At 50.8% G+C, this 57671-nt stretch carries 52 protein-coding genes, 1 tRNA gene and 1 pseudogene (1 of these 54 running past the window's edge); 33 read left to right on the top strand and 21 right to left on the bottom strand.

What is annotated here, in order from left to right:
• A protein-coding gene (locus H6F76_RS07795; protein WP_190446982.1) for a hypothetical protein crosses the window boundary here: on the top strand, positions 1-552 show its 3' portion. The gene continues 51 nt to the left of window position 1, outside the view; 552 of the gene's 603 nt are visible here — the last part of the coding sequence; its start codon lies beyond the left edge, outside the window; its stop codon occupies positions 550-552.
• 525 nt (positions 553-1077) lie between these two features.
• Here the strand turns inward: H6F76_RS07795 and H6F76_RS07790 are convergent.
• Positions 1078-2169: a glycosyltransferase family 4 protein gene (locus H6F76_RS07790; protein ID WP_190507242.1), complete on the bottom strand. Its 1092-nt coding sequence runs from the start codon at positions 2167-2169 to the stop codon at positions 1078-1080.
• On the bottom strand, positions 2166-3281 hold the full coding sequence (locus tag H6F76_RS07785) for a DMT family transporter (protein WP_190507241.1): 1116 nt from the start codon (positions 3279-3281) through the stop codon (positions 2166-2168). Before H6F76_RS07785 ends, H6F76_RS07790 begins: the two co-directional genes overlap by 4 nt.
• Before the next feature lie 520 nt (positions 3282-3801).
• Here H6F76_RS07785 and sppA point away from each other — a divergent pair.
• Both sppA and aroH read left to right on the top strand, forming a co-directional pair.
• Positions 3802-4641 (top strand): signal peptide peptidase SppA, encoded by an 840-nt coding sequence (gene sppA, locus H6F76_RS07780; RefSeq protein WP_190507240.1) that lies wholly within the window; start codon positions 3802-3804, stop codon positions 4639-4641.
• 203 nt (positions 4642-4844) lie between these two features.
• Entirely contained in the window at positions 4845-5249 is a 405-nt protein-coding gene (gene aroH, locus H6F76_RS07775) for a chorismate mutase (RefSeq protein WP_190447065.1), read from the top strand.
• A 159-nt stretch (positions 5250-5408) separates the two neighbouring features.
• Here aroH and H6F76_RS07770 read toward each other — a convergent pair whose 3' ends face one another.
• Together H6F76_RS07770 and crtR are read right to left on the bottom strand one after the other, a co-directional pair.
• Positions 5409-5789 (bottom strand): phage holin family protein, encoded by a 381-nt coding sequence (locus tag H6F76_RS07770; protein WP_190507239.1) that lies wholly within the window; start codon positions 5787-5789, stop codon positions 5409-5411.
• A 179-nt stretch (positions 5790-5968) separates the two neighbouring features.
• The gene (gene crtR, locus H6F76_RS07765; RefSeq protein WP_190446987.1) at positions 5969-6931 is read right to left on the bottom strand and encodes a beta-carotene hydroxylase; all 963 of its coding nucleotides are present in this window, start codon (positions 6929-6931) and stop codon (positions 5969-5971) included.
• 555 nt (positions 6932-7486) lie between these two features.
• On the opposite strand from crtR, the gene H6F76_RS07760 reads away from it, so the two are divergent.
• The 3 genes from H6F76_RS07760 to H6F76_RS07750 all read left to right on the top strand — a co-directional run bounded on the left by H6F76_RS07760 (position 7487) and on the right by H6F76_RS07750 (position 10697).
• Complete coding sequence (locus tag H6F76_RS07760; protein ID WP_190507238.1) at positions 7487-8320, top strand: COP23 domain-containing protein; 834 nt, start codon at positions 7487-7489, stop codon at positions 8318-8320.
• Positions 8321-8532: 212 nt separating this feature from the next.
• Entirely contained in the window at positions 8533-9504 is a 972-nt protein-coding gene (locus H6F76_RS07755) for a LysR family transcriptional regulator (protein ID WP_190507237.1), read from the top strand.
• Positions 9505-9638: 134 nt separating this feature from the next.
• The gene (locus tag H6F76_RS07750) at positions 9639-10697 is read left to right on the top strand and encodes an anthranilate phosphoribosyltransferase family protein (RefSeq protein ID WP_190507236.1); all 1059 of its coding nucleotides are present in this window, start codon (positions 9639-9641) and stop codon (positions 10695-10697) included.
• 148 nt (positions 10698-10845) lie between these two features.
• Here H6F76_RS07750 and H6F76_RS07745 read toward each other — a convergent pair whose 3' ends face one another.
• Together H6F76_RS07745 and H6F76_RS07740 are read right to left on the bottom strand one after the other, a co-directional pair.
• Positions 10846-11121, bottom strand: a complete 276-nt coding sequence (locus tag H6F76_RS07745; protein WP_190507234.1) for an acylphosphatase — start codon at positions 11119-11121, stop codon at positions 10846-10848.
• A 57-nt stretch (positions 11122-11178) separates the two neighbouring features.
• Positions 11179-11895 carry a ComF family protein gene (locus H6F76_RS07740; protein WP_190507232.1) on the bottom strand — a complete coding sequence of 239 codons (717 nt, stop codon included), beginning with the start codon at positions 11893-11895 and terminating at the stop codon, positions 11179-11181.
• 307 nt (positions 11896-12202) lie between these two features.
• On the opposite strand from H6F76_RS07740, the gene H6F76_RS07735 reads away from it, so the two are divergent.
• The 5 genes from H6F76_RS07735 to H6F76_RS07715 all read left to right on the top strand — a co-directional run bounded on the left by H6F76_RS07735 (position 12203) and on the right by H6F76_RS07715 (position 21535).
• On the top strand, positions 12203-15082 hold the full coding sequence (locus H6F76_RS07735; protein WP_190507229.1) for a PAS domain S-box protein: 2880 nt from the start codon (positions 12203-12205) through the stop codon (positions 15080-15082).
• A 394-nt stretch (positions 15083-15476) separates the two neighbouring features.
• Positions 15477-17957 (top strand): putative PEP-binding protein, encoded by a 2481-nt coding sequence (locus H6F76_RS07730; RefSeq protein ID WP_199321984.1) that lies wholly within the window; start codon positions 15477-15479, stop codon positions 17955-17957.
• Positions 17958-18048: 91 nt separating this feature from the next.
• Positions 18049-19242, top strand: a complete 1194-nt coding sequence (locus H6F76_RS07725) for a M20 family metallopeptidase (RefSeq protein ID WP_190507227.1) — start codon at positions 18049-18051, stop codon at positions 19240-19242.
• 71 nt (positions 19243-19313) lie between these two features.
• Positions 19314-19571 carry a hypothetical protein gene (locus H6F76_RS07720; protein ID WP_190446996.1) on the top strand — a complete coding sequence of 86 codons (258 nt, stop codon included), beginning with the start codon at positions 19314-19316 and terminating at the stop codon, positions 19569-19571.
• 134 nt (positions 19572-19705) lie between these two features.
• Complete coding sequence (locus H6F76_RS07715) at positions 19706-21535, top strand: glycosyltransferase family 2 protein (protein ID WP_190507225.1); 1830 nt, start codon at positions 19706-19708, stop codon at positions 21533-21535.
• A 25-nt stretch (positions 21536-21560) separates the two neighbouring features.
• Here H6F76_RS07715 and H6F76_RS07710 read toward each other — a convergent pair whose 3' ends face one another.
• A complete protein-coding gene (locus tag H6F76_RS07710; RefSeq protein WP_190507223.1) occupies positions 21561-22193 on the bottom strand; it encodes a class I SAM-dependent methyltransferase in 633 nt (210 codons plus the stop codon).
• 72 nt (positions 22194-22265) lie between these two features.
• Here H6F76_RS07710 and H6F76_RS07705 point away from each other — a divergent pair, with 72 nt between their 5' ends.
• Positions 22266-22892, top strand: a complete 627-nt coding sequence (locus H6F76_RS07705; RefSeq protein WP_190507221.1) for a TIGR04282 family arsenosugar biosynthesis glycosyltransferase — start codon at positions 22266-22268, stop codon at positions 22890-22892.
• Here the strand turns inward: H6F76_RS07705 and H6F76_RS07700 are convergent.
• Complete coding sequence (locus H6F76_RS07700; protein ID WP_190507219.1) at positions 22882-23328, bottom strand: hypothetical protein; 447 nt, start codon at positions 23326-23328, stop codon at positions 22882-22884. The genes H6F76_RS07705 and H6F76_RS07700 overlap by 11 nt on opposite strands.
• Positions 23329-23429: 101 nt before the next feature.
• Between H6F76_RS07700 and arsS the strand changes: the two genes are divergently transcribed.
• Together arsS and H6F76_RS07690 are read left to right on the top strand one after the other, a co-directional pair.
• Positions 23430-24569, top strand: coding sequence for an arsenosugar biosynthesis radical SAM (seleno)protein ArsS (gene arsS / locus H6F76_RS07695; RefSeq protein WP_190507217.1), 1140 nt, complete (start codon positions 23430-23432; stop codon positions 24567-24569).
• 126 nt (positions 24570-24695) lie between these two features.
• Positions 24696-25430 carry a TIGR04283 family arsenosugar biosynthesis glycosyltransferase gene (locus H6F76_RS07690; RefSeq protein WP_190447002.1) on the top strand — a complete coding sequence of 245 codons (735 nt, stop codon included), beginning with the start codon at positions 24696-24698 and terminating at the stop codon, positions 25428-25430.
• 104 nt (positions 25431-25534) lie between these two features.
• Here the strand turns inward: H6F76_RS07690 and H6F76_RS07685 are convergent.
• From H6F76_RS07685 to H6F76_RS07675, 3 genes are all read right to left on the bottom strand, one after another.
• Positions 25535-25611 (bottom strand) — tRNA-Met (locus tag H6F76_RS07685).
• Between the two features lie 165 nt (positions 25612-25776).
• Entirely contained in the window at positions 25777-27654 is a 1878-nt protein-coding gene (locus tag H6F76_RS07680; protein ID WP_190507215.1) for a hypothetical protein, read from the bottom strand.
• Positions 27655-28052: 398 nt separating this feature from the next.
• Positions 28053-28799 carry a creatininase family protein gene (locus tag H6F76_RS07675; RefSeq protein WP_190507213.1) on the bottom strand — a complete coding sequence of 249 codons (747 nt, stop codon included), beginning with the start codon at positions 28797-28799 and terminating at the stop codon, positions 28053-28055.
• Positions 28800-29483: 684 nt separating this feature from the next.
• Here H6F76_RS07675 and H6F76_RS07670 point away from each other — a divergent pair.
• Positions 29484-29798, top strand: a complete 315-nt coding sequence (locus H6F76_RS07670) for a DUF6679 family protein (RefSeq protein ID WP_190447006.1) — start codon at positions 29484-29486, stop codon at positions 29796-29798.
• On the opposite strand, the gene H6F76_RS07665 is transcribed toward H6F76_RS07670, so the two are convergent.
• A complete protein-coding gene (locus tag H6F76_RS07665; protein WP_190507196.1) occupies positions 29795-30166 on the bottom strand; it encodes a cupin domain-containing protein in 372 nt (123 codons plus the stop codon). The genes H6F76_RS07670 and H6F76_RS07665 overlap by 4 nt on opposite strands.
• Positions 30167-30373: 207 nt before the next feature.
• Entirely contained in the window at positions 30374-30688 is a 315-nt protein-coding gene (locus tag H6F76_RS07660) for a hypothetical protein (protein WP_190507194.1), read from the bottom strand.
• A 211-nt stretch (positions 30689-30899) separates the two neighbouring features.
• Between H6F76_RS07660 and H6F76_RS07655 the strand changes: the two genes are divergently transcribed.
• Positions 30900-32270, top strand: coding sequence for an HlyD family type I secretion periplasmic adaptor subunit (locus H6F76_RS07655; RefSeq protein ID WP_190447009.1), 1371 nt, complete (start codon positions 30900-30902; stop codon positions 32268-32270).
• Positions 32271-32582: 312 nt separating this feature from the next.
• A complete protein-coding gene (locus H6F76_RS07650) occupies positions 32583-33323 on the top strand; it encodes a type 1 glutamine amidotransferase (RefSeq protein ID WP_190507192.1) in 741 nt (246 codons plus the stop codon).
• 42 nt (positions 33324-33365) lie between these two features.
• Here H6F76_RS07650 and H6F76_RS07645 read toward each other — a convergent pair whose 3' ends face one another.
• Complete coding sequence (locus tag H6F76_RS07645; RefSeq protein WP_190507190.1) at positions 33366-34163, bottom strand: ABC transporter permease; 798 nt, start codon at positions 34161-34163, stop codon at positions 33366-33368.
• A 216-nt stretch (positions 34164-34379) separates the two neighbouring features.
• Here H6F76_RS07645 and H6F76_RS07640 point away from each other — a divergent pair, with 216 nt between their 5' ends.
• Entirely contained in the window at positions 34380-35240 is an 861-nt protein-coding gene (locus tag H6F76_RS07640; RefSeq protein WP_190507188.1) for an ABC transporter ATP-binding protein, read from the top strand.
• Between the two features lie 76 nt (positions 35241-35316).
• On the opposite strand, the gene H6F76_RS07635 is transcribed toward H6F76_RS07640, so the two are convergent.
• The 4 genes from H6F76_RS07635 to H6F76_RS07620 all read right to left on the bottom strand — a co-directional run bounded on the left by H6F76_RS07635 (position 35317) and on the right by H6F76_RS07620 (position 40082).
• Entirely contained in the window at positions 35317-36822 is a 1506-nt protein-coding gene (locus H6F76_RS07635) for a UDP-N-acetylmuramoyl-L-alanyl-D-glutamate--2,6-diaminopimelate ligase (RefSeq protein WP_190507186.1), read from the bottom strand.
• Positions 36823-37075: 253 nt separating this feature from the next.
• Positions 37076-38479, bottom strand: a complete 1404-nt coding sequence (locus H6F76_RS07630) for an NAD(P)(+) transhydrogenase (Re/Si-specific) subunit beta (protein WP_190507185.1) — start codon at positions 38477-38479, stop codon at positions 37076-37078.
• Entirely contained in the window at positions 38476-38769 is a 294-nt protein-coding gene (locus H6F76_RS07625) for an NAD(P) transhydrogenase subunit alpha (RefSeq protein ID WP_190447015.1), read from the bottom strand. Before H6F76_RS07625 ends, H6F76_RS07630 begins: the two co-directional genes overlap by 4 nt.
• A 152-nt stretch (positions 38770-38921) precedes the next feature.
• Positions 38922-40082 carry a Re/Si-specific NAD(P)(+) transhydrogenase subunit alpha gene (locus H6F76_RS07620; protein ID WP_190507184.1) on the bottom strand — a complete coding sequence of 387 codons (1161 nt, stop codon included), beginning with the start codon at positions 40080-40082 and terminating at the stop codon, positions 38922-38924.
• Positions 40083-40128: 46 nt separating this feature from the next.
• Here H6F76_RS07620 and H6F76_RS07615 point away from each other — a divergent pair, with 46 nt between their 5' ends.
• The 12 genes and pseudogenes from H6F76_RS07615 to H6F76_RS07560 all read left to right on the top strand — a co-directional run bounded on the left by H6F76_RS07615 (position 40129) and on the right by H6F76_RS07560 (position 49087).
• Entirely contained in the window at positions 40129-40317 is a 189-nt protein-coding gene (locus H6F76_RS07615; RefSeq protein ID WP_190447017.1) for a hypothetical protein, read from the top strand.
• 534 nt (positions 40318-40851) lie between these two features.
• Positions 40852-41388 carry a DUF2808 domain-containing protein gene (locus H6F76_RS07610; RefSeq protein WP_190507183.1) on the top strand — a complete coding sequence of 179 codons (537 nt, stop codon included), beginning with the start codon at positions 40852-40854 and terminating at the stop codon, positions 41386-41388.
• Between the two features lie 156 nt (positions 41389-41544).
• Positions 41545-41685, top strand: coding sequence for a 50S ribosomal protein L34 (rpmH, locus tag H6F76_RS07605; RefSeq protein WP_190447019.1), 141 nt, complete (start codon positions 41545-41547; stop codon positions 41683-41685).
• A gap of 24 nt (positions 41686-41709) precedes the next feature.
• On the top strand, positions 41710-42120 hold the full coding sequence (gene rnpA, locus H6F76_RS07600) for a ribonuclease P protein component (protein WP_190507182.1): 411 nt from the start codon (positions 41710-41712) through the stop codon (positions 42118-42120).
• Positions 42110-42508, top strand: coding sequence for a PH domain-containing protein (locus H6F76_RS07595; protein ID WP_190447021.1), 399 nt, complete (start codon positions 42110-42112; stop codon positions 42506-42508). The genes rnpA and H6F76_RS07595 overlap by 11 nt, the downstream gene beginning before the upstream one ends.
• A 138-nt stretch (positions 42509-42646) precedes the next feature.
• Positions 42647-43777, top strand: a pseudogene (yidC, locus tag H6F76_RS07590) (membrane protein insertase YidC); the annotation flags it as partial.
• A 292-nt stretch (positions 43778-44069) separates the two neighbouring features.
• Positions 44070-44546: a R3H domain-containing nucleic acid-binding protein gene (locus H6F76_RS07585; protein WP_190507372.1), complete on the top strand. Its 477-nt coding sequence runs from the start codon at positions 44070-44072 to the stop codon at positions 44544-44546.
• A gap of 118 nt (positions 44547-44664) precedes the next feature.
• Positions 44665-45171, top strand: coding sequence for a YceD family protein (locus H6F76_RS07580; RefSeq protein WP_190507180.1), 507 nt, complete (start codon positions 44665-44667; stop codon positions 45169-45171).
• Between the two features lie 80 nt (positions 45172-45251).
• Entirely contained in the window at positions 45252-46775 is a 1524-nt protein-coding gene (locus tag H6F76_RS07575; RefSeq protein WP_190507178.1) for an AAA family ATPase, read from the top strand.
• Between the two features lie 42 nt (positions 46776-46817).
• On the top strand, positions 46818-47282 hold the full coding sequence (locus H6F76_RS07570; protein WP_190507176.1) for an SH3 domain-containing protein: 465 nt from the start codon (positions 46818-46820) through the stop codon (positions 47280-47282).
• 159 nt (positions 47283-47441) lie between these two features.
• Positions 47442-48245, top strand: coding sequence for a class I SAM-dependent methyltransferase (locus tag H6F76_RS07565; RefSeq protein ID WP_190507174.1), 804 nt, complete (start codon positions 47442-47444; stop codon positions 48243-48245).
• Positions 48246-48253: 8 nt separating this feature from the next.
• A complete protein-coding gene (locus tag H6F76_RS07560) occupies positions 48254-49087 on the top strand; it encodes a carbohydrate ABC transporter permease (RefSeq protein WP_190447027.1) in 834 nt (277 codons plus the stop codon).
• A 2-nt stretch (positions 49088-49089) separates the two neighbouring features.
• Here H6F76_RS07560 and H6F76_RS07555 read toward each other — a convergent pair whose 3' ends face one another.
• Positions 49090-51615: an HDIG domain-containing metalloprotein gene (locus tag H6F76_RS07555; protein ID WP_190507172.1), complete on the bottom strand. Its 2526-nt coding sequence runs from the start codon at positions 51613-51615 to the stop codon at positions 49090-49092.
• A 227-nt stretch (positions 51616-51842) separates the two neighbouring features.
• A complete protein-coding gene (locus H6F76_RS07550; protein ID WP_190507170.1) occupies positions 51843-52871 on the bottom strand; it encodes an ADP-ribosylglycohydrolase family protein in 1029 nt (342 codons plus the stop codon).
• 301 nt (positions 52872-53172) lie between these two features.
• Here H6F76_RS07550 and H6F76_RS29665 point away from each other — a divergent pair, with 301 nt between their 5' ends.
• The 3 genes from H6F76_RS29665 (at position 53173) to H6F76_RS07530 (ending at position 57125) form a co-directional block, all read left to right on the top strand.
• Entirely contained in the window at positions 53173-54069 is an 897-nt protein-coding gene (locus H6F76_RS29665; RefSeq protein WP_199321983.1) for a peptidoglycan-binding domain-containing protein, read from the top strand.
• 262 nt (positions 54070-54331) lie between these two features.
• Positions 54332-56464 carry an ATP-binding protein gene (locus H6F76_RS07535; RefSeq protein ID WP_190507168.1) on the top strand — a complete coding sequence of 711 codons (2133 nt, stop codon included), beginning with the start codon at positions 54332-54334 and terminating at the stop codon, positions 56462-56464.
• Positions 56465-56699: 235 nt separating this feature from the next.
• Complete coding sequence (locus H6F76_RS07530; RefSeq protein ID WP_190507166.1) at positions 56700-57125, top strand: response regulator; 426 nt, start codon at positions 56700-56702, stop codon at positions 57123-57125.
• A gap of 53 nt (positions 57126-57178) precedes the next feature.
• Here H6F76_RS07530 and H6F76_RS07525 read toward each other — a convergent pair whose 3' ends face one another.
• A complete protein-coding gene (locus tag H6F76_RS07525) occupies positions 57179-57553 on the bottom strand; it encodes a Lin0512 family protein (protein ID WP_190507164.1) in 375 nt (124 codons plus the stop codon).
• Positions 57554-57671: the final 118 nt, after the last annotated feature.

The raw sequence follows: 57671 nt of genomic DNA, 5'->3' as shown, positions 1-57671 counted from the left end.
GAATTGGACGATGAACGGAGTCGAGCCAATTCACCGACACCAGATGACTATGGCTTTGGTTGTTTTGTGCGGCTTAATGACAGCGATCGCCATTGGGCTGTCGGACTTGTCTACAACACTCAGTTATTCAACCCAATGTTTTTGAACATGGGTCCCCGGCTGTCAAGCGAACCTGATCCAGTGTTTGCACCCGATTTAATCAGTGAAACCCGGACGTTGTTATGGACGGTGCTGATCGGTACACTCGAAGCAGAAAACGGGATTTCCTACGGTTTACACGGCATCCCTAGAGTAGTTGTGCCAATCAACACGCCTGTCGAAACGATGACGGAGGATGAGATTCATCGCTTTCATCGCAATCGAGAGGGGCAATCTCAGTTTTGCTATTACAGCCATTTACTACGTTGCGGCGGCACATTTGCGGCTCAACTCACGCGACAGGTATTGCTTGAGCTGATCGACAGCCACCTCTTTAAGGGAGAGGAGCAGCGAGCGCTGAATATTCTCTGCAAAGAGTTATCGTGGAAGGAAACGATGGGTGCAATGCGATAGGCACTATGGCGGATTGAGGGTCAGAACCCTCTTGCGTTAAAGCTTGGAGTCTGTAAACTACTCACTACAGTCATGCTTGCTATCCATGCAATCGAGGGAAAGATGAAGTTAAATAAAAACCGACAGCCTTCGTAAGAAACCTGTCGGTCAGTCGTGTGTTCCCTGTTGATGACTCGGCTAAAGTTGAGTCTCTTAAAGTATCTTCTTCTAACCTTGCAGCAGAGGCGATCGAGATCAGTGATTGGCGTGATCTTCGTCACACAATAAAGTACCGTACAAAAAAACCGACAGCCCTCGAAAGAGACCGTCGGTCAGTCGTGTGTTCCCTGTTGATGACTCGGCTAAAGTTGAGTCCTTTAGAGTATGTCTTCAGAGCTAGGTAGTTAACGCGATCGAGATCATTCGTGTGAGTGATTTTGATCACATCGATCTACCCAGTAAACTGCCTAAGTGCTTAACTGGAGCCTTTAGCTGGTAGTACCTGGCTTTAAGTAACGGTGCCATCAAGTACATCAAGAGCTGCCATCACGTTCTAGCTTGGGTCAGCAGGGCAGCAAACCATTGCTCTAGTCGATCGCCCATTGCAGTGAGGGAATACTCAGCCTCTGCTTGCTGTCGGCAGAGACGGCGATCAATTAAGTCGATTTGAGCGATAGCTTCAACTAAACCTGCAACGCTGTCGGGTTCTACCAGCCATCCTGTCTTGCCATCCTGAACAATTTCTGTAGGACCACCACGACGGTAAGCAATAACGGGTACACCACAGGCAAGCGCTTCGATCGCCACGTTGCCAAACGCTTCTACCCAGCGCGGTGTCATGATCAGTGCCCGACACTTGCGTAGTGCTTTTTGAAGTGCAGCGGTTGGCAAAAAGCCCTCATAGGTAATGGGTGCCGTTGGGTATTGCTGCTGAATCTGCTGCCAGTAGGTAGGGTCTTGCATTGCGCCCCAGATTCTGAGCGGCGTTTGCGTCACTTGAGCGGCTGCAACGGCATCCTCCAACCCTTTTTCTGGTGCAAGGCGACCCACCCAAGCAAGGCTCTGTTCTGGTGCAGAGCAAAATTCGTAGAGCGACAGGTCAAACCCGTTGCCCAGCACGTGGCATCGATCGCCAAACGAGAAGGTGTCTGCCTGTGCCCGACTGTGAACACCAATGCTACTGGGAAACTGCACGATCGTCTGCTCGATGATGCCATCCATTGCGTCGGTCAGCGAACCCATACTAACTAAGTGGGCGATTGGGCAATCAAAAAATGGTGTCAGATAAAAGGGCAGCCAATCGTAGGCAAAATTTACCACCAAATCGTACTGATCTTGTACCTGCCGTGCATAGTCCCACATTCTTGCTAGCACAGCGTTTGCAGGCATTACGATCACGGCATCCCGACCTTCGCTTTGGGCAGTCGTTTGCAATGCACCCGCAATTCCAACCACCGAAAAAGGCGCACAGACTGAGCCAGTCGGAGCCACAATGACGATTGTGTGCTGTCGCTCGCTCAATGCCTGAGCCATATTATGCAACGTCAGCTCGACACCACCACCCAGTCCCGAGCCAAGTGCCCCGACCGATGTAGAGAGGAACAGTACACGCAACGGGCGATCCAACGGGGGTATCATTCTGGTTTGGTCACTTGCACCGTCTCTGTCGTCTGCACAGCTATTTTTGCCAAGTTGCCTGTTGTCAGCTCCAAAGAAGCCGCGTCTGCTTGGTCAAACGTAGCAGCAGCAGGAAGGGTCGAACGACGGAATTTTGCTGCCAAAACGTCCCGCTGATTGATGAGGTAAATGCTAACGAGCGTGAGACTCACTCCAAACCATTGCAGCGAAGTCAGCATTTCTGACAAAAAAAGGTTACCAAACAGCAGCGCAAAGATGGGTGTCAAAAACGTCAGCGAACTGAGGCTAGTAAGGCTGCCGCTAGAGGCAAAGTAAAAGAAGAGCCCATAAGCGATCGCGCTACCAAACACGGTGGAGTAACCCATTGCCACCCAGCTTGACAGATCTAGGTGTACCCACTGCTCAACTTCAATCTGGGACGACAGCGCAAACAAAGGCAAACCGCCCAAAATCATATGCCAGCCTGTTGCTGTAATAGGGTCAGCATGGCGACTGACGTAGCGCATCAGCACTGTGCCCAGAGCCATTGACAACGCTGCTAACAGCATCAGCCATTGACCATTTTGGAACAGGTCGTGAATCAAATTCTCACCAAGCTGTAACCCATCAGGTAGCGATCGCTGCTGCCAAAGACCCAGCAGCCAAGCTTCTGGTAAGCCCAGTAAACTAATGCCAACGACACCTAACAACAACCCTAACCAACCCCAAAGCCCAATCCGTTCACCAAAGAGCCATAACGCTAGGAGCGCTACTGCCAGCGGCTGTGAATCAATCATTACTGAGCCTAAGCCCGCGCCCGTTCTGACCAGCCCTTCTGCTAAAAAGCCTTGAAACAAAGTGCCGTCAATTAACGCGAAGAGGGCAATCCAAAGCCATGCCGCCCAGCCTTTAGGTTGCGGTCTGCCCATGAGCATACCGGTGCCTAACACCATGGCACCCGCTGGCACCAAACGCACCCCCGCCATGAAGAGTGGCGTTGTATTGGGAATGACGCCCTTCATCGCCACCATTGCCGTACCCCAAAAGAAAAAGGGCGCGATCAATAAGAGTGGTGTTATGAAGGACGCTCCAAACGAGGATTTTTGAGGCGATCGGGTTGACGTTGAGTCCATAGGTCAGCAAGGCGTACCGTAAGTATTGCAGGAGCGAATCGCTCAGAACGTATCCTTTTAGACGCGCGATCGCTCATGTCATACAGCGATCGCACAGCTTTTCAGTAATTGTAGCTAAACTTGTAGTTATGTTAAGTAAATTAGAGCGTGATTTAATGCTTACTGTGGCAACGTTGTTTCACTAGCTCTCTAAGGCTAAAGCTATACCGACCAGAGTAAGAGTTGGCAGCTTCTTTGCCCAGTGGTTGATTACCCATTCATTAGTTTAAAGTCTGAGAATAAGGCACACTAAAGGTTAAGCGCTAGTTAAGTGTTATGTGTCGATGCCGCTGTTCTGCATCTGGCGATGGCGATCGCAGCTACATAATATCAAGCTATAGTCACTCTCTTAGCAGCGCAAACTGCCTCCAATGTTAGTTTTCAGCTTTTAAGCTCTGGCTATGCTCCCAGATGTAGGCTATAGCTCCAAAGCAAAGGCTGACCGCTCAACGACATCGAAACTAATCTGCACGAACTCATTATGATCTGGCCCTTTAAGCCCCGCTTTCAAAAACAAATTGCTCGCATTGAAATTAATGGCGCGATCGCGGGTGCAACCCGAAAGCGCGTTTTAGAAGCACTCAAGACCGTTGAAGAGCGACGGTTTCCTGCCCTACTGCTGCGAATTGACAGCCCTGGCGGTACTGTCGGCGATTCGCAGGAAATTTACGAAGCACTGAAGAAACTGCAACGCAAAACCAAAATTGTGGCGAGCTTTGGCAACATCTCAGCATCCGGCGGCGTTTACATCGGTATGGGTGCTGAATATATTGTGGCAAACCCTGGCACGATCACAGGCAGTATTGGGGTGATTTTGCGGGGCAATAACCTGGAACGACTGCTAGAAAAGGTTGGTGTCTCCTTCAAAGTTGTGAAGTCGGGTCCCTATAAGGACATTCTCGCGTTTGATCGCGAAATCACTGAATCTGAAAAAACAATTTTGCAAGAGCTGATTGATGTCAGCTACCAGCAGTTTGTCCAAACAGTAGCGGATGGGCGCAAATTAGCTGCAGAAACAGTACGAAGCTTCGCGGATGGGCGTGTGTTCACAGGACAGCAAGCGTTGGCACTTGGATTGGTCGATCGACTGGGCACTGAAGAGGATGCCCGTTGTTGGGCAGCAGAACTTGTAGGGCTAGATCCTGAGAAGACTCGTTGTTTCACGCTAGAAGAGCGTAAACCTCTGCTCAATCGCTTGTTTTCGCGGGATGCTAGTAACGTTGGTCAGCTTGCCGCAATACCAGGATTATCAGTTGGCATGGAATGGTTAGAGTTTGAATTGGCAACGAGTGGTTTACCGCTTTGGTTGTATCGACCCTGAGTGCACTTTAAGCAAATGCTTTCTTATGTGCAGCAGTTCTTTATTTCGATCGCTGTTCCTGCTGGTGCTGTGAAATCTTGACCAAAGCATTGGCAGCCACAATAAAGATCAGCCATGATTGAACTCAGGTTCTTGCAGAGCCAGGGAGCCATTATTCAGTTCTGGATATGATTAAAACCTTAGTTGAGTGCGGAGGATTAAGCGTGGGTTGGAAAGTGCGAGCAGTGCGCGGGGCAACAACCGTCTCGGAAAATTCCATTGAGGCGATTCGAGAAGCGGTGCATGAACTGCTAGATGAGTTGGAGAACCATAATCAACTCGATCCTAATGAAATTGTGAGTGCCACTTTTTCAGCTACCCGCGATCTGGATGCCACATTTCCAGCTTCGATCGCTCGCGAACGACCACATTGGTCAAATGTTCCTTTGCTAGATGTACAGCAAATGCACGTCGAAGGAAGCATGGAGCGTTGTATCCGCTTCTTGATCCATTTCAATACGCCCAACCCAGACCTGGAGATCTACCATCCGTATCTGCGTCATGCTAGAAGTTTGCGCCCTGATTGGACGATCGCTCAGGCTAACTTGATTGCAAAATCGACTCTGTAGATTCAGTTTAAAACTTGTACGCCTGCTTGCTGCCGAATGCTCTCAAGCGATCGATAAAAAGGGACATCACAGTTGATTATGATGCCCCTTTTTGCTGACTCCAAATTTTAACAACACGCTTTAGCGCTCTCTATCGCAAGCGCCAAACGTTGTCAGATATTAAACCTCAGGCTTTGCTTCTGGCAGTACGCCAACGTTACGTTCAGCAAAGTAGCGGTTCAAGAATGTGCTAGCTAGAGACAGCACAACTGGACCAAGAATGAATGCAAGCAACCCATCAACTCTAAAGCCAGGTACCAGCACTGATGCGAGCCAGAAGCAAAGACCGTTTACGACTAGAGAAAAAGTGCCTAGCGTGAGGAAGTTAAGTGGCAAAGACAGGGTGGATAGAACGGGCTTCACAAACGCGTTCACTAGCCCGATTGAAACGGCTGCAATCAACGCTGCTGGAAAGGTAGCAAGATCAACGCCAGGGACAGCTAGATCGACTACAAGCAGACTGAGTGCTGTAGCCAACACGGTTAAGAGACTTCCAACCATAGTTTTTTCCTCAAATTGACTCAAGATTTAGAGTTCTTGTTATACCCCTATTATTGAGGAAACGCCCGGTCGAAGGTCTCTCTACCTGGATAGATTTTGTAGCACGATCGCCATCGCTCTACAGAAGTAACTAATCTGTAAAGCAGGATAGCGATATTTGCGGTTTCTGAATAGCGCTTTTATAGGTTAGAGGCAGCCTCCGCTTCCGGTTGAACGGTCTGTAAAACGACAACATTTTCGTTGGGCAAGCTTACTACAGGCGGTTGTGTTTTATGGAAGCGGATACCTACAGCAACGTCGTAAAGAAACCCAAAAAAGTCCTTCGGTGTTTGGCAGATGCCGAGCGATTGGTGCGAACCTTTGGCATCTAGCAGCGGCTTCGTTGCAAAGTAGGCAGTTTGATAGTGGTACCAGGGAACAGAGGGCCAAAGGTGATGGACTAAGTGGTAGTTCTGCCCCATGATTAGCAGGTTGAGCGCTTTATTTGGGTAGACCCTTGCGTTCTTCCAGCGATCGCGCTCATCAAAGGGGCGATGCGGCAAGTAGTCAAAGAACAGCCCTAACGCCAGTCCCACTAGGGCAAGCGGCACAAACCAATAGTTAAACACGTAGTCTGTAAAGCCAAACCGGAACGACGACCAAACGATCGTCCCTAAGATTAACCGAGCCACGAGCCACTCCCACAGCTCATACTTCCGCCATAGCTTGCGCTGGAAGAAGTAGAACTCGTGGTACATAAAGCGGGCGTTAATAATCCACAACGGTCCAGCCGTAGACACAACATGATCCGGATCGTTATGAGGATCATTCACATGAGCGTGATGCTTCATATGTACCCGTGTAAACACTGGAAACGAAAAGCAGAGCATCAGCGCGCTAACGTGACCCAAGACAGCGTTGAGTGTTTTGTTTCGGTGTGCAACGTTATGGCAAGCATCATGAATCACTGTGCCAACCATGTGCAGTGCCACAAAATTGAGCAAGAAACTGCACCAGTGAGACCAGTGCCAACAAAAGTAACCCAGAGTAGATACCGCTGCCAGCACTACTGATACCAGAAACATCAGCAGGGTTGGATTGAAATTGCTAGGGGGACCCAGCAACTCCTTAGGCACCGTCAGGGGCTTCACTGCCTCCGACATTTACAGTTCTGCTCCTTCTAATCACCAAGGCGTAGTATACGATACCTGACGATTGGAAATAAAGTTTTGTGAAAGAAACTCAGTTGTTTGAGTCAGCTATCTGTGTACGTGAGGCAGCAGCACAAGTTATAGACCTTACCTAACGATCGCGCCAACTATCTCCTCACCACTTCTCACCAAGCGTTTGTGCAGGCGATCGCGCTAAGTATGATAGTGCCTCTTTAGCCCTCATTAGCATCAGTTTTCAGCTTTAAAGCCCACATAGGCTAACGCCTAAAGACTCACGAACAAACCTTTTTACCTTGTCTATACAAAGAAATGTTGATAAAGCGTTCAACATTCCTGATTGCAGGAACTTTAAGTGATGTGGATAAGTCGTTCGAGACAGTAGTAGCTGTGCCTAAGTTACAAAGCCGCCTGCCCCCTCTGGTCTGTGTCAAACGCTGCCCATACTGCTTTGATGCTGAGGTTTCGCTATTGCCAGTAGCCGCTTGATTAGTTTTTTGCTTTCTTTGTCGTCGCTTTAGTCACCACTGTATTTTTGAGGTCTTTGCTATGTTGTCACAGGGGTTAGGAAACGGTTTGGGGCGATCAGTTTTGCGTTCTAGCGGCATTGGAGCCTCGCTAGCTACCTTGTTGCTATTAGGAAGCAGTGCTGCGATCGCGGCACCGACCTTCGTTCCATCTGCACAGACGCTCCAAATTGCTCAAAGTACGACCACACCAACTAATTCGGGTGATGTCATTGTTGATACAGAACCACAGCGTCCCGGTACAACAACCAGCCCATCAAGTGGCTCAACGACAACCGTTGCTGGCACGCGCTTTACCTGTGAGACAACCAATGGTCAGCCCACGGTAATGTATCGTCCCGAAAGCCAGGCATCCCAGGCGTATCCCTGGGCAGTGCCCAGCAACATGGGCGGTGGCTGGGATGCCAATCGTCGCTGTGCTGAAATTAGCCGCCGCTTAGAGTCGTACCGTCCCGATGGGCTGCTAGAAATGAAGACGGGTGTTGAGAATGGCTATAACACTGTCTGCGTCACGACTGAAAAGGTTTCAAGCTGCCGCATTGTGTTGACAGTGCCGAATGGTCAAGACCCTACATCTACTCGCGATCGTGTTTTTCAAAACCTGACGATCGCCGATAGCGGTCAGCAAACTCAGGGTGTAAATACTTATACGGGTGGTGGTGGCAACGGCATTCTTGATCAAATTGGACGCGCGATTGGTGGGTTGGCGAATACCCAGCAATCCACTCGCGGTTCCGATAGCATTAACCTGCGTCCGTTCCTTGATCGACGTGATGGCGGCACAGGAGAACTGCTTCGCAGTGGCGCAGCAACTCCGTCTGCTCCTAGACGGCTGAATCCTGGTAACTTCCGCTAACGATCTGAGGTTTCAGTAGTGCCTTGACGTTACTGGAGCAATTGTTAGACTGAGCGCTTTGATGATTCGTTAGCCCTGCCCTCGCAGGGCTTTTTGTTTAGCAGGGGCGATTGAGCCGATTGGCTGTATCAAGCTCTACCGAACGAGAGGGACAAATCCGTTAAGGTCACTTTTAGCGATTGCTGTGATCTTCACTACATTTTTCTCCTTTCATGCGCCTAGAGCAATTGCAAGCGTTTTTGGCAGTGGCAGAGACGGGTAGCTTTCAGCAAGCTGCTCAACGCTGTGGTGTAACCCAATCCGCTATTAGTCGTCAGATTCAAAGCCTGGAAACAGCACTGAGGATATCGTTGTTTCATCGCACAACGCAGGCGAAGCTAACGGTCGCAGGTGATCGCCTGTTGCCTCGCGCCAAAAAGATTTGTCAAGAATGGCTGAATGCGGTTCAAGATCTGGATGATTTAATTGCTGGCAAGCAGCCAGAGCTTTGCGTTGCTGCCATTCATTCGATTTGCGCGTACCACTTGCCGCCTGTCCTGCAACAGTTCTGTCACGATTACCCTAATGTGCAACTGCGGGTGACAGCGTTGGGCAGCGATCGCTCGCTCAAGGTCCTGCGGGATGGGTTGGTAGATGTGGCGATCGTCATGCACAACCGCTTTTTGACGACTAGCCCAGAGATGGTCGTGCAGGTGCTATACGATGAGCCAATTAAAGTATTGCTTGCCGCAAACCATCCGCTAGCTGCGTTTGAAACGATTCCCTGGGATGAACTGGCAAACTATCCGCAGGTCGTCTTTAAGGATGGGTATGGTATGCAGCGGCTGGTGCAAGAGCAATTTGAGCGGCGAGGGATCACGCTACGAGCCGCACTGGAACTGAATACGCCAGATGCCTTCCGAGGCGTAGTACGCCAGGGTGAACTGGTAGCACTACTGCCCGAAACGGCACTAGCAGAGGCATATACTGACTCAACGTTAGCAGTACGATCGCTGTCTCCCAGCTTGCCTTCTACCAATGGCACGAGCACTCCACCAATGGTAGATCTGCCCTTCACCCGTCAGGTCGTACTGGTGACAACGCGCGATCGCCTGCAAATTCCACCGATTCAGCACTTCTTCAACCTTGTTGCTGCCTTACTGCCGCCCAAATTTGAGTTGCCTCTGGCGGTCAGCGTCAAGTGAGGCGAATATGAGGTGACGGTTGTTAGTTAACTGTTAAGCCGTCGGTTTGCTAGTGCTCTGGTCAGCAGCAATGTATCGCCCGATCGCCTTGCCCCATTGCCTCACCCGTTTATCGCATCCATTCAGCAAATGTCATGAGTCACGCCTTTAGAGAACTGCTTCGCAAAGTCGGTAGCGGCACCCACACCAGCGAATCCCTTACGCGTGAGGAGGCTGCTGCTGCCACCCGCATGATGTTGTTACAGGAAGCAACGCCTGCTCAAATTGGTGCCTTCATGATTGCCCATCGGATTCGGCGACCGACTGGTACTGAACTGGCTGGAATGCTGGATGCGTATGAGGCACTCGGTCCCCGTCTGCAACCGATTGGGGCAGCGCATCCGGTGACGGTGCTGTCTGTGCCCTACGACGGGCGATCGCGCACGGCGCCCCTCAGTCCGTTACTTGCGCTGCTGTTAGCAACCGCAAATTGTCCGGTGGTTTCGCATGGGGGCGATCGGATGCCGACGAAAGAGGGCGAACCACTCATTGACTATTGGCGGGGCTTGGGCATTGACTGGAGCCAGTTAAGCCTGGCACAGGTACAACACGTCTTAGAAAGCACGGGCATTGGGTTTCTTTACTTACCGTCCCACTTTCCGCTGGCACATGGCTTGGTGCCGTACCGGGAGCAGATTGGCAAGCGTCCGCCCCTGGCAACGATGGAACTTCTCTGGTCGCCTTATGCCGGAGAAGTTCACCTGGTCTCTGGTTTCGTGCATCCGCCGACGGAGTTGATGTTTCAGGAGGCGATCGCGCTGCGAGGCATCACCCACTTTACCAGCGTGAAAGGCTTGGAGGGTAGTTGCGATCTACCCAGGGAGCGTACCGCGATTATTGGCTTGGGTGCACCGACGATCGGTTTTGAGCGCCTGACCTTACATCCCCGTGACTATGGCTTTGAGGGTAAGAATGTCGCCTTGGAAGCAACACCGACGTTTGTTGAGGCAATGCTAACTGTGCTGGCAGGGCAGCCCTCTGAGTTGATGCAGTCAACCCTCTGGAACGGTGGGTTTTATCTGTGGCGCTGCGGCAGTTGTCGATCGCTAGAAGCAGGCATCCAGGAAGCTAAGCGGCTACTGACAGAAGGGCTGGTGCTGCAAAAACTGCGCGACCTCCAGCGGGTTGCGACACCGCTGCAACTGGCGCATTAGCAAGTGCGTGACGGTGAACCTTGGGAAGGTGAAGAGGTAATGGAGTGGAAGGGTGATGGGGTGAAGAGGTAAAGAGGTGACAGGGTAGTACTATAGGTCGTTAAGCCGTGCAGCTATGCACGTACGCGACCTCTGAGATAGCTCTGCACTAGCGCCGAATATTAAACGACTGTAAACCCTCTGGCGTTTCATACGAGGCTCTTACCTGTTCCACGATCGCCTCTGGTGGTCCTTCATGGCACCAGCGTAGCATCGATTCGATCGCCGCTTCCTCGCCCTCAAAGACCGCTTCCACGCCACCATCGGGCAAGTTGCGTACCCAACCCATTAACCCCAGGTGCGTTGCAATTTTGGTAGCCGAAATACGATAAGCAACACCCTGTACCCGTCCCGAAATCCATACGTGTGCGCGAATCAGTTCCATGCTGGGTGGTGAAGAAGTGGAGGGTGAAGAGTATGGCTTAGTTTAAGCGAAAACGTTTCAGCGGTACTTTTGGTCAAATAATGTTGGTGGCGAATTCTCCTGACGCTCTTGCTCCGCTCGTGCTAGAACGATTAGCCCTTGTACTCGAATGCCATGACGGCGAAGGGTTTGGGCAGCGGAGCGAGCGGTTGCGCCAGTGGTGTAAATGTCGTCCAGGAGCAGAACAGAGCCAGTAGGCGATCGCTTCTGAAAGGCAGCACCGAGGCTGAAGGCATCTGCCAGGTTTTGTTCACGATCGTTGGCTGAAAGCTCAAACTGAGCCGTGGTTTCACGCGATCGAGCTAACCCCTGTGCTTGAAGCGACAGTCGAGTTTGGTCACAGAAATGCGTTGCCAATAGCTCCGCTTGGTTAAAACCGCGCTGCCGTTGCTTACTAGGGTGCATCGGAATTGGCACAACAGTGAAGGTTGTAGTGCGGTCTGTAGCGTTTAACCAGGCATGAGCCAACCACTGCGCTAGCGGTTGCGACAGGTGGGGCTTCTTTTCGTACTTGAAGGCAGCGATCGTGCGTCGCAGTGCGCCGTTATAGCGTCCCCACGCGAATACAGGTAGTTGCTCTTGCTGCATCCACCCAGGACTGGGAAATTGGCACCGTTGGACTTGACGTTGGCAATCCTGGCAGAAGGTATCTGCGGTTGTACGCTGACAAAGCGGGCATTGAGCTTGTAACAACAGATTGACCAGCCCATAGAACCGATCGCTAAAGCCACTCATGAAGGGAGAACCTCAAAAAACGCATTCTTTTAGTCTGGTAGAACGGAAAGTATGAGTCAGGAGTCAGAATGAATATGGATGCCCCAGCCCTTGTATTCGCTTACAGCCATTTCTAAGTAAAGAAGCCATACTCTTTGCAACTGTCCCCTCTTTACCTTTCACCGCTTGGCTTACAGACAAGCCACTATGGCGTCTCTGTTGGCAATTTACGGCAGGTTATGGTATCAACTTGTACCGATGGAAATATGACATACCCGCTTGAGTATGCCCAAATATGGCTACTGCTGTACCCACAAAGGAGTAAGCATTGCTGTCCCGTCAGTCTCACGCTCCCTCTCCACCACCACTCGCGCCCTTAGTAACGCAACCGACGCTTAAGCCAGAACGCCCCCGGTGGCTACGGTATGGTGTCGCCCTTTTTTGTGTTCTATTGGCGCTGGTGCTAATGCTAGGGTTAGGCTCCTGGATGCCTATAGGTAGCTCACCATTCTTAGTATTTTTTGCGGCTGTCATGGTGAGTGCCTGGTATGGCGGGTTGGGTGCCGGACTCTGTGCTACTGCGATCGCAGCGTTGGCAGCGACCTACTTTTTCTTGCCGCCAATCTACGTCTTGAGAGTTAGCGCTCCGGGTGACCTGGTGAGATTAGGCATCTTTGTACTGACCTCACTGTTGTTGGTTTCACTTAGTTCAACGCGACGGGAATTGGTGAGAGCGCTGCGGCATGAGCGAGATTTGATTACGGCGATCGTCAGTACAGCGGGTAGCTTTATCGTTGTGCTCGATCATTGGGGCAGGATTATTCAGTTCAACCGGGCATGTGAACAGCTCACAGGCTATACCTTTGCAGAAGTGCGAGGCAAATACGTTTGGGATCTGTTTTTGCTGGTAGAAGATATCGAACCCGTGAAGCAGGTCTTCCGAAATCTATGCGTCAATGCTGTACCCAGTGAGTATGAGAACTACTGGCTTGCCAGAGACGGCAGGCGGCGTTTAATTACCTGGTCGAGCAATGTCTTGCTAGATGAGTGGGGTGCCGTTAGCCATGTCATTAGCACCGGTATTGATATTACAGAACGCAAGCAGGTAGAGCGATCGCTGCAAGAAACCAACCAGGAACTTCAAGCGTTGATTCAGGCATCGCCAGTCGCCATTACAGTACTCGATCGTCAGGGCATTGTGAAACGATGGAACCCAGCCGCCGAGCAAATTTTTGGCTGGCGGGCAAACGAGACGATCAATCATGTGATGCCTACGGTGCCAGAGGAGAAACAAGCAGAATTCGCCGCGAACATTGCTGCTACTCTTAACGGCACGCTGCTAGATGGCATGGAAACGTACCGCCAGCGTAAAGATGGCGCTTTCATTTATGTGGGCATCTGGACGGCAGTGCTGCGAGGGTTGACGGCGGAAGAAGATTGCGTTCTGTCGATCGTGGCTGATTTGAGCGCCCGTAAGCAGGCAGAAGTAGCGCTAAAACTGAGCCAGGAACGGCTAAACAGTCTGGTCGAAGCGAATGTCATCGGCATTCTTTTTGGTCAAATTAACGGAGATATTAACGAAGCCAATGATGAATTTCTTCGCATGGTTGGGTATTCGCGTGACGATCTGTGTACAGGCAAGCTCCGCTGGACTGAGATAACTCCAGCCGAATATTTACCTCTGGATGAGCAAAGCATTTTGACGGTACAAGCAGGAGAACACTGCGTTCCTTACGAAAAAGAGTACATCCGCAAAGATGGTAGCCGGGTGCCTGTTCTTATAGGTTTTGGGCTTTTGGGCGAGGCGAAACAGCAGACGATTGCCTTCATTCTCGACCTGACTGAGCGCAAGCAGTTAGAGCAAACCCTCCGTACCCAAACGGAAGAACTTGCTCAGGCAAACCGGATGAAAGATGAGTTCCTCGCTGTCCTTTCGCATGAGTTGCGTACACCGCTCAACTCAATTCTGGGCTGGGCACGGTTGCTGCGGACACGCCAGTTTGACCCAGTCACCACCGCACGCACCTTAGAAACGATCGAACGCAACGCCCGGTTACAAAACCAGCTCATCAACGATATTCTGGACGTTTCAACCATTACGCAGGGCAGACTGCGCCTGCAACCGCAACCCGTTGATCTGGCGACGGTCGTAACAGCCGCGATCGACACAATGCGTCCGGCTGCCGTTGCAAAGTCGATTACTGTGACATGGTTGCAAGATGCCCCACTAGAGACTATGCCGTTAATGGTGCTGGGTGATCCGGATCGCTTGCAGCAGGCAGTCTGGAACCTGCTTGCTAACGCCATTAAATTTACACCTGAGGGTGGGCGTGTGGATGTAAAACTACAGGCTGCAAGATCCACGCCTCACCTTTCCCATGCCCACATTAGCGTCACAGATACAGGTAAAGGTATCAGCGAGGCGTTTCTTCCCTTCGTGTTCGATCGCTTTCGGCAGGCAGATTCATCATCAACACGGGCAGAAGGAGGGTTAGGACTGGGATTAGCGATCGTCCGGCACCTGGTAGAGCTGCATGGCGGCACCGTACATGCCGATAGTTTGGGTCTGGGACAGGGAGCCAAATTTATGATTACCTTGCCCTTGATGAATGTAGCGACGGAAACGGTCAGCCCCCAAGCACGACTAGACAGCCCAGCCATAGACAGCGGAAATGATGGTGGAACTCCTTCCAGCAGCGATCACGCTGTGCCTTCTTCAGCCCAACCGACACCGCAGGCTAAGAACTCCGGTCTTGCTCTGCCCAGGGCGGCATCGGGCAGCGACTCGTTAGACTTACTCTCAGGACTACACATCCTTGTAGTGGATGACGAACCGGATACCCGAGATTTTTTACAAGCAGCCATGTCACACTATGGCGCGATCGTGACCGTAGCAGCGTCGGCAGCAGAAGCCTTAAGTCTGCTCACTCAACCATTGGATGCTGCCCCAGCAAGCTGGAAACCCGATGCACTGGTGAGTGATATTGGGATGCCTGATGAAGACGGCTACACGTTCATCCGCAAAGTCAGGTCACTAGACGCGGCACAGGGTACCTTTTTGCCAGCACTGGCGCTGACGGCATATGCGACGGACGACGATCGCCAGCAAGCCTTAACCAGTGGCTTTCAAATGCACCTTGCGAAACCGATCGATCCTGCCGCGATCGCGCAAGCTGTTTTAGCGTTGGTTAATCGCACAGCAACGTAGTGACGGCAAGGTATCCTTTATCCTCACGACTAATTAGTTAGGAAGCCAGTAGAGGCCGCTTGATAGTGCAAATTTTGTAGGGACGTACGTAGCAATCGAAGAGAACGTTAGGACAGATTGGGGTTCCTAGTTCTGCTTCTGGTAAGGGTTCTACTTAATCCTTTAGCCTTTTGCCATAGCAGTCGAAGAGACTGTTAAGACAAACCTAAACTTTGAAACCTCCTTTGAACAAGGGCTTTTATTGATCTCTTATCCTTCGTCCCTCGTCATCCTTGTGCTATAGCACTGCAACCAGGAAGCAAAAGCATCCGTTCGTACCCCACAGCAACGCCAACCATCAAATGGCTATCATATCGGCAGCGAAAATTCTAAGATTGAAGACTGTTCGCTACGTATGGCTGCTGTGGCTAATCTCTACTGGCTCAACCAGATTCAACCGCACGATCGAAGTTTAGTCGGTAACAAAGCGCTGTACCTGAGCCAGTTGCTGCAAAAGGGCTTTCCTGTTGTACCAGGGTTTGTTGTTTCTGCCCGCGTTTTACAGCAGTTTCTGGAAACGATCGACTGGTCAGAACCCCTCTTTGCTGATTTACCGCACTCGTCGCTGCGGCTAGACATCGAGAATCCACGGCAACTTCAGGCGATCGCCCAACGACTGCGGCAGTCCATCGAAGCACCAACCTTACCAACCGATTGTCTAGCAGAGATCACAGATGCAATGCAGCAGTTACAAACGCCTGTGATAGTGCTGCGCCCTTCTCTGTTTGTGAAGACGACCACTAGAACCGCAGCAACAGAGGCGATCGCAAACGGTAGAAGTTCAGCGCTCTTTGACATTCAGGTCTGTCGGGCAACGGAAGCCGAGCTTGCTCAAGGGCTAAAGCGTCTTTGGGCACAACTTTTTCGTGCTAAGAGTTTATTCTATTGGCAACGTTTGGGCATTCAATTGCAGCAGGTCAAGCTGGCAGTGCTGGTGCAGCCGCTACGATCAGCGATCGCCTCTGGCACGGTGCAACGACTGGGCGATACGTTGCAAGTGCAGGCAACGGCTGGGCTGGGCATGGCGATCGACTGGGGTGAAGTGTCGCCAGATGTCTATAAGGTTCATGCCAGTAGCGGCATAGTGCAGGCGCAGCAACTTGGAAAACGAACGATCGTTTATCAGGTAGCGGAGACTGCAACCGTTAATGTTGGAGCCGCTAGCGATGAAGCTGTGCGATCGTCTTACATGACACCGTTGCTGCCTCATGCTCACTTACCGCTGCTGCAAGCCTATTTACTCAACGAAACACAGCAAGTAGAGTTCGCCCTCAAGGAGGCGCAGCTTGGTGCTTTGGTGCAGCTTGTGCGCGCTGTCGTAGCTACTTTCAATCAGGCGACGGTGTTGGAATGGACGTTCTGTGAGGAGCAGGGTTGTTCACCCCAGTTTTACCTGACTCAACTGATTACACCAGCAACGCGCCAGCCGTATCCCTTGCTGGACTCATCGGCTCAAGTCATGGTGAGACCTGATCGTGCTGCGCCTCCAGACTCAGAACCATTGGTTGCAGAGCCACCCGTTGCGGTTGCCGATCGAGTGCTGCTGTTGGCTGGGCTAGCCGCTGCGCCGGGGCAGGTGATCGGCAAGGCAAGAGTCATTGCGCTGGGTGAGGCGATCGACACACTGATGCCTGGAACAATCTTGATTGCTGAGATGCTACCGCCGCACTGGTTACTGTCGATCAAGCAGGCGGCTGGTCTTGTGCTAGAGCAAGGCAGCATGACCTCGCACAGCGCCATTATTGCGAGAGAAGTTGGCGTTCCCGCCGTGCTGGCAGCCACTCATGCGACACAGCAGATTCAAACAGGTGAGTTGATTCTGGTCGATGGCGATCGTGGCAACGTCTATCGCCTTGTCGACCAACTCCAGGCTGAGGAGGCAGAAGCAACGCTTCCAATGACCCTACCCACTGAGACACCTAGATCTGCCAATCGCCCTCCCTTGCTCACCAAGCTAATGGTGAACCTGAGCCAACCCCAAACCCTTGAGATGATTGCTGCCTTACCGATCGATGGCATTGGTTTGTTGCGCGGTGAGCTGCTAGCCATTGCAGCGTTGGATTACCAGCATCCACTCCAATGGGTACATAGCGGACGTAGCGCAGCACTGGTTGAGCGTCTGGCAATACGTATCAGCCAATTTGCAGCCGCTTTAGCACCACGTCCTGTGTTCTATCGTTCGCTTGATTTAAGATCGCACGAAGCAAGAGGGTTAATAGGCGGTGAAGTGGTACCGATCGAGGTGAACCCAACGCTTGGTTTACACGGCACCTTCAGCTATTGCCTTGACCCCACGCTGTTTGATCTGGAGCTGGCTGCTCTGGCTCAGGTACAGGCAACGTATACCAATATCCACCTGCTGCTGCCGTTTGTTCGCACAGTAGAAGAATTCGCCTTTTGTCGTGAGCGGGTGCAGGCGGCAGGGCTAACGCGCCACTCCCAGTTTCAGCTTTGGATTATGGCAGAGGTGCCCTCAGTGTTGTTCTTGCTGCCAGACTATGTCAGCGCAGGCGCGCAAGGGATTGCCATTGGCACTAATGATCTGACGCAGCTATTGCTAGGTGTCGATCGTGATCACGCTTTACTAGCAAGCAGCTTTAAGGCACGACATCCCGCAGTGAAGGCGGCAATTTCCCGCTTGATCGAGCAGGCAATCCAGCTTGGTATTCCCTGTTCCATTTGTGGACAAGCACCCTCTCAAGACCCTGAACTCGTCGCAGATCTAGTGCGCTGGGGTATTACGTCAATATCGGTTGATCCAGGGGCTGTAGAAGCAACCTACTGGGCGATCGCGCAGGCAGAACAGCAACTCTTGCTTGGGAGGGTGCGAGATTAGCTCATTTCGATCCGGCGATCGCGCCCTGCCAAGATTCATGTAAAAACTTTTACTCTTTTACTATGGGAGTAACGCACACTACACTTGATTCATGCTTGCCCAAATTAAAGACATCACTGCTAAACTGGCTCCTCGACTGATCGAAATTCGTCGCCACCTGCATAGCCACCCCGAACTAAGCGGGCAAGAGCACAAGACAGCAGCATACGTGGCAGGGGTGTTGTCGTCCTGCGGGCTGCACGTACAAGAAGGGATTGGCAAAGTTGGTGTCGTTGGCGAACTACTGGGTCAAGGCACAGATGACCGCCGCTTGGCAATTCGCACTGATATGGATGCGCTGCCCATTCATGAAAAAACTGAGCTAGTCTTTGCGTCACGGCAGGCTGGGATTATGCACGCCTGTGGGCACGATGTTCACACAACCGTCGGTTTGGGTACCGCGATGGTGCTGTCGCAACTGGGGTTAGCCCTACCGGGCAACATTCGCTTTCTGTTTCAATCGGCAGAAGAGATTGCTCAGGGTGCCAAGTGGATGGTGGAAGATGGCGTGATGGAAGATGTGGCGGGCATTTTGTCGCTGCACGTGTTTCCATCCATTCCGGCAGGGGTCATTGGCATTCGCTACGGCGCACTGACTGCCGCAGCCGATGATTTGGAGATCACGATTCTGGGAGAGTCGGGGCATGGGGCACGACCTCATGAGGCGATCGATGCGATCTGGATTGCGTCTCAGGTGATCACTACCCTCCAGCAAGCCATCAGCCGGACGCAAAATCCGCTACGTCCTGTTGTGCTGACGATCGGGCAAATTAACGGTGGACGTGCCCCCAATGTAATTGCTGATCGAGTGCAGCTTTTGGGCACGGTGCGATCGCTCCACCCCGAAACCAGTGCTGCTCTACCTGGCTGGATTGAGCAGATCGTGGCGAACCTTTGCCAGACATACGGTGCCCGTTACGAACTCCACTACCGACACGGTACACCGTCCGTGCAAAATGATACCGTGATGACTCAGCTTCTAGAAAGTGCCGCTGTTGATGCCTGGGGTACTCAAGGCATTCAGATGCTGCATGAACCATCACTGGGTGCGGAGGACTTTTCGGTTTACCTGCAACATGCTCCGGGCAGCATGTTTCGGCTTGGCGTTGGGTTTAAGGATCGGCAGAACTATCCGCTGCATCATCCACAGTTTGCGATCGATGAAACGGCGATCATCACAGGTGTTGTCACAATGGCGTATGCTGCCTGTCAGTATTGGCAGTCTCCCAGCAGTCGTAGTGAATAATCCGCCTGTTGGTGGATAGCTAGCAGCGCTGTCCATAAGATAGTGATAGGCGTAGCGTTAGTGAAACCAACATGGCAGCAACCGCACCGCTGAAAGGTTTAGAACTCGTTGATTGTGCGCGCGCAAATGCAAAGCAGGGAACAGAGACGGCTGCTAATCTTTGCGGTTATGGTGCTGATCTCAACACGTTCAAGCACGAGCTACAGCAAGCCTGTCAGTCGATGGGGGTGCAGTTCAATGAATTGACCGATTTGATTACCGATCAGCAGAAAATGCTGACTATCGGTGAAGGAGAGATCGTTGCGCCTGATTCGCCATCAGAACTGTGACGACTATTGATGAGAACTTGATGAGAACTGTAATCACACTAGAACTGAAACCAACAGAGCTTTTGGCATAACTTTAGCAACCAAACGTTGGAGAATAGGCAAGAATTGACAGTGCCCCCAATGCAACCGATGCCATGAGCGCCAACCCTCTCGTTTCTATCAGCCGTAAACTTGTCAAGCTATGGCGGGTCTGGCGCGAACGCAATACGATCGGTCTGCTAAAGTTTCTCTACAGACGTAGCTTAGAAAAGTTTCGCGGTCAGGCGAACTATCAAAAATGGGTAGCGCGTGAGTGCCTTACTCGCGCCGATCTGCTGGCTGCCCAACGCGCGATCGAAGGTTGGTCTATACGCCCAACCTTCTCAGTGATCATGCCCGTTTACAACGTTGAGGCAGTTTGGCTAGAAAAAGCAATTCGATCGGTACAAAACCAGATTTACCCCCATTGGGAACTTTGCATCGCTGATGATGCCTCTCCCAAGCCTCATATCAAGCAAATCCTGACCCGCTACAGCAAGCTCGACCCTCGCATTAAGGTCGTCTTTCGTTCAGAAAATGGTCAGATTGTGGCTGCCAGCAATGATGCACTGGCGCTAGCAACGGGCGACTACATTGCGTTGCTCGATCACGATGACGAGCTTGCCGTCAATGCACTGTTTGAGAACGCCAAACTTATCAACGAGCATCCAGAAGCTGACTTTATCTACAGCGATGAAGACAAAATGGATACGGCTGGGAAACGGCTCGATCCATTCTTCAAGCCCGACTGGTCGCCTGACTACTTTCACGCCTGCATGTACACCTGCCATTTAGGTGTCTACCGCACAAGCCTTATCCGCGAGATTAATGGCTTTCGCGCAGGCTACGATGGCTCTCAGGATTATGATCTAGTGCTGCGTATGGTCGAGCGAACCAAGCAGATCTACCACATCCCGAAGGTGTTGTATCACTGGCGCATTATTCCCGCGTCGGTGACAGCCGGAGGCGAGCAAGCAAAGCCGTGGGCATATATTGCAGCGCGTCAGGCGTTGGAAGCAATGGTGGCACGCAGCCCCTATCCCGGTTGGGTTGAGGCAGCACCCGATCGCCCTGGCTTTTGGCGCGTACGCCGTCACATTCTGGGCGAACCCTTAATTAGCATTATTATCCCCAGTGCTGGCAAAGCCTTGCATACGTCAGAAGGTTCTCTAGTCGCGTTGGAGAACTGCATCCGTAGCATTCAAGAACGCAGTACCTATCGCAAGTTTGAGCTGGTGCTGGTGGATGGGTACGACATCCCAGACAGTACGCTAGCAGCCATCATGCAGCCTGCCGATGGTTCTCCGGTAGCAAATGTTCGGCTCGTACGCTCTGAGGAGCCGTTTAACTTTGCTCACCGCATTAATCAGGGTGCTGCTAACGCGAGGGGAGAGTTTCTCTTGCTGCTGAATGATGATACGGAAGTCACAACACCTGCCTGGTTAGAGTCGATGGTGGAGTTTGCCCAGCAAGAGGCGATCGGCGCAGTGGGGGCAAAATTGCTCTATCCTGATGGCAAAATTCAGCATGGTGGGGTGATGGTGCTGGGTGGCAATCCAGGTCATGCGTTTCACGGTTTTGATGGTGATCATCCCGGCTACTTTTGCTCCAATCTGGTCAATCGCAACTACTTGGCGGTAACAGCGGCTTGCTTGATGATCCGCACGGAAGTGTTCCATCAAGTGGGTGGCATGGATGAAATTTTTCCGCTCAACTATAACGATGTAGACTTTTGCTTGAAAGTGCATGAGGCGGGTTACCGCAACGTTGTCACGCCTTATGCTCAGTTGATCCACTACGAATCACTCAGCCGCAAACCAGGGCTACAACCTAACGAGTGGGAAACCTTGAACCAAAAGTGGAGCCACTACTTCGCCAAACTCAATGGCGACCCGTACTACAATCCCAACCTGTCGCACCGAGAAGTCACCTTTGAGCTTTGGTAGTGGCTGCTCTTTCGTTATTAGGAAGCTACAGAGGAGTGTCTGTCTTGGCTGTGGCAATCATCAATTCCCAGGCAAGACCGAAGCGGACTTTAGCGGCACGATCGATGACCAGACCAGCCTGGGTTAGTAAGTGGTGAAACTCAGCCTGCGTGTAGCTCTGCCGATAAGCCGGATCAACCCGCTTCAGCACAACGTCATACAGTTGGCACATGATGTAATCTTTGCACCAATCCAAAATCACGATTTCACCATTGGGCTTGAGCAATCGCTGCATTTCTTTCAGTGCGGCGATCGGGTCATCAAAGTAATGAAAGGCGCTGGCAGAGACAATGACATCAAAGCTGCGATCAACAAATGGTAACGCAACGACAGACGCTTTTTGAAAGGAAACATGAGGATAGTCGCGGCATTTTTGTTGAGCCATTTCTAGCATTCCTTCTGAAAGATCTACGCCGACCATCGTGTGTTCGGGTTGTTCTGACAGCACTAACCGTTCAAACTCTCCCGTACCACAGCCAATGTCGAGCACAGTGCTTTCTGGCACGATCGCTACCCAGTCTTTAAGAAACGACAGTGTATTGAAAAGATAGCGACTCCAGCGGCGATCATACCGCTCTGCCATCTGGTTATACTGGTCGCGCACCGTTGTTTCGATCATGCTTCGCTTCCGTTGCGGTTACAGGTATGCTGGCAACGTTAATCATAAGACGTTAACCATAAAGGGACGATCGTGAGCGAACGCCTCATTTTTTTCACACGCTACCCAGAACCAGGAAAGGCAAAGACTCGGCTGATTCCGGCATTGGGCGCTGAAGCTGCCGCAGAGCTTCATCGCCAGATGACGGAACATACGCTGGCTCAGGTCAAGCCCTTACAGCAAAACCGATCGTTAACAGTAGAATGCTGGTTTGCAGGCGGCGATCGCGCCCAAATGCAGACCTGGTTAGGAACAGATCTTGTTTGCCAACCACAACCCGAAGGGGATTTAGGCAATCGTATGGCGCAGGCATTCCAAACCGCGTTTGATAGTGGCATGAAGGCTGCGGTCATCATTGGCACCGATTGCCCAGAATTGACTACCGCTTTGCTGGTAGAGGCATTTCAGGCATTACAGCAAACCGATTTGGTGGTGGGACCCGCAGAGGATGGTGGGTATTATCTGATTGGGCTGCGACGGATGGTGCCTGAGTTATTTAAAGCGATCGCCTGGAGCACCGATCGCGTGTTTCAACAAACGGCAGACATTGCGAGCAATTTTAATCTGTCTCTGACCACTCTGCCGACGCTGACAGATGTCGATCGACCCGATGATTTGCCTGTTTGGGAGCGAGTCACGGCTCAGACGATCATCGATTAGGAAATTCGTATAACGGATCGATCCAAGATACTTCAGGCTCTTCGTTGCAAAGAACATCAATTGTCTGGTCTAGCGTCACGAAGTTGTAGTGAATACTATCTGGATAATGGAGTAGTTGCATCTCTGAGAATGATCGCAGCCACACAGAATTCTTAACAATACGGAGCGGAAAATTGTAGTTATCCCACTGTCCTTTATCAAGCTTTGGGGCAGGTTCAGAACCATAGGTATTCCAGGGATGGACGAATTCTTCATGAACGGTGTAAGCTGGCACGCGACCAAACCATATTTCGAGTTCTTTATCTAGCCCATCAATGATCTTAGAGAAAACTAGTGTGACCGCTAGACCTTCATAATCATCTCTGATCCAGGCACGAGAGGCAGGGGTTATGATCCCTTCTACAGGTTCCCATTTTTCATAGCGCTCAAGTTCCATCCGGCACCTCCAAAAGCGATTTCAACGTGAAGCGGTCAGCAACTCTTTGTAAACGATAAGCTTTTAACAGAAGACCACAGGCAGACTGCAAAGGATTTTTAATGTCTGAAACGGTACAAGACTTGGCGTTAGGCAGCAAGAATACTTCTAAAAGACAATCCTCAACGGCTTCGTCCAAAGCGACAACAGCTACGCTGTATGGTCGATCGCGGTTGGCTGACCCACACCAACAGCTTGCAGATCTAGCCGCCGTGGATTTGTCCCAAACGCCACAGCAGGGTAATTTTGCTCAAACTCTGGCAGCGCACCAATGGCAAACCCTGCAACCCGGCAAACTGGAGATCTTTCAAATTAACCTCGGCAAGCTGTGCAATATGACGTGCAGCCATTGCCATGTGGATGCAGGTCCTACACGCACGGCTGAAAATATGGATCGATCAACGATCGATGCCTGTCTGCAAGCGCTGGATCAAACAGAGGCTCACACGGTCGATATCACGGGCGGCGCACCAGAAATGAATCCCCATTTTCGCTATCTGGTGGATCAATGTGTGGCGCGTGGCAAACATGTCATCGATCGCTGCAACTTGACCGTACTACTGCTACCACGAATGCAGGATCTCCCTGAATGGCTAGCAGCAAGAGGCGTAGAGATTGTCTGCTCGCTACCGCACTACCGGCAGGAAGGAACGGATACCCAACGTGGCGATGGTACGTTCGAGAAATCCATTCAGGCTCTCCAACGGCTGAATGCCGCAGGCTACGGACAGGGCGATCCGCAGCGGCAATTAGTGTTAGTAACTAATCCAGTGGGTACTTGCCTCGCTAAAAATAACCCTTGCATTGAAAAAGAATGGAAAAACGGGTTGCAGGAAAACTATGGGATTACGTTTGATCGCCTCATAGCCCTCAACAATATGCCGATTTCGCGCTACCTGGAATGGCTGGAGGCATCTGGCAGCCTGCAAGCGTATATGGAACGGCTGGTGAATGCGTTTAACCCTGGCACGATCGCAGGCTTAATGTGCCGCAACACATTGTCAATTTCTTGGGATGGGCGCATTTTTGACTGCGATTTCAATCAAATGCTGGATCTCGAAGCACAGCAGCCTCATGGACAACGCCCCCACATTCGCGACTTCAATGCAGCCCTCCTTGCCCAACGTGAGATTGTAACCGGGCACCATTGCTTTGGCTGTACGGCTGGCGCAGGAAGTTCGTGTAGTGGGGCGATCATTTAGAGAAGGCAGGAGGCAGAGGGCAGAAGGTTAAAGGGCTGACTGCTGATAGCTGTAGCTTGCTTCCCGTAGGGTTAGCTGGCCGCTCACTCAGTCACTCATTGGAATCTACTATGTGAAATCTATTCTATGCCCCGCGTTTCCATCATTATCCCTACCCTAAATGAGGCGGCGGCACTGGGACGGACGCTGCGCTGCTTGAGTGTGCTTGACCCGCCTGCGTGGGAAATTTTGGTAGTGGATGGTGGTAGTCGAGACGAAACTACTGCGATCGCTGCCTCCATATCTGCAACCGTCATTCACTCCGAGCAGGCTGGACGCTCGATTCAAATGAATCGAGGTGCAGAGGCGGCAACAGGAGAAATTCTTTGCTTTCTCCATGCGGATACATTGGTGCCTGATGATTTGGTCACAGTAATTGAACGGACGTTGGGGAACCCTGCGATCGCCTGCGGTGGCTTTATTTCACTCATGACTGGCACTGAAACCACGCGCTGGGGCGTTTCCTTGCACAACTATTTGAAGACCTATTATGCTCCTCTGCTCTTTCACCCGTATCTCTTTACCTTCAAAGGGTTGCGGCTCCTGTTTGGCGACCAGGTAATGTTTTGTCGTCGTGAAGCTTTTTGGGCATGTGGAGGTTTTGATCCAGCGCTACCCATCATGGAAGAGGCTGATTTGTGCCTTAAGCTATTGCCGCATGGACGCATTCGCCAGGTGAACCGAGTCGTACAATCGTCCGATCGACGAGTCGCTAAATGGGGGGCACTCAAAGCAACGGCGATCTATCTTTCTGTGGGCTTTCTTTGGGGCATGGGCGCATCTGCCACAACCCTCAAGCGCTTTTATGAAGACATCCGCTGAGGCAGGCGATCGTTCGCAGCAGTTCACACCATGTTTGCAATTTAAATAGCTAAAACAGAGCCTTGTCAGCTTTTCAACTAACAAGGCTCTGTGAATTTAATCTTTGGTGGCGGGGCATGGATTTGAACCATGGACCTTCGGGTTATGAGCCCGACGAGCTACCAGACTGCTCTACCCCGCGTCAACTTGTTCAGTATAACGATAAATAGCGAGATTGTGGCAATTATTCTCAAATCTCTTTTGAGAGACTCGCAAACAGGGGGCGGAGACAGTCTCAAACAGGAAGCAGCAAACTTAAAACGCTCCTTATGCCTCCTTTCTCTCTTCATCCTTTCCTTCTCGCCCCTCACCCTTTTGGATTAAACGACCCAATTAATTCGCTACCGTCGGCGCTATAAACTTCGAGTGGCAAGCCTGCGTTGTCAGTAATCGCTTGCAGAGCAGTTTGTAGCGTCTCAATGTGGTTGACGGCTCCACCCAAAGTGCCTCGATCGCCGGATTGACCAATGATGAATGCGGTTCGGAGCTTCCGCTCGTAAGCGCTGGTAAACTGCACGCGAATGACATCGTTGTCGATCGCGTAGGTACACATCCTGGGCGACCCAGTGCAAATGCGGTTCAGGTCATCCCGCGTTCGTTGTCTGGCAGCCGCAACTTGAAGTTGGGCTTCTGCTTGCTGCGCTGCGGTGCTGTAGGAGGCGACCAGAGGTTGTGCTAGTTCAGCATAGGCAGTGTTGTCAGGCACTTGCTTGATATTGGTGAGTGCGTCTCTCCAATTAGCGACTGCCTGTGACCATTGGTTTCTAGTTTGTGCAGCTTCGGCTCTCTGCGCCAGCCCGATCGCCTGATTGAAAGCTTTTTGGGCAAGTTGTTCTCGGGTTGCGCGATCGCGGGCTGCCGCTAGCTTGGGTTGGTAGTCTGACAAGAGCCGCTGCGCTTCGGCATAGCTCGTGGTGCTGCTAGAAATCTGCCGTAGGGTATTGATGGCTACTTGCCACGTTACTTGCGCTAACTGCCAGTTTTCTGAGGTTTGGGCAATACCCTGTCTAGCTGCCGCAATTTTGGCGGTTTCTTTCGCTGCTTCCAATTTTTTCTGTGCCTGTTGTTCCGTGATCGAGAGTTTGCCGATTGCTGCTAAGTTCGCTGCATACGCGGTCGATCGCGCCTGGGCATAGGTATAGAGAGGGTTTGACTGGGGAATTGTTTGCAATTGAGCAATCGCCTCGCGCCAGAGTCCCTGCGTTGCTCGTAGATCAGCCGTTGACTGCGGTAGCGCCTGGCTTTTCTGGATGGCTGTGTTGGCTTTGCTCTCAGCACCCAACGCTAGATCAAGCGTCTGTGCTTGCGTTTGGGCAGCTTGCTGCAATGCCTGCGCCTCATTGTAATAGCGTGACCATTTAGGAATGCCTTGAAGCTGCCGCTTTGAGTCTGCAAGCTGTTGCTGTGCCCGCTGCAAATCTTGCTGTGTTTTTGCCGTTTGCAACGTTTGTAAAGACTGCTGATTCAGCGTTTGTGCAGCTTGTAATGGTTCACAAGCCCCAGCCATACAGGGGCGCGACATGAACCACAACCCGCCTGCAAAGCCGATAATGCTGACTCCAATACCAGCAATGATCCACGGCAAAAGGGACGATCGCTCAGCCTGTGTTGGATGGGCGATCGGTGTCAAGTCAGGGTTCAAGTGAGCCAGATCAGCGGTTTCCGTCTCCAGCGGTGTTGCAGCGTGAATATCATCACTGCTACCCCCATCATGATCATGACCCACCTCACGATCGTGCAACTCATTTTTGTTGGCAGTAGACTCGTCCCTGCCCAGCATCCAATCAGCGTCTGTCGTCTCGGTCAAAGGCTCAAACGGCTTCGCGATCAACGGCAAGGGAAAGGTGTGAGTAGCATGGGGTTGCCGTTGTCCTAGCGCTCTTAGATAAAGTTTTGCTTGCGGTGGAGCGTCTGTACCTAGCCCTAAATGCTCTTGAAACGTGGGCAACAGAGTGGGAATCGCTTGCTCCAACGTGCCAAAGATTGCCTGCGAATCGGGCGCGCCCTCAGATGGATGCTGACCAAGAACCATCAAGTGCCCTTGCTTCACAACACATTGGATCTGCATTAGAGACGCATGAGGGTGCGATCGCAGCAACGCCTGTAACTGCTGTGCTAACTGCTGTAGGCATTGCTGCTGTGAGATAGCATCCATTGAAGAAGGCGATGAATCGGTTTCTAACATCCTATTCTCCGAGCTTTGCACGATCGCGGCAATCGTTGCGCCACTGTATTACAGCCACATCATGATTACAGCCACATCATGGCTTACTGGCATTCCGGTAACGCGAAATAATTATGTCTTAACGCAAACGGCTACATGACTGAGAATGCCCTTTTTGTCATTAGGACTATGCATCTGCTTAAACGCGCTTGCCTTAGCTAGTGACACTACGGAAAACCACGATTATTGGTCAAGCCCAACGAGAAGGGCAAAAGCAATCTACAGCCACTTCCGATTAGAATACGCCATACTCTTTCCCCTCTTCACGCCATACTCTTTCCCCTCTTCACCCCTCACCCCTTCACGCCTTGCCAGAAACCAATGGCTAATCCTCACATTTTTCTACCACTTGCGCCATTTTATACTGCGGCGAGAAACTCCAAATACGCCTTACTTAGATCTTTGACGGCTAGTTCGTAAAACTGTTTGCCGTGATCAGGCGTTGCTAACGCCGGATTTGACCCCATGCGTCCATCGGGGTAGTGTCGTCGAAAATCAGCCGCGCCATAAATCCGATGTCCCTTCGCCACGGGTTCACTTAAAGGGGCATGTTTGATTGCTTCTGGGTAAACGTATTGCGTCAGGGCAACCTCGCTAGGCGTTGCATGAGAGCCTTCCTGGTCGCCGTAAAGCTCCTTCGCTAGCTTGTAAACAGGGCTGCACAGATACCAATTGCTTACCTGGCACTGAACTTGCTCTGCCTGAGGCACGTGCAAATCAACCAAAGTGGCGTAGACCTCAGAAAACGCTGCCTTTAGCGTCGCCACATTGCCCCCATGCCCGTTAATGAAGAAAAAGCGTGTAAACCCTTCTCGTGCCAGGCAGGTGATGTAATCGCGAATCACCAAAATGAGCGTACTGGGTCGCAGACTCATACTTCCCGGAAACGCAGTGTGATGGAGTGCCATGCCTACGTTGATCGTCGGCGCAATGAGCGCTTGTGTCGCCTCACCCACTCCACGCGCGATCGCTTCTGCACAAATCGCATCGGTGCCAATCAACCCCGTTGGACCATGTTGCTCAGTGGAACCGATCGGCACGATAATACCCTGCGATCGCTCCAAATATGCCTCTACTTCAAGCCAGGTACTCAATTGCAGCAACATTTTAATCACCTCCACTGTCCTAAGATCTTGCAGCTACCCTACCAAAAATAAACTTTCGTTGCGTAAGCGCCGGTCCAATCTGCACTTTGCCCTCAGTTAGGCACTAATCACTCGCATCGTGCTTAACAATCGCTAGAATAGTTGGTACAATCCGATACTTAAGAGATTTAAACCGATCGTCTAAGTTGAAGAGGCTTCAATCAACATTGTCTGTTGTACGTTTAGTGAAGGAGAATGCTAAGGCAAATGGCTAGATCTACAGACGCTCGTGACGGGTTTCTCTTTGTCAGCGCCTCTTTATCTGTACTGCTCCATACGCCAAGTTTTTCTTCTCTGTAAGGGTCTGTGCTGATGTCCTTAGCCGACGCAGAACCTACTGAAACTACTGAACCTTACTTGAATAATGACCTCGAAAAACATTTTTCCGCTTCAAGCGCAACCTAAAGCTGTTTTTCACCTTTCAGTTAACATTGGTCTATCCAATGAAAGCTGCTCAAGTTTTTTCAAGTGCCGCTCCGCTGGGTATACTTCGATCGCTGGGTGGGATAAGGGCAACACGCCTTTCCCCCTGTTTTTGCTTCTTAAAGGAGCAAGGCACGGAAGCCCCAACGACGGTGAAAGCCATGCCTGCAATAGAGACATTGCACGAAGTATTTGACACATTCACTGCTCAGGAGAAGCAACATGTTACACCGCAAGATCTATCAACTGTGTTGCGACGGTCGCGAAGTCTGGATCTTCTTGCGGGACCAGCAACGTTGGATTGAGCGGGCACGTATCCTCGACATCGAAGGAGACCTAGTGACCCTGCGTTACGAAACTGAAGAAGAAGACGAAAACTGTTCGTGGGAAGAAATGGTTCGTCTAGAAAGCATAGGGGCTGTCACTCAAAAGCTAGCCGCTGTTCCAAAAGGCAATGTTGAGCCTGCTGTCTCTGATGATTGCCCCGAAGCTGAGCAAATTCCCAACAATCGTTTTCCAGATTCAAACCCCGACTAGTCGTTAGATGGGTAAATCGTTTCATCCTCTTTACGCCATGCCGGATCAACTAGGCAGATGAACACCAATGGCTCTGTGCCGTTGTTGTGAATAAACTGTTTGGCATTGGGTGGGATGTACACAGTGTCTCCAGGTTCTACAGCCTGATGTTCGTCATTGATATGCATCTCACCCTGACCACTAAGAATGTAGTAGACCTCAGATGTTGTCAGCGCATGAGGTAACGACGTTTGACCAACAGGGACGATCGCGTGTGCCAGGCTGTAGCGCAGCGCGATCGCTTGTTTGTCTGGGTGAAGCAACTCACGTAGTAAGGTGCCGTCGCCTGCCGTAAACTCTGGGCACTCACTCAACTTTTGAATCAACATAAATCTGACTTCCTTTAGCTCTTTCCTGCTGTCATTTTCATCTAGTTTCAAACAGCAAGCTATGAAACGCGATCGCTGTCAGTCTGAACTGTTCATGCTGCAAGCCGAAGCACTCCTAACGGGAGGATAGCACCAACGTTTGGTTCCGAACCGAATTACTACGCCTCTCAGTCTCAAAGCCACCGCTCTAGGCTGTTTTAGCGTACATTACTGCATCCTGCTATAAGTTTGAGGCTTTGATGTGTAAGCACTCGTCACTGGCTCATAGTCTGGGCAACCAATGGCTTCTTCTGTCAACGCTGTAGACGGTCGTACCGTGCATTTAAGGTGATAATCACGGGTAAAAAACTGACAGTTAGCACAGGGAATACGATGCATTTGCCGACCGCGAGCCACGGTATCACGGGTTGCTGTCCAGGCACTCCAGCCCACAAGCATCACAATAAACCAGGCAGAAAGAAAGCAGAGCGGCACCAGCAGGGGCTGTATGGCATGTACAAGCGGTTGCAGAAGTTGAAACACGGCAGTAGATTAGTGTGATAAATAAGGAGCTAGATCTCTAGTGTGAAGCTTAGGTCGCGATTGTGACCTGAGTTTTAGTTTGAAACCTTAAAGAAGTATTAAGTTTTCGTAACAAAAGTCGGAATTCTTTGTAAAGTAGGCACCTTAAATCTAGGCGTTTACGCTGTCAGTATCCGTAAACCTCTTGCGTTTAGCAGAGACCATAACCTCGATGAAAGTCTCCATCTCTTCCACACCGGCACAGTCCAGGCAGATCAAACAGCAGCTAGCGAACCCTAAGGAGTCTCTCTCCTATGAGCTAGGCAAAGCTGTACAAGAATTGCCGCCGCTATATACACGCTTGCTGGCAGGCGGCATTAGCGCACTTGTGTTTGGCACGATCGCCTGGGCACACTTCAGCAAAATTGATGAAGTCGCGATCGCTCAAGGGCAACTGATTCCAAGCACTGAAGTACGACCTATTCGCGCTGGCTCGGTTGGCAGCATTCAGCAAATCAATGTTAAAGAGGGTGATCAGATTCGCAAGGGTCAAGTCATGGTGATTATGGATTCTGCCTTGCCCCAGGCGGAGGTTGCTCGTCTCACCCAAGCCTCTAAACTAATTCGTGAAGACATTGCCCGTCTGCAAGCAGAACGAACGGGTAGCGCCAACGCTGGCACTCAAGTACAAGATCAATTGCTGCAAGCCCGTCTTGGCGAATTCGATCGCAAGAGAGCTGCCGCTATTGATGAGGCACAACGTCAACTATCGGCTCGTGATGAAGCCCTAGCTACGCTATCGCGTCTACAAGCGAACTTAGTTAATGCCAAAGATGGTCTCGCAAACGCCAACATACGCGAACAGGCATTATCCTCGCTCAAGGGCAGTGGAGCCGTCCCTCAACTTGACTACATTCGGGCACAGGATGAAGTGACTCAGGCGAAAGACCGCGTTGTTTCTTACGAAAAAGAAATCAACGTCCAACGGGAAAAGATTCGCCAGGCGGAATCGGCTTACTCGTCAGCTCAAAATACAGCCACGGGTCTAGTCTCTCAGCGACAAAGCGAAATCCTTACGCAATTTACTAAACGGCAGGAAGAGCAGGCATCGGTTGAGGGGCAGCTAGCACAAGCCAAAAAACAGCAAGAGCGTGAAACGATCGCCGCACCCTTTGATGGCACCGTTTACAACGTAAAAGCAACTAGAGGTCCTGTGCAGACTGGCGAAGAGCTAGTATCGATAGTGCCAAAAGATGAAAATATCGTGTTAGAGGTCAAGATTCTCAACCGAGACATCGGGTTTATCAAAGAAGGGATGAGAGCTAAAGTCAAGTTAGCAACCTTCTCCTACCAGGAATTTGGCATTGTAGAAGGGAAAGTCATTGGAGTAAGCCCTAATGCGATCGTTGAGAAAGATGTTGGTCTTGTCTTTCCAACCAGGATTCGGTTAAATAAACGTGCTGTTGATGTCCGGGGGCAGTCGGTCAACTTCACTCCTGGTATGCAAGCGACTGCCGAGATTGTGACTCGTAAGAAGTCGGTTCTAGACTTCATGATTGAACCAATTACTCGCCGCTTTAGTGAAGCTTTTTCAGTACGCTAGCTGCTTGTTTTAGCTCAATCAATTTAGCACTTAGCCCTAAGAGATGTTCTACAAAAGCATCGCTTGGGGCTTTATACTTCAGTTAAGCCAACGCCGTACAAGCTGCCATAGATGGTAGAACGGCATTCGAGTTTTGAGACGGCTCGACTTACCGCCACGGTTATTAACGCCTCAGGATGAAATAGTTAAACGAACGGGAGCGAAGGCATTCACAAAAGCTTTGCGTTAGTGTAGATTTTACGGAGACTTCTGCATTATTACTGAGATGCATTAACGCTATCTTTTGCACATAGGGTTCCTCTAGTTGATCGCATGACAAAGCAACGCTCTCAGCTTAGACTTCTCTTGCTGCAAATTCGGGATGACGCCATTACTTGCGAGGAAGAATTAAACGAATTTATTCGCTACAGTCATCTGGAGGCGGCACAGTTTACGGTGCTAAACGTGTTTGAGACTCCTGTGTTTAATGCAACATGTATGGAGGGTTTTGACGCTCTGTTGGTAGGGGGTTCCAGCGATGCGTCTGTGACACAACCAGAACAATATCCCTTTGTAGAGCATCTAAAACGGTTGCTGAAACACTGCTTGCACGAAAGCATACCTGTTTTTGCCTCTTGCTTTGGGTTTCAAGCGGCGATCGAGGCGTTGGGTGGTCAGGTTATTGTTGATGTTGCCAGCATGGAAATGGGTACGTATCCGCTTCAGCTAACGGAAGCAGCGCTGACGGATAAGCTGTTTTATGACGTTCCCAACGGTTTTTGGGCAGTGTTGGGACATAAAGAGCGGGCGGTTTCGCTGCCAGAGGAAGCAGTTTTGCTAGCATCTTCAGCACTTTGTCCCTATCAAGCGTTTCGGGTCGCTGGCAAACCTTTTTATGCGTTTCAGTTCCATCCAGAAATCGATCCACCCGATTTAAGGGTTCGCCTTACACGGTATCAGAGCCGTTATTTTGACAGTACTGCTACGCTTGCCACTATGCTGCAAGATTTGCAAGAGACCCCGATCGCGAACCAGTTGGTGAAAAAGTTTATCGATCGCATTTTGCTGGCATAAGTCATTACAGCAATCTCGAACCGACTCAGCGATGCAAACTCCTTAGGTGGTCGATCGCTCTGCCCACGGCGTAACAAGGTTAAACAGTAGCTTAAAGGCTAAGTCTGTAAGCAGACCAATCAGACCAATCAGGGCGATCGTAAACAGCACTTTATCGGTTTGGAGATAGCGTTGCGACTGCACCACACGAAAGCCCAAGCCGTTTTCAGAGGCAATCAGTTCTGAGATCACCAGGTAATTCCACGCTCCAGCCACATTGACCCGCAGAGTATCAATAATGCTCGGTATGATGGCTGGCACAATCACTCGCATCAGCACATTCAGCCGATTTGCGCCTAACGTATACGCTACGCTCAAAAGTTCATTTGGAATGAATTTAACGGCATCTGTCACCATGATCGCGTTGTAGAAGACGATGCCGAGAAAAATAATGGTGACGCGGGTCTGTTCCTCCAGCCCCAGCCAGAGCACAATGAGCGGTACAAAAGCGGCGACAGGCATATAGCGCACGGTGCCAACGATCGGGCTAAACAGGCTTTCCATGCTTTGAAAGGTGCCCATAGCAATGCCGATCGGTACGCCAACGGCTGCTGCAACCATAAAACCCAGAAAGACACGGTAAGAACTGGCAGCTACGTCTAGCAGCAGATTTTCTTCAGTGAACATCTGTCTGCCAGCTTGCAGTACGGCTGTTGGTGTTGGTAGAAAGATCGGTGTCACCCAAGCGCGGTAACTTAGGAGCGACCAAACAGCAAGCGGCACGAGCAAAGCCGTAGTGGAAATAACTATTTTTAGCCAGCGAGGCAAGTTCTGACGAATGCCCCAGAATCTAGACGGCATGAGATAGCGCTTGCGTGACGTGGAAGGAGCTTTAAGCACGGCAGTGTCAAGGCGAGTAAAGAATTGATTAAGCAGTCACAGATTATCAGGGTCAGTCAGTTTAACCGTAGCAACTGCAACAATTTTAGGCGACGGACATTCGTTTAATAGACTTAACGTTGATGGACTAAATGTACCGTTGCCGTGCCCTGCTTACAAATGTTTGAATGAAGCAGCATGACCCCAGCGCCTTTTCCACGATCGCGCCCAGCCCTTAACGATGCAAGTACTGCTTTGACTCTTACCAGCACAAGCCTGCCATCCGTTCAATCATCCCAGCTTCCTAAACTTGAAGTGCAAGGCGTGTCTAAATGCTTTTCGCATGCAGGCAGCGCTTTCACAGTGCTGGACACTATCGATCTTTACTTGCAGCCGCGAGAGTTGGTTTGCATTGTTGGTGCCTCAGGCTGTGGTAAATCGACCTTACTTAACATTATTGCTGGTCTGATTCTGCCCTCTTCGGGCAAAGTATTGATTGATGGTGCAGCAGTGCCCGGTCCCGGAGCTGATCGGGGGATGATTTTTCAGAGCTACACGCTTTATCCCTGGCTCACGGTAGCAGACAATATTGCGTTTGGGCTAAAGCTGCGTCGCCTGCCCAAAGGAGATATCAAGCAACGGGTATCCTATTATCTTGATGTAGTAGGCTTGACTAAATTTGCCAGAGCTTATCCGAAAGAGCTGTCGGGTGGGATGAAGCAACGGGTAGCGATCGCCCGTGCGCTAGCAAATGAACCAGACGTGCTGCTAATGGACGAACCCTTTGGCGCACTAGATGCCCAAACCAAAGAGCAAATGCAGAAGTTTTTGCTGGAGTTATGGGAGCAAACCCACACCACAATTCTGATGATTACCCATGATTTAGAAGAAGCTGTTTTTCTCTCACAGCGAATCTATGTAATGAGTGCCCATCCAGGAAAAATTAAGCACGATGTTCGCGTTTCGCTCCCAGAGCATCGAGATTTAGAAATAAAGCTTGATCCTGAGTTTATTCAAATTAAACGCACGATTATTCAGGCGCTCCATACCAGCAGCTAGAAGAGTAGCTAGAAGCAGATGGCACGCTCGGTTAAACGAATTCTTCGCACCGCAATGCCACAAGCTAATAGCTCCACTATGGCTTGACCATACCTAAGCGCTGCTTCAGAGCATCTTGCGCTTGTTCTCGATCGTCAAAATGAATCTTCTCAGTACCCAGGATTTGATAGTCTTCATGCCCCTTTCCTGCAATCAGAACCCCATCACCTGGCTGTGCCTCCAGAATGGCGGTATGAATGGCAGCCGCACGATCGCCCATTACCACAGGTTCTACGGATGCAGGAAAACCTGCCACCACATCCTGCAAAATGCGTTGTGGATCTTCAGTACGAGGATTATCTGAGGTGACAATGACGCGATCGGCGAGATCGGCAGCAATGCGACCCATCTGAGGACGCTTACCTCGATCGCGATCGCCCCCACAGCCAAACACACAAATCATGTTGCCCTGAATAAATGGTCGCGCTGCCCGGAGCAAATTCTCCAAACTATCGGGCGTGTGAGCATAATCGACAATCACACTAATATCCTGGTTAGGCACAATCTGCACCTGTTCCATCCGTCCCGGTACACCGCTAAATTGAGGCAGTGCCGTCACAATATCAGACAAATCCAGCCCTAGATGCAGCACCGCGCCCACTGCTGCTAACAGATTAGCAAGATTAAATTGACCAACTAGGGGCGATTGAAAAGCCATCTCGCCCAGTGGCGTGTGCAGCATTCCACTCACGCCATCCGAGCCGTAGGACAAATTGCTGGTATACAAATCGGCTGTCGTGTCGTCGGTGCTGTAGCTCCAAGCGTTGTCTAAATGCTGCAACAACTGTTGTCCATAGGGATCGTCTAAATTAACTACCGCTCGCCCTTTGCGGTAGCTGGGACTAAACAGCAGCGCTTTCGCTGCGAAATAGTCATCCATATCTCGGTGGAAGTCCAGATGGTCTTGCGTCAGGTTTGTAAAGACTGCCACCTCAAACGTACAGCCCAATACCCTCCCCTGAGCCAGCGCATGAGAACTTACTTCCATGACACCAAACTCACAGCCTGCGGTTAGTGCCTCTGCCAACTGCCGCTGTAGCTCAACTGCAAAGGGTGTGGTGTGCAACGCGGTCTGCTGAAAGCCCTGCCAGCGCGTATAAAGCGTCCCTAAGAGGGCTGTAGACTTATGCGCCTGTTGTAGTAGAAACTCAATGAGATGCGTGGTTGTCGTTTTGCCGTTGGTTCCGGTCACACCGACCAACTTAAGCTGCTGTGCTGGATTGCCATAAAACGCTGCTGCCAATTGGGCTGAAACCTGCACCATATCGTTCGCAGCAATAATGTAAGGCATGGCAACACCTTGCTCTTGCCTCGCCTTCGCTGCTGCTTGAGGTGAAACAACCGCAGCGATCGCCCCTGCCGCGATCGCGCTTGCCCAAAAGTCTCCACCATCAATGCGCATTCCTGGCATGCCAATGAACACGTCTCCCGGCTGACATGTGTGGGAATTGGTTGACAAACCCTTAACGTCTGCCTCTAGTGCCGGATGCTCTGACAACGGCACCATATTTGGAATGCTTGCCAGCAACTCTCGCAACTTCATGTCGGTGCTTCCTCTTTACACAACTAACGACGCACGACCACTAAAGTCTCGATTTTAGATTGTGGACAGAGCTTTGCAACGCAAAAAGCCTGCTAAATTTTGGGTTTTGCCTTTGATCCAAGCCTGCTTTGACTGAATGCAGCGTCTTGACTGAATGCACCACCACCAGCCCATAAAAGTTGTAAGGTGCAGGAGGCTTGTTAAAGACTCTCCGCACCTCACGTAGATTCAGGCAGTTGTTTGAACGATCGTTCTATAGCTCTTTTACTGAGGACACAAGCTGCGTCACCATGTCTTTAGCGCTGCCGAACAGCATCATGGTTTTGTCCTTGTAGAACAGTTCATTTTCGACTCCGGCAAAGCCGTTGCTCATACCGCGCTTGATGACGATCGTATGTTGGGCGCGATCGACTTCCAGAATCGGCATCCCATAAATGGGGCTGCCAGCATCGCTACGGGCGGCGGGATTGACCACATCGTTTGCGCCAATGACTAATGCCACATCCGTGCGATCGAACTCAGGATTGATATCATCCATATCGTAAAGCTGGGGATACGGCACGTTTGCTTCCGCCAGCAGCACGTTCATGTGACCTGGCATCCGTCCAGCGACAGGATGAATGGCGTATTTCACATCTACACCCAAACGCTCTAGCTGATCGGCTAACTCACGAACGGCGTGCTGTGCCTGAGCGACTGCCATCCCGTAACCCGGCACAATGACAACCGATTTAGCATAGCCCAGCATCATTGCGCCTTCTTCTGCGTCGATCGATCGCAGCGCCTTGTCCTCAGTGCCAGCTGCGGTGCTGCCTTCGACCTTTTTACCGGAACCGAATGCGCTAAATAAGACATTCGTGATCGAGCGGTTCATTGCCTTACACATAATCTGGGTCAGGATGATGCCCGATGCGCCGACTAACGCGCCCGAAATAATGAGCATATTGTTCATCAGCACAAAGCCTGCTGCACTGGCTGCCAAGCCTGAGAAGGAGTTCAGCAGCGAGATGACAACAGGGGTATCTGCACCACCGATCGGCAGCACAAACAGCACGCCCAAGACTAGGGAAACGGCGACCAAAGCCAGAAAAACTGTCGTTTCTTTGGGGTTAAAAATGAGATAGGCACTACCTGCCAAGAACCCAGCCAACAGCGTGATATTGAATGGCTGCTGAAACGGAAAGGTAATGGGTGAGCCACTAATTAGCCCTTGCAGTTTTACAAACGCAAGTAAACTGCCTGTAAACGTGATGCCACCAATTAGGACGCTAAGGATAATCGTAATCGTTTCATCGGCTGGAATAGCGGTTAAGCCGTGGATGACTTTCCAGAATTCACCGACGGCGACGAGTGCTGAAGCTGCACCACCAAAACCGTTCAGCAAACCGACCATCTGTGGCATGGCGGTCATTTCCACCCGTTGAGCCATAAGTGCACCGATCGCTGACCCGATCGCGATGCCAAGTAGCACCATTTCGTAGTTCAGCACAGCTTGGTCGAGCAACGTTGCGACGATCGCAATCAGCATCCCGATCGCGGCGAGTAAATTGCCTTTTCGTGCGGTGGCAGGCGATCCCAGCTGCTTTAAGCCAATAATAAAGAGGGCTGATGCAGTGAGATAGCTAAGCTGAATGCCAGTTGGCAAAAAATCCGTCATGCCTTCACCTCTTTTTTCTTAAACATTTGCAGCATCCGGTCAGTCACTAAGAAGCCGCCCACTACGTTAATCGTTGCCAGTACTACCGCAATTAGTCCGAGAATGACCGTCAAACTCCAATTGCGCTCGCCTGAAACGAGCAAAGCACCAACGATCGCAATGCCCGAAATGGCATTTGACCCCGACATCAGCGGTGTATGCAGCGTTGGTGGAATTTTGTTGATGACCTCAAAGCCAATAAATGATGCCAGCACAAAAACAACCAGTCCGGCAATTAATCCTTCTGCCATTGTTCAAAACTCCAATATAGTTTTTAGTTTTTGGTTGTTAGTTGTTAGTAAGAGTTTTTCTAAAAACAAACGTTTTAGTTGCTCCTAATTACCGCTTTTTAGCCATTAGCAAGAAAACCCCTAATGACTAAAGGCTAACAGCTAACAACTTTCTATTTGGCTGCCACAGGTTCACCCAACAAATCGCGCACGCGCTGGTTTCTTACTTCGCCAGCGTGAGTAACGCAAGTGCCGCTGATAATGTCATCCTCAAAATTCAGCATGAGTACGCCATCTTTGATGAGATACTGCACCAGCGTCAGGAGGTTTTTGGCATACATCTGGCTAGCGTGGACAGGCATTGTGGACGGCAAATTAGTAGGACCAATAATCGTCACGCCGTTGCGAATTACATCTTTACCTGCCTCTGAGCCCTCGCAGTTACCACCTTGCTCTGCTGCCATATCAACGACTACAGAACCAGGCTTCATCTGGGCAATCATGTCACCTGTGACTAACCGGGGAGCCTTGCGTCCGGGCACCTGAGCCGTGGTAATGACAATATCAGACAGTTTGACGTGTTCGGCGATCGCCTCCTGAGTCTTCTGTTTCGCAGCGTCCGAAACTTCCTTGGCGTAGCCACCCGCTGCCACAGTTTCTTCTTCCAGCTTCACTTCAACAAATTTAGCGCCCAAACTTTGCACTTCTTCTTTCACAGCGGGGCGAATGTCAAAGGCTTCTACAACCGCACCGAGGCGACGGGCAGTGGCGATCGCCTGCAAACCTGCCACCCCTGCACCAATAACAAACACTTTGGCAGGCGCAATTGTGCCAGCCGCCGTGGTCAGCATTGGGAAGAATTTGGGCAGTGCTGCTGCTGCAATTAGTGTCGCCTTGTAGCCAGCCAACCCTGCCTGCGATGAGAGCGCATCCATGCTTTGTGCCCGACTGGTACGCGGAATCAGTTCAATGCCAAAAGCTGTCACTTTGCGATCGGCTAATCGCTTGATGCCACCTGGATTGCCCAGTGGATCAAGAAAACTGATGAGCGTTGCGCCTTCGTGCAGCAAATCCGTCTCGTGTTGCCCATCTGCCCGCTCTCGAGGTGGGCTTACCTTTAGCAGCACATCTGCTTCACGCCACAAGTGTGCTGTATCGGTGACGATCGTTGCTCCTGCGGCTTCGTAGGCAGCATCCGCAAAAAATGCCTGTTCGCCTGCGCCTGCTTCTACCCAAACTTCTAACCCCTGCTTGACCAACCGGCTTACAGTGTCTGGGATTAACGCAACGCGACGCTCTCCCATTTCGACTTCCTTCGCGACACCGATCTTCATGAATGCTCCTTTTCAAACTGTGATTGTTAAAGAGTGGTTTTGATCATTGCTTCAGCAGCAGAAAAGCTGTGAAACTGCCACCGGGGTGCATCCACTCCCAAAGCGTTCAGCCGTTGAGTATCACTTTTGCACACCAGTTTTGGCAGCACAGACTTTTGGCAGCACAGATGTTGCTAGCGCACCTGATTTTACCAATGCACCCGGCAACGCCAAAGCACTCAAGCGCTCACCCTAAACGATCGCACTAACCCTGTATCCTACGTTAATTCTCAAAAGCGCAGTCGTTTTTTTAACTTGTCTTATGATTGTCACTTATAGATTAAGCACTAATAGATAAGATTTTTGCTGCTAGAGGATTTCTTTTGAAGCTCATTTATCCCAAAGAAGTAGCTGACAACCGTATAGTTTCATTGACAACCGTATGGTTTCATTCGTGATGCAAGGCTACATTCAGGACGAAGCAGAGCGCTAAAGGTGCTTGACCAAACAAATTGCAAGCATAAGCTAATTGTGAGCATAAACGGTTGCAAACGACTGCAAGGCGAGGTGCGTTCCTGGCAGGGCACTTTTAGCCGTCATCATCGTCTAGCTGCTTGACCTGTGCTTATAGATACATACTCTTAGCGTAGGACTGACGACCTTAATGCTGGTCTTGAGTCGTCTGAGCGAGTACGCGCATGAGTCATTAACTCATCAATCCTGATAGAGTCTACTTAGCGCGAAGATTAGCGAACTGTTAACCAATCTCTGCCACTTGAGTAATCCGCTTATGTTTTCTAGATCCTTTGTTAAACGTGCTCTGTCGGGACTTGCGATCGCAGGTGTGTTAGTGACAGGGCTTCCACTGCTTAGTTTTGCTCAGGGGCTACCAGGTCTCACTATTTTTGGCGGTGTTAAAGGTGAAGATAACCTGAACTACCGTTTAGACTTTGGCGGCAGAGCTAACGTTGCTGGTGAGCGCTACCGTTTAAGACTTCCTGCTAAGAAAATGAAGCTGGCAGTGGCTCAATTTTCGATCGCCTATCCCGATTACTTTGAAGGGGAATTTGATCCAAAAGATGTAGAAGTGATCGTCAAAAACAAAGCGGTGCCGCTACAAGAAGTGAACTGGAATAAGGAAAACAACTTTATCGAGATTTTCCCAACTGACCCCGTGCCCGCAGGCAGTAGTGTCGAAATTCAGCTTGCCAACGTGCGTAACCCAGACGCTGGCGTTTACTACTTCAACTGTCAGGTGCTTTCACCCGGCGATACTCCTCTTTTGCGTTATCTAGGCACCTGGGTGATTTCGATCGGCAATCAGTAACACTCTCAACATGGCTCAACGTAGCATCACGACTGATTGACGATCGCTGACTTAGACCTGAATCATGACGAATGTGCTTCAGCTTACTAAAGCGGTGGTACAATCGAAAGCTGTGGCTTTGAGAGCCTCTGCTGGGAACTTGGGGAAATATCAACCATGACAAAACGGACTTTAGGCGGCACCAGTCGCAAACGCAAACGCACCTCTGGTTTCCGCGCTCGTATGCGTACTGCAACCGGGCGACGCGTTATCAAAGCACGCAGAACAAAAGGGCGTATTCGTCTAGCTGCTGCCTAATCCCATTATTCTGGGGTCTAGGACGTGGCGCTATCCAAAGTAAATCGTCTCCGGTCTAGACAGGACTTTAATGCTGTTTATCGCAGAGGTATTCGGCGGAAGAGTAGGCATCTGACATTACTTGCATTGCAACAACTGCATAGCGAGAAATTTTTATCAGGTAATGTTTCTACGCGTCCAACGCCTGAGACTGCATCGGCAGCACCTACGCGGGTAGGGATCTCGATCAGCCTAAAAGTGAGCAAGCGCGCTGTAGTACGCAACCGCCTAAAGCGCTGGTTAAAGGTAGCAGCACGATCGTTGTTGTGGAAGTTTCCAGTTGGGTGGGATATCGTTGTGCTTGTCCAGCCAGAAGCAACACAGTGCGATTATCGACAATTTCTGCAAGAATTAGAGCAGTTGCTGATAAACGCTGAGGTATGCGATGGGGATTAGCGAAGATATCTACTACGAGGGCGGTCCTCATGTAGGAGATCTCATTTTCAACTTACTTTTGGGCTTTACGGTGATTTGCTTGCCACTTACGGTTGGTTCCATCGTGAGAGCTTTTTGGCTGCGCTATCGCATTACCAGTCGGCGGATTTCTGTAATTGGCGGCTGGATGGGACGCGATCGCGCAGACATCATCTATTCTGAAATTGCCAAAGTAGTAACGGTTCCTCGTGGCTTAGGGCTGTGGGGCGATATGGTGCTCACGCTGAAAGATGGTAGCCGTATCGAACTACGCTCAATGCCTAACTTTCGAGCGACGTACGATTACATTAACGAGAAGCTAACACCCAGAGCTCAGGCTGCAAGTGGGGCACTAGGTAGCAAGAGCTAGTGCAGGAGGCGATCGTGTCAGTTGGTATGGTATCCAGCGGGCGCTAGCGTTTCTTGCATCTGCCTATAGGTATGCTGGCTAAGATTAGCTACACTTGAAATTCAAACTGCACAACGTACGAGAGGCTACATTCGGCGCATGGACTTTGGTATTGGGTTTATTTCCAACAATATAATGCTGCCGATCCTGGATTTTTTCTACGGGATCGTTCCAAGCTACGGATTAGCTATTGTCTCTCTGACCCTGGTTATTCGCTTTGCACTCTATCCATTAAGTGCTGGCTCAATCCGAAGTATGCGCCGCATGAAGGTCGTTCAGCCTGTGATGCAGAAGCGCCAGCAGGAAATCCGCGATCGCTACAAGGATGATCCTGCGAAACAGCAAGAGGAAATGGGCAAGGTCATGAAGGAGTTTGGCAATCCACTAGCTGGATGCCTGCCACTCCTGTTTCAAATGCCCATTCTATTTGCTCTGTTTGCCACACTGCGAGGATCACCCTTCTCAGATGTGCCTTACTCCATCAACCTCCAGATTTTGCCGAAAGAGCAGGTTGAGCAAATTCAACCTCAGGCTTTTGCGACTGCGCCACAAAATATTTATGTTTCTGACGGCGTTCATGCACCTATCACAGCCGTGCTCCCAGGTGGTAACAAACTAGCTGTTGGTGAAAAAACGAAAGTGGACTTTCAAACGGTTGAAGGCAAGTCGTTACAGTCGCTTTTGGAAGAATATCCTGACACGAAACTATCGCCCCGTTTTGAAGTAGCAAGCGGTGCTGAAAGAGTCAAGCTGAACGACGATGGCACGATCGAAGCCTTACAGCCAGGTGATGTGACGATCAAGAGCCTAGTTCCGGGTTTGGCAGCTAATAAGGGCTTTCTGTTTATCGACAAGCTTGGGCGGGTTGGCGCGATCGATCCGGATGGTGTCATTCATTGGGACATTGTGGGCATGATCGTGTTCTTCGGTCTCAGTCTCTATGTCAACCAGTTGCTTTCGGGTCAGGGCAAGAGTGCCAACGCTAACCCACAGCAAGAAACCATCAACAAGATTACGCCTGTACTGTTCTCAGGTATGTTCTTCTGGTTCCCCTTGCCTGCTGGGGTGCTGATGTACATGACGATCGCCAACGTTTTTCAAACAGCTCAGACCTTCATTCTGTCTCGCGAACCGCTGCCCGAAGAGATCCAAAAGCTAGTAGAGGCTGAGGAAAAGGCGATCGAAAGTAAAGCAGCTGTTCTACCGTTTGAACCAGGTCGAACGAAGAAAGACGCTGAAGCTAAGCTTTCTAAGAAGGGTTCGGAGCCAAAAGCCAAGGCGAAAGAATCTAAAACGAAGGAACCTAAAGTTAGAGAGGCGAAGTCGAAAGACGTTAAGGTTGAAGTGATTCCTGAGAAGGTAAGTACAGCATCTAAAGTCAACCGTTCTGAGCCTAAGACTGCTCACTCTGAGTCAACCGTAGAACTCAAGAGTGCCGCAGTTGATGAGAGCGAAGACGTTTTGCCAACAGCAGAACCGTCCGAAAAAGAAGCTTGAGGTGCTGCCAGTGGATGTTGATCAAATGCAGCGTGGACAGCAATGGTTAGAAACCCTCTTGCGTCTGTCTGGTCTTAGCTCAGATGTGACAGCTGAAATGAATGCAAACTTTGCTGAGGAGAGTTGCTGGCTGACTATCAATGAGGCAACGCTGCTGCCCGAACAGATACAAATTCTTACGGGAGCCGGTGGCTCTGTACTGGATTCAATTCAGTACTTGACGAACGCTATTTTGAACTTGAGTCAGGAGCGTGAGCAGCAGCAGGCTTTTACAGTTGAGTTGGCAGGTTATCGACTGCGTCGCTATGCTGAACTTAAAGCCCTTGCTGAACAGGCAGCGACTGATGCGCGGGAAAGCGGTGAAGAGTTTGAACTTAAGTCACTTTCATCGGCTGAACGTCGTCAGGTACATACAATGCTGAAGGAATACGGAGATCTGGAAACCTTCAGTCGTGGACAGGAACCTGATCGGAGGCTGGTGATTCGCCCCTTGCAAAGCTAGTGTGGCGCGATTCGCTGCCTGTGGTTCGAAAAGGCTGAGAAACATACAGTTTTGCGTTGGTAAAGACAGCGCTAACTGACTCCGTGGAAAACCGCGTTGAGAGAAGGGAGTAAAACAGATGGACGCTATTTACATTCCACAGTTGACAAAAGCGCCGCAACAGACTGAGGTGATTGACTTTAGTGAAGCAATTCCGGGGTTAGAAACTCTTACTCCAGTACAAGGGCAGCTTAGAGTGACGCATCAGGGAAACTACCTTGAGGTGTCTGCGTTTGCAGACACGATTGTGACTCTTGTGTGCCATCGCTGCTTGCAACAATACAATTACCGGCTGTCGATCGCCCCATCTGAACTGATCTGGCTGGATGAAACCGCTGATTTAGCTGAAGCATTGCCACTTGACCAAGATATCGATCCGGAGGATTTGGTTGAGACCTTGCCGCCCAAAGGTTACTTTGAACCCGCAACCTGGCTTTACGAACAGTTGTGCCTGGAACTTCCACAGCGGCAACTCTGCGACCAAGCCTGTACAGGTATAGAGTTGTCGGGCACCAATGCACCTGCGCCATCGGTCGATCGCCGCTGGGCTCCTCTAGAATCGCTTAAAAATCAACTTCGCAATTAATAAAGTAAACGCGCTAAGTTAAAGCAGGTTGGTACCCTGTTTAATTGGCATTTTAATTGGCACTGTTTAGTGGGTCTGTCATGAGCTTCAGCGATGAATTTGAATTGTTGCTGCGGGCACGGTATCCGCTGATTTATATCCCCACTCGCGAAGAAGAGCGGTTGGAGGTTGCGATCGCCCACTCTGCCAAACAGCAGGGCAATCGCGCTGTCTATATTTGGGATTTTGTGGATGGCTATCAGGGCAATCCTAACGATGCTGGCTTTGGTAAGCGCAACCCATTGCAAGCGCTAGAATTTGTCGAGAAACTTCCAGCAACAGCGGCAGCGGTCTTTATTCTACGAGACTTTCACCGCTTTCTAGAAGATGTGGCAATTTCGCGCAAGTTGCGTAACTTGGCACGGTTGCTGAAGTCACAGCCCAAGAACATTGTGATTCTATCGTCCCAACTGACGATCCCTGATGAACTCAGCGAAGTGCTGACAGTTCTAGAGTTTCCACTACCTGCCCCTGCTGAAATTCAAGTTGAGGTTGAGCGTCTACTTGCAGCAACTGGACGATCGCTCGAGAATCGAGTTTTGGATGAGTTAGTGCGTTCCTGCCAGGGCTTGTCAATGGAGCGGATTCGGCGTGTGCTAGCAAAGGCGATCGCAACCCACGGCGAACTTCGCCCTGAAGATGTAGAGCTGATTTTAGAAGAAAAGCGGCAGACCATTCGCCAAACCCAAATCCTCGATTTTTATCCCACTACTGCCAACATTTCTGACATTGGTGGTTTGGATAACTTGAAAGATTGGCTGCTACGTCGCGGAGGTGCCTTTTCTGAACGGGCGCGACAGTATGGCTTGCCTCATCCCAGAGGGCTACTACTGGTTGGCATTCAGGGTACGGGCAAGTCCTTAACCGCGAAGGCGATCGCCCATCACTGGCACTTACCGCTTCTGCGTTTAGATGTTGGGCGGTTGTTTGCTGGCTTGGTTGGTGAATCGGAGTCTCGCACTCGCCAAATGATTCAGTTAGCAGAAGCGCTTGCGCCATGCATTCTATGGATTGATGAAATTGACAAAGCGTTTGCTGGGGTCGATGGCAGAGGTGATGCTGGCACGACCAGTCGTGTGTTTGGCACCTTCATCACCTGGCTTGCCGAAAAGACTACGCCTGTTTTTGTAGTTGCTACTGCAAACAACATTCAATCTTTACCCGCCGAGATGCTGCGAAAAGGACGGTTTGACGAGATCTTTTTTGTCGGCTTGCCCAGCCAGGAAGAACGGCAGGAGATTTTTGCAGTGCATCTGTCGCGGCTGCGGCTTCCTAACTTAAAAGCCTATGACATGGAGCGTCTCGCGTATGAAACCCCTGATTTCTCGGGGGCAGAAATTGAACAGACGCTCATTGAGGCAATGCACCTGGGCTTTAGCCAGAACCGAGACTTCACCACCGAAGATGTTTTAGAAGCTGCCAGCCAGATTGTGCCACTTGCTCGTACTGCTCAAGAACAAATTCAATTTTTGCAAGAGTGGGCAGCAGCAGGAAAAGCACGCCTTGCATCACGGCACAGTAGCCTGAGCAACCGTATTCAGCGACAAATGCATCAACCTGACTAACAAACGCTACAATTCTGCAGCATGGTAGTTCTGAGGAAGGCTATGAGTTGGGGGAATTTAACGAAGTTGTTGAGTGGCGTTTTGCTGGCGATCGCCCTGATTGTCAGCGGGTGCTTTTTTGCTGCCCAGCACGTCATTGCTCAGTTCACAGCACCACCGCCTAAACCGACCTTTCCAAATGATAATCCTGGTGCCAAAGCAAAGCTGCAACCGACAGCAGCAGCTAAACCTGCCACAAAATCCTCGCCAAAGCCTAGCGTCACCCCTTCACCCTCACCCCAACCTACTGAAGCGGCTGGCTACCGTGCCCGCATTACGCTTTCACAGGGTTTAAACTTGCGGGAAAGCGCCAGTCAAGATTCGGCTCGTATCGGTGGTGTGGCTGTCAATACACGCATTACAGTGCTAGAAGATAGCTCCGATGGAGAATGGCAGCGAGTGAGATTGGAAGAGAGCGGTCGTGAAGGTTGGGTGAAAGCAGGCTACACCGAACGCGTCAACCCATAGATTGCCTGTCCTTAAGAACATTCCAACCGAAGAAATTATCCTGGGCAAGTAGGCTGTGCAGCCATCAGGATCACAGCAGCCACAGTTGACGGCATAGATTACCTGCTAACGTGATGTAGTCACATCATTAACTTAGCCGATCGCTGTCGTACATAGACCATGACGCAAGACAAAATTCTCCAAAAAGAGCAGCAGTTTCACGATCAGTGGGCGGCTGTGATTGACGTAGATGGCATTTGTGTGGCGGACTATTTTGAAGCCTGCACCGCTCCCGAAAACCGCTTTATTCTCAGTCAGCTTGGCGCTTTGGATGGTAAATATTTACTTGATTTAGGCTGTGGCGCAGGCGAAAACAGCGTGTACTTTGCGACGAAAGGGGCACGCTGTGTTGCGGCTGACTACTCACCGGGAATGGTGGATGTGGCACTTAAATTAGCCGCTGCTAATCAAGTAGAAGTCGAGGGGCGAGTGGTAAATGCGATGGCGATCGATTTCCCTGACAACACCTTTGACATTGTGTATGCCTCGAATCTGCTGCACCATATTCCCGATCCCCGCCTTGCTATTCAGGAAATGCATCGCATTCTAAAACCGGGCGGCAAAGCCTGTTTTTGGGACCCGCTGAAGCACAACCCGGTCATCAATGTCTATCGACGCATTGCCACAAAAGTACGGACAGAGGACGAAACACCGCTTGATATTAATCTTGTTAACTTCGTGCAGTCGCGCTTTGCCGAAACCTACTACGATACCTTCTGGCTGGCAAGCCTCTGGATCTTCCTACGCTTTTATCTGATTGAAAAGGTGAACCCAAACGAGGAACGCTACTGGAAAAAAATCATCCTGGAGCACGAGCGCTTGAAGCCTAGCTATGAGCGTCTCGAAACTCTCGATCGCGCCTTAAAAGCTTTACCATTCACAAAGCGGTTTGCCTGGAATCTAGCAGTAGTCGCTACAAAGTAGGAAGTGATATGACGCAACAGCGCTCACGGTGGCAACACGTCTGGCTTTATGGGCTGTTGGGTGCGATCGCGATCGTGATGCTCATCCCGCTGGTATGGCTCATCAGCACGTCGCTTAAGTCCCCCACTGAAGATATTTTTCAGTTTCCGCCGCAGTTATTCCCTAGCCAGCCCACCTTCCAAAACTTTGTCACCGTCTGGAATGCCAATCCTTTTGGGCGCTACTTGTTTAACAGTATGCTCGTGGCAGTGCTGACCGTCGGCTTAAACCTGCTCTTCTGTGCGCTGGCGGCTTATCCGCTGGCAAGGCTTAACTTTCGGGGACGCGAAGTTTTCTTCACGCTGATTGTCACCACGATCATGATTCCCTTTCAGATTGTAATGATTCCGCTGTATGTGTTGGCGGTGCAGTTGGGGTTACGAAATACCTATCTGGGTGTGATTTTTCCTGCGATCGCGTCTGCTTTTGGTATCTTCCTGCTGCGGCAGGCATTTCAAGGTGTCCCGAAAGAATTGGAGGAAGCGGGTCGCATGGATGGCTGCTCAGAACTCGGGATCTGGTGGTATGTGATGATTCCCGCCATTCGTCCGGCGCTGGTGACGCTGGCAATCTTTGTTTTCATTGGCTCGTGGAGCGACTTTTTGTGGCCATTGATCGTGCTCGATCGACCGGAATACTACACGCTGCCGCTTGGGGTAGCAACACTGGCAGGCACCTTCTCGCTTGACTGGCGCTTGATTGCAGCCGGTTCTGTTATTTCGATCGCGCCCATTCTGCTGTTCTTTGTCGTTATGCAGCGCTACATTGTCCCCACTGAATCCGGTAGTGGTGTCAAAGGGTGAGCCTAAACCTTACTAGCTGACGGCTGGATGTTAATGGGCTTGGATGGATAAGCAATGCGTTGATGGTTAGACTGCTGCCAGACTTCCACGAAGACAGTGGCAATTTTGGACATATCCTCGCGGGTCAGACCGGAGTTAGCTAGTTGTTGATCTTGCCAGCGCGCACGAAGAATTTTGTTGATCATGGCAAGCGCTTCTTTAGGTGTGGCATCTTTGAGCGATCGCAGCGCCGCTTCGCACGAATCTGCCAGCATGACAACGCCTGTCTCACGTGATCGAGGGGCAGGTCCATCGTATTGAAAATCAGCATCGTTTACAGTTGGGGCAGGTTTGCCTTGTGCGACTGCTTCCTGCGATCGCTGCTGCGCCTGATGGTAGAAGTAAGCAATCAGCATCGTGCCTTGATGTTCAGGGATAAAGGACTGCACGGCTTTGGGCAAGCGATACTTCCGCGCCATCACAATGCCTTCGGTAACGTGCTTTTTGATAATTGCGGCACTTTTCCAGGGATTGTCGATTAAATCGTGTTTGTTAGGTCCGCCCATCTGGTTTTCAATAAAGCCTAGCGGATCGTGCATTTTACCAATGTCGTGATACAGCGTACCTGTCCGCACTAGCTCAACATTGCAGCCCAGTGCTCGTGCGGCAGCTTCTGCCAGAGTTGCGACAAACAGCGTGTGCTGAAAGGTGCCAGGAGTTTTGGCAGCGAGTTTTTTAAGCAGGGGACGATTGGGGTTTGACAGTTCGACCAAGCGAATGGTGGTGACCAGATCAAACAGTTGTTCTAGATAAGGACTCACCCCGATCGCGACAATACTCCAAGCAAGCCCAATCAGCCCATGAATTACCGTGGCACCCAAGAGAGTATAAATGCCTACACCTGAGACAACATTAAGTGCGAGATAAAGAGCACCTTGAAGGACACCAACAGCCGCACCTAGCAAAGCCAGTTCTTCGCGCGATCGCAGCCGCCCTGCCATATACCCACATAGGATGCCGCCTGCTGCACTCGAAAGTAGGTGGCTCCAGGGCAGTACAGTGCCCAACGGCAGACAAAATGCCAAGAGCGCAGCAACAGCAATGCCCAGAGGTGAGCCATAGAAGCTACCTACTAACAAACCGATCGCCGAAAGATTCGTTGAAGGGACATTGAGTGCCACCAGCAACGGCGTACTCAGCGTGAGCAGCACAATCAAGGTGCGATCGCGACGACGCATCCCTGGATGAAACCGACGCTCAACTAACCAATAGATGCCAACAGCACCGCCGACTACAACACCAAAACCAATTAGTCCCACCCAATCGACACCGCGACGACTGAGCTTGAAGTGATCGAGCAAGGCAAAATCAGCCGTTGTAATACTTTCACCCGCATAGACGATCGCCTCACCCTGCTTGATTGTCACTATCTCTGGCTTCACATCCTGTGCGGCTCGTTCGGCGCTTAGGCGAGTTTGGGTTTCATCATGTACCAGGTTAGGCTGGAGCGATGCTAGCAAAAGGTTTGTGGCGATCGTCTCTGTCCCTGTTGGCACCCAGTCCGTCACCTGAAGTCTTACTGCTTCAGCCAAAAGAGGCTGCGGTAGCCCTGAAGGGATGCCTTGAGCCAAAATACGATCAACCGCCTGCAGAAGGCGGGTTTGCAGCCGCCGCCATTCTGAGTTGCTCAGATCAAGCAGCGAGGCATCAAAAACAGGTGTTGTTTCTGGAAGCACTAATTTAGGCAGTGATTTAAGCGCAGCCTGATATTGCGATCGCGCCTCATTAATTGTGTCCACCAAAGCGATGTAGTCAGCAGCAGATACGGCGCGGCGATGCGATCGCAGTTCGGCAAACGCTTTCTGCTGATTTGCGTCTAGTGCCGTCGGCTTTGGTTCTTGTGAGGCTCGCTTCCCTAAGCGAGTTGCCTGGTTTACAGCCATAGCAACCTCAGACCAGTCCTGTGCCGATGCTTTTCGTAGGTAGGTTTGCACAGAGTTAGACAGCGTTGCGGTTTTAGCGAAGGGAAAGCCCCCTGCTAGTTGTCTTAGTTCATTTGCCTGGTTAAGCTGCTGCTGAATTGCTTGCTCAATCTTTTGATTGATGGCTTGATCCAACATCAACACAGACGTTGCTTCTCTACGAGCGACCTTGCGCTTTTCCTCTGTTGCTTTGGCATCTTCAACCGTGGCTGAGGCAGGAGCAACAATGGTTTGGGGTGCCGCTTTACCAACATCAAGCTTCGGCGCGTTATAGAACCTATGACCGATCGCGCTAGTAATAACAAGAACTGTTGCAGCTACCAGCAATGAAGAGCGAGATGCGGTACCAGAAGAAACGTTCCTGATCACGTGCCTATTTGGTTGCCCAGACGAACCGTTTGACTGCCCTGACGATGGGTGGGTCGATCGCGCCACGGGCAAAAGTGAATGCTGCCTTAAATGCTGGTCAGTAATTTGATGTAGCTGCGTTTCCCATTTCGTCCACAGCTGCCTTGCACGAAGCCCCTGAGTCTCTAACGGCTGCGTCAGTCGCTGAAGCAGTTTCATAACAGCACACCATCGCCCCGTTGATGGCAGCGACTCCTGAATGGATCACGGGACTGAACGAGAACAGTTAGCATAGCCCTTTCATTATAGAAAGTCGTTGCACCTTTCGATTTGCGTTGTGAGCTTGACCTGAGAGGTGCGATCGACTGCTCCTTCAGAAAGCAAGCTATCCCTTCATCCCTTTACCGCTTTACCCACCAACAAAGAACTTACCCATGATTGCCCTTCTAACGAGGACGAATGACACCAGGAGCAGCGATCGCAGCGACAGCCATTCGCCCTACTGGAGCGTAAACACCTGACCAAGCAGCAAACAAATGGGCTGCTAATTCGTGCAGCGCTGTATTTGTTATGCCCCACAACTGAGAGTCGGTAGCCAGCCATACCAACGGTAGTCCGCCGCTACCCTGATAAGCTCCCCCGAGGGCACCTGTTAACGCAGCTATCACTGGAGCAGCTTCGCCGCAACGTGCCGCTCGTAGAAGCGCTAACCGCAGATCGCAAGGCGTGCTGAGAAAGCAGTAAAAGGCAAGTGCGATCGCCTCGTTACCTGTCTGCTGCCTCACCTGTATTTGATTGATCGCAGTGTAGAGCCCAGCACTCTGTTTCACAAGGGTTTGAGTTTGTTCCAGTGTGCCTATTAACTCTGGTAAGGAAGTAGATTGGCTGACAGTACTCTGTTTAAGGTAAGTAATGATTTGAGGCAGCAGCGTTTGTGGTTCCAGACAGTCTTGCAGCGCTTGTGCGATCGCATACCCAACTGCCAGCAGCCCAGCCTCTACGTCTGGTAAGCAACGCCAAAGCTTAACCGTTTGTAGCAGGCGTTGTTGCTGTCTGTTTTGGTCATCATGAAAGAATAGGGCAATGGGGAGTGTGGCGATCGCCAATTCTGCCGCGATCGTTTCAGGCAGCACACCCGATCGAATTCCCGTTGCAACACCCGTTTCAGGTGCACTAATGGCAAACTCTTTGCCGATCGCTGCCAGCGCATGCTCATGCCAACCGCCAGGATTAACCAGGGAACGGGCGCAATGAATTGCTATCCTGCCGCCTAACGATGGCTGATTGGATGAAGCACTTTCTCGCCCAAGACCAGGATGCCAGTTAGTAAGGTTAGCAGCCAGCCGTGCCACCTCTGAGCCATCTGTTCTGTTTTTGGCGATAGCTTGCCGCGATCGACTGTACGCTCCCAACTCATGCCCCAACGCCGCTGCCCAAAAAGTACCCTGAAAGCGGCTTAATAGTGAATAGCGCATCGATCGTCGATCGCTCCTGTCACGTGTTCATCAAATCAGTAAAGAGATTTAAGAAATTTTCTCGTTGCATTAATCCTGTCTCACCTATAGTAGCTCTAGGGTTAATTTACTGGAATGAAACCGCTACGATTAGCGTCTTCTTTTGAAATACCTGGATATGAAAAATTACTTTGTGTAACGTCTGACTGTCGCCGCCTCTGTTTTCTAGAAGGACGGTAGAGGCTGTCTTTCACTAGGCGTGGCTTCTGTGGCTTCTTACCAAACCGCGATCGACTTAACTGCTATATAAAGGACTCCAGTAATGGGTAGTGATGTAAGAGCGTATGCAGCTAAGACTCAAACAATTAATTTTTGGCTGGTACGTCGAGTGACGTTAAGCCTGCTTAGCATGAGCTGGCTAACCGTTGCCCTGGTTTCCCTTACGTCAGCAACTGCGTTAAGCCAGCTAACCTCAAGTCAAACAACTATAAGCCAAACAACAGGTGCCACCACGCCTGAAGTGTCTGGAACCACACTGCTGCGTTCGACCTTGAAACCTGGTAGCCGTGGCTCTGAAGTGACCGAGCTGCAAGCAGCCCTGAAACTGTTGGGCTATTACAGTGGCACAGTCGATGGAGTCTATGGGCAGAGTACTGTTTCGGCTGTTTCTCAGTTTCAGCAAGCCGCTGGCTTAAATGCAGATGGTATTACGGGGTCAGCAACATGGAATCGGCTCTTTCCAGACGCAGTGGAGACAGCAGGTGCTGCCCGTATTGCCCCAACTCCAACTGCCGCTAACGTCTCGCCATTGCCAGCAACCAGCGGAGCAGCCTCCTTCCCAACGCCTTCGGGAGTTAGCCCTGCACCCGCTAAGGCGACACCTGCTGCCAGCCCTCGACCCGCTGCAAACCCTGCATCTGGCACCCCAGCACCCAAGCCCAACAAACCTGCTGGAACACGCCCAGCAGCGGCAAATACAGCCACTCCTAGTACAGCTACCCCTGAGACTGTTGCGTTGCCGATTTTGAGACAAGGCATGAAGGGTTCAGCAGTCGTTGCGCTACAGGAACGACTACGATCGTTAGGTGTTTTCAAAGGCACTGCCGATGGGGTCTTTGGTGCCGAAACGTTAGCAGCCGTAAAAGCTGCACAACGTCGCTTTAAACTTGCTCCTGATGGCGTTGTCGGTACAGGCACTTGGGGCGTGCTACTGCGGTAATTGCTACTGACCACCCGGACTAAGCTAAAGAGATTAAGCTGAAGATTCAGTAGATTTCGCGTCGCTGAAATCGTTGTTTTCTCCATAAGCTAAAGGTGGCGATCGCAATCATTCCGTTATTTCACGGATTTTTCTGAGCAACAGTCTTTATATAAGCAACAGCCAATGAAGGCAGCCCCTGTAAGCGCGTGTGGACTGTCTTAAGTTGCATCCGTTCGTATGTATACAACGCGCTTCTAGTAAGTCTTTCTTAAAAAAGTTTATGGTTGAGCGTAGACAAGCGGTAGTGGCTCATGGCTTAACTCAAGGCAATTTGCTAAACCGAATGACGAATCGCATTCGGCAAACGTTGGAGTTGCAAGAGATTCTCGCGGCGACAGTGGCGGAAGTGCAGTCGTTCTTGGGCACCGATCGCGTCAAGATCTATCGGTTTCAGGCTGACGGAACAGGTCAAGTTATTGCCGAAGCAACGCGACCAGACCGCTTACCCTCTCTGCTAGGCTTGCACTTTCCAGCGGGTGACATTCCGCCCCACGCACGCGAGCTGTTTATCAAGGCACGGCAGCGTTCCATTATTGATATTCCGTCGCAGCGCATTACACTTAGCCGTTTAGAGCAACCACGTACAACGGGCGATCTTACAGTGGATGATGTCCACAACTTTCCGCTCGAAGATATTCTGTCTCGTCCGGTTGATCCCTGCCACGTCGAGTACCTGACGGCAATGGGCGTGCAGTCATCACTGGTAATCCCAATTTTTCACCGTCAGGATCTTTGGGGGCTGCTAGTGTCACATCATGCAACCCCAAAGCGCTTCTCCGAAAAACGGCTCCAGACTGTGCAACTGGTGGCAGATCATGTTTCGATCGCGATCGCGCAATCTCAACTGTTGACCAACACTCGTGCTAAAGCCAGCCGCGAAGCCGTCATCAACCAAATTTCCACCCTGCTGCACTCGCCCATGCCAAGCTACGAAGTGCTACAGCTTGTTTTAGAGCAGGCTGTTAAAGTCAATGGGTGTGTAGCGGGTCGCCTTTATGTAGCAGCCAATGAGGCGGATGCAATCTCCCAGCTTTATATAACAGGACCACAGCCAGAGAGCGCCAATTGCGAACAACTGTTAGAGACGACACCCTTCTGGCAGCAACTCTTGGTCTCTGACACACAACCGAACCAGCAAGTAGAACGCCTTGCTGCTGAACCGACAGAGCTAAGTTTAACTAATCACAACCAGGATTGGATGGCTGTAAAAAACTCCGGTGACGATCAGCCGCAGGCAGTAACCGACATCTACCAGGAGCCTTTATTAGAAACAGTTTTGCCTGCTTTTAGTGAGACACAGATTCGTGGTCTCTTAGTCATGCCGCTGCGCTATGGCGAGTTGCCACTGGGATGCTTAACCCTCTTTCGCAATGAAATAGATACCAATATTCTCTGGGCTGGCAGATTTGACTCGGATGAACGCAACCAACGAGTACGAGAATCGTTTGAAGTTTGGCAAGAACTCAAGCAGCACCAAGCGCAACCATGGGCAACGGGCGAAATCGAACTGGTGCGATCGCTGGGCACTCATTTAGCCATGGCAATCATGCAAAATCGGCTCTACCGTTGTGAGCGAGAGCAGCGCATCCTCGTAGAAATGCGAAACCGTGAACTCAACGTCGCACGCACATCAGCAGAAGAAGCCAGCCGCCTCAAGTCAGATTTTCTTTCCTCCACCAGTCATGAGCTACGCACTCCCCTTGCCTCCACGCTGAACTATCTTGAGCTACTTAAAGAAGGCTTGTATGACAACGAAGAAGAACTGCAAGAATATATCAATGTTGCTTACCATTCGGCAGAAAATTTAGTTGATATCATTAATGACATTCTTGATATTGCAAAGATTGAAGCAGGGAGAATGTATATCCAGTGGGAAACTGTCAATCTGCGAGAGCTTTTACAGCACCAAGAACGTCTTTTCAAACCAGAGAGCCGCCAAAAAGGTATTCCACTGCTGATTGATTGTCAGGTTGAGTATGTTCGAGCCGATCTGGTCAAATTAAGGCAGGTTTTGACAAATCTGCTGGCAAATGCGTTTAAGTTTACCAATGCAGGCGAGGTGCGTCTTTGTGTGAAACGATGCATCCAAACGATAAACCAGTCACCGCAGTCAGTGATTGAGTTTGCTGTTACCGATACGGGCATTGGCATCGATCGTGAAGATGCTAACTCACTGTTTGAACCCTTTGTGCAGGCAGATGGCTCGATTAAACGGCGCTATGGTGGCACTGGCTTGGGTCTAACGATTTGCAAGCGCTTGGTGGAGTTGCTAAACGGGCAGATTTGGCTCCATAGTCCTGGGAAAGGAAAGGGTACAACGATTACCTTTACGTTGCCCGATCGCCCGCTTTAACCAAGCTAAACCGTTGGCACAGCAATTTGTCGCTCGGTATGACAGGAGGGAACACCAAAAGGCTTGAATGAAAATCTCTTTCATGGCTGACGGCTGACGGTCAGACAAGGTGGACAGGGCGCTGGGCGTAAAGTATTTTATGCACCCTCTAGCTGTCGTCCTTAGCAAGGTAGGCTACAGAGAATGTCTTGAATGATGTACGGCTACTGACTATAGCCAAACAATGGGAAAAGCGATGTCTAGTTGGAACGTGCTTCTGGTTGACGATGATGTCCTGCTGGCAAAAGGAACTGCCAAATTGATCCAGCGATTGGGGGGACATCAAGTCACCATTAGCGATGATCCAGCCGATATCGTTTTGCGCTGTCAATCGCAGCCCGTTGATATCGTGCTGATGGATGTCAATTTACCCGGAGCCGAGTGGGAAGGGCAGGCTGTCAGCGGTGCTGACTTGGCACACGTCCTGAAAAACCATCCCCTCACTGCCCATCTACCGATTATTTTAGTCACTGCCTACGCCATGATGGATGAGCGTCAGACCTTGCTGGAGCGATCGCAAGCCGATGCACTCTGCGCCAAACCCATTACCAATTACAAGTCATTGCTGGAACTGATTGATCGCCTTTGCACAGGCAGCGATCGCTTAAAAAATGAAGGCTAAAAGTTTGAGTTTCGCTTTGTTTTCCCACTCCTCTGCCTTCTGCCCTCTGCCTTTTACCGTTCCTCCGGCGTTTCAATCCATACCGTTACTGAGGCGACAGCAACTAGCATTTCGTCGTTTTTGTCATTCAGTGACGCGATCGCCCGCCCCTGAACCACCATACCGCCTGCTTCTACCTTGAGCGTCTTACGTCCAAAGGGTAGCACTGCCAGCACCTCTGCTTCACGCACCTGATCGGGATACGGCACTGCCACCTGCACGTCGACAATCATCTGGTTAGGATCGCTTAGCCCAGCCACTTCCCAAATACCAGGGAGAGCATTGTGAGCGATCGCATTTCGTACCGCACGAGCCGCCGCTACAGTCGGCTCCTGACCATGCTGATCGACTCCCATCCCCATCTCAATCACAAAGCGTTTGCGCGACATAAATTAACCTGAGTTCGGGATAAGAACTGGGACAAGAAAGGGGCAAACCCGATAGGCTGAAAATGCAAAATCTCATGCCTGGTTTGCCCTCATGCTTAGTCTAGAAGCACTTTTTTGC

Origin of the sequence: Leptolyngbya sp. FACHB-321 (assembly GCF_014695975.1) — a bacterium.
Lineage (GTDB): Bacteria > Cyanobacteriota > Cyanobacteriia > Leptolyngbyales > Leptolyngbyaceae > Stenomitos.
Note: the sequence above shows the minus strand (reverse complement) of the source record. Positions and strands in the feature narration are given on the sequence as shown.

Coding starts and splice junctions, on each gene's coding strand:
- H6F76_RS07790 (WP_190507242.1), bottom strand. CDS start 2,169: ATGATACCCCCGTTGGATCGCCCGTTGCGTGTACTGTTCCTCTCTACA.
- H6F76_RS07785 (WP_190507241.1), bottom strand. CDS start 3,281: ATGGACTCAACGTCAACCCGATCGCCTCAAAAATCCTCGTTTGGAGCG.
- sppA (WP_190507240.1), top strand. CDS start 3,802: ATGATCTGGCCCTTTAAGCCCCGCTTTCAAAAACAAATTGCTCGCATT.
- H6F76_RS07770 (WP_190507239.1), bottom strand. CDS start 5,789: ATGGTTGGAAGTCTCTTAACCGTGTTGGCTACAGCACTCAGTCTGCTT.
- crtR (WP_190446987.1), bottom strand. CDS start 6,931: ATGTCGGAGGCAGTGAAGCCCCTGACGGTGCCTAAGGAGTTGCTGGGT.
- H6F76_RS07760 (WP_190507238.1), top strand. CDS start 7,487: ATGTTGTCACAGGGGTTAGGAAACGGTTTGGGGCGATCAGTTTTGCGT.
- H6F76_RS07755 (WP_190507237.1), top strand. CDS start 8,533: ATGCGCCTAGAGCAATTGCAAGCGTTTTTGGCAGTGGCAGAGACGGGT.
- H6F76_RS07750 (WP_190507236.1), top strand. CDS start 9,639: ATGAGTCACGCCTTTAGAGAACTGCTTCGCAAAGTCGGTAGCGGCACC.
- H6F76_RS07745 (WP_190507234.1), bottom strand. CDS start 11,121: ATGGAACTGATTCGCGCACACGTATGGATTTCGGGACGGGTACAGGGT.
- H6F76_RS07740 (WP_190507232.1), bottom strand. CDS start 11,895: ATGAGTGGCTTTAGCGATCGGTTCTATGGGCTGGTCAATCTGTTGTTA.
- H6F76_RS07730 (WP_199321984.1), top strand. CDS start 15,477: ATGGCTGCTGTGGCTAATCTCTACTGGCTCAACCAGATTCAACCGCAC.
- H6F76_RS07725 (WP_190507227.1), top strand. CDS start 18,049: ATGCTTGCCCAAATTAAAGACATCACTGCTAAACTGGCTCCTCGACTG.
- H6F76_RS07720 (WP_190446996.1), top strand. CDS start 19,314: ATGGCAGCAACCGCACCGCTGAAAGGTTTAGAACTCGTTGATTGTGCG.
- H6F76_RS07715 (WP_190507225.1), top strand. CDS start 19,706: ATGAGCGCCAACCCTCTCGTTTCTATCAGCCGTAAACTTGTCAAGCTA.
- H6F76_RS07710 (WP_190507223.1), bottom strand. CDS start 22,193: ATGATCGAAACAACGGTGCGCGACCAGTATAACCAGATGGCAGAGCGG.
- H6F76_RS07700 (WP_190507219.1), bottom strand. CDS start 23,328: ATGGAACTTGAGCGCTATGAAAAATGGGAACCTGTAGAAGGGATCATA.
- arsS (WP_190507217.1), top strand. CDS start 23,430: ATGTCTGAAACGGTACAAGACTTGGCGTTAGGCAGCAAGAATACTTCT.
- H6F76_RS07690 (WP_190447002.1), top strand. CDS start 24,696: ATGCCCCGCGTTTCCATCATTATCCCTACCCTAAATGAGGCGGCGGCA.
- H6F76_RS07680 (WP_190507215.1), bottom strand. CDS start 27,654: ATGTTAGAAACCGATTCATCGCCTTCTTCAATGGATGCTATCTCACAG.
- H6F76_RS07675 (WP_190507213.1), bottom strand. CDS start 28,799: ATGTTGCTGCAATTGAGTACCTGGCTTGAAGTAGAGGCATATTTGGAG.
- H6F76_RS07670 (WP_190447006.1), top strand. CDS start 29,484: ATGTTACACCGCAAGATCTATCAACTGTGTTGCGACGGTCGCGAAGTC.
- H6F76_RS07665 (WP_190507196.1), bottom strand. CDS start 30,166: ATGTTGATTCAAAAGTTGAGTGAGTGCCCAGAGTTTACGGCAGGCGAC.
- H6F76_RS07655 (WP_190447009.1), top strand. CDS start 30,900: ATGAAAGTCTCCATCTCTTCCACACCGGCACAGTCCAGGCAGATCAAA.
- H6F76_RS07650 (WP_190507192.1), top strand. CDS start 32,583: ATGACAAAGCAACGCTCTCAGCTTAGACTTCTCTTGCTGCAAATTCGG.
- H6F76_RS07645 (WP_190507190.1), bottom strand. CDS start 34,163: ATGCCGTCTAGATTCTGGGGCATTCGTCAGAACTTGCCTCGCTGGCTA.
- H6F76_RS07640 (WP_190507188.1), top strand. CDS start 34,380: ATGACCCCAGCGCCTTTTCCACGATCGCGCCCAGCCCTTAACGATGCA.
- H6F76_RS07635 (WP_190507186.1), bottom strand. CDS start 36,822: ATGAAGTTGCGAGAGTTGCTGGCAAGCATTCCAAATATGGTGCCGTTG.
- H6F76_RS07630 (WP_190507185.1), bottom strand. CDS start 38,479: ATGACGGATTTTTTGCCAACTGGCATTCAGCTTAGCTATCTCACTGCA.
- H6F76_RS07625 (WP_190447015.1), bottom strand. CDS start 38,769: ATGGCAGAAGGATTAATTGCCGGACTGGTTGTTTTTGTGCTGGCATCA.
- H6F76_RS07620 (WP_190507184.1), bottom strand. CDS start 40,082: ATGAAGATCGGTGTCGCGAAGGAAGTCGAAATGGGAGAGCGTCGCGTT.
- H6F76_RS07610 (WP_190507183.1), top strand. CDS start 40,852: ATGTTTTCTAGATCCTTTGTTAAACGTGCTCTGTCGGGACTTGCGATC.
- rpmH (WP_190447019.1), top strand. CDS start 41,545: ATGACAAAACGGACTTTAGGCGGCACCAGTCGCAAACGCAAACGCACC.
- H6F76_RS07595 (WP_190447021.1), top strand. CDS start 42,110: ATGGGGATTAGCGAAGATATCTACTACGAGGGCGGTCCTCATGTAGGA.
- H6F76_RS07585 (WP_190507372.1), top strand. CDS start 44,070: ATGCAGCGTGGACAGCAATGGTTAGAAACCCTCTTGCGTCTGTCTGGT.
- H6F76_RS07580 (WP_190507180.1), top strand. CDS start 44,665: ATGGACGCTATTTACATTCCACAGTTGACAAAAGCGCCGCAACAGACT.
- H6F76_RS07575 (WP_190507178.1), top strand. CDS start 45,252: ATGAGCTTCAGCGATGAATTTGAATTGTTGCTGCGGGCACGGTATCCG.
- H6F76_RS07570 (WP_190507176.1), top strand. CDS start 46,818: ATGAGTTGGGGGAATTTAACGAAGTTGTTGAGTGGCGTTTTGCTGGCG.
- H6F76_RS07565 (WP_190507174.1), top strand. CDS start 47,442: ATGACGCAAGACAAAATTCTCCAAAAAGAGCAGCAGTTTCACGATCAG.
- H6F76_RS07560 (WP_190447027.1), top strand. CDS start 48,254: ATGACGCAACAGCGCTCACGGTGGCAACACGTCTGGCTTTATGGGCTG.
- H6F76_RS07555 (WP_190507172.1), bottom strand. CDS start 51,615: ATGAAACTGCTTCAGCGACTGACGCAGCCGTTAGAGACTCAGGGGCTT.
- H6F76_RS07550 (WP_190507170.1), bottom strand. CDS start 52,871: ATGCGCTATTCACTATTAAGCCGCTTTCAGGGTACTTTTTGGGCAGCG.
- H6F76_RS29665 (WP_199321983.1), top strand. CDS start 53,173: ATGGGTAGTGATGTAAGAGCGTATGCAGCTAAGACTCAAACAATTAAT.
- H6F76_RS07535 (WP_190507168.1), top strand. CDS start 54,332: ATGGTTGAGCGTAGACAAGCGGTAGTGGCTCATGGCTTAACTCAAGGC.
- H6F76_RS07530 (WP_190507166.1), top strand. CDS start 56,700: ATGTCTAGTTGGAACGTGCTTCTGGTTGACGATGATGTCCTGCTGGCA.
- H6F76_RS07525 (WP_190507164.1), bottom strand. CDS start 57,553: ATGTCGCGCAAACGCTTTGTGATTGAGATGGGGATGGGAGTCGATCAG.